Origin of the sequence: Loktanella salsilacus (genome assembly GCF_024206795.1) — a bacterium.
Classification (GTDB): domain Bacteria; phylum Pseudomonadota; class Alphaproteobacteria; order Rhodobacterales; family Rhodobacteraceae; genus Loktanella; species Loktanella salsilacus.
Genome location: NZ_CP072994.1, coordinates 2,409,968 through 2,466,920, shown reverse-complemented (window position 1 = coordinate 2,466,920; position 56,953 = coordinate 2,409,968). Strand labels below are relative to the sequence as shown.

Sequence of the window (56,953 nt, the reverse complement as noted above, 5' to 3'; positions counted from 1 at the left end):
ATCGCCAGCTTCAGCGATGGGCGATCCGGCAGCCCCATCAAGCGCGAGACGATGCCATCCGCGCCTTCTTCGACGTTTAAATTCAGGCCCAGCACTTTGTTTTCGTTGTCATAATTGCCGTTGATCGCAAAGACGCCAGTCTGCCCGTCCAGCCGCGTCGCGGTCACATCTGCTTCGCCCTCGCCATTCGCAAGGCTGGCGGATCCGGTCAGCGATAGGGCCACTGCTTCGCCCAAAAACGTCTCGCCCAATTCAATGCGGGCGATGTCGAGCGTGTCGAGCGTGATGCCGACCGGCAGTTCTGGCAAGGAAAACGGCGTCGCCTCTGGCGAGGGGACGCTCGCGGCATCGGACACGGGTGCGCGTTCCAGTTTGACCAGCTCTGCCGTCAGTTCCTGCACGTCGATCCGCCCGCGCAGCAGGGCGCTGCGGTTCCAGTCCAGCACGACGTTGTTCAGCTCTAGCCAGACGCCTTCGCTATCGGCGACGGTGATCTTGTCCACTGTGGCGCGGGATGACAGCGCGCCCTCAAACCCTTGAACATCCACGATCCGGTCATCGCCCGACAGGTTGTCTTGGATCAGGCGCGTCAAATAGCCTTCGCCGTCGTCATCCTGCGCGACAGCGGCAAAGGGCAGGGTCAGCAGAGTCAGCAGAAGAAGGAGATGTTTCAAAACGCTTGTCCGATACCAATGTAAACTTCGACTGATTTAAACTGATCGTCACCGCTGGCGGGGGTGCCTACGTCCAGACGAATGGGGCCGATGCCCGTGTCATAGCGCACGCCAAGCCCGACGCCGGACTGGTCCGCGCCGTCGGTCAGCGGCGTCGCGCTGCCCCCCACATAGCCGTAATCGTAAAAGCCAACGACGCTGATCGCATCGGTGATCCCGACCCGCGCCTCTAGCTGGGCACCGGCAAAGGATGTGCCGCCCGTGGTGACGGTTTCGCCGTCGACGGTCTGGTCAAGGCCTAAGGATTTATACCCCTCGCCGCGCACCGTGCCGCTACCGCCAGAATAGAACAAATAGTCGGCAGGTGCGTCGGCTTCGTCCGTCCCGATCAGCGTGCCGACTTGGCCGCGCGCCGCGATGGTAAAGCGATCGTCGGTGCCAAAACTGTAATAGCCGCGCCCGTCCAGATAGCCCCGCGCGCCGCTGGACCCGCCTGCGACGGACAGGAACGGCGTGCCTGTGGCCTTGATGTAATAACCGTTCTTGGCGTTCGTTTCGCTGTCGCGCTTGTCATAAGTGACGGACAGTGGCGCGGTCAGCAGCGTATAGTTGCGCGTGCCCAGATCTGTGACCTCTTTCGCGGTCAGCAGGCCGAAACCGCCTTCAATTTCCAGATCTTTGGTGATCAGACGGCTGACCAAGACTTCGGTGCTGGCGCTGTCGATCAGGTAATCAGGCTCGTCCTCGCGGCTGATTTCAGCCGTGGCGGTTAGGTCGGTGTCCGGGCCATAGATGGCGGGGATTTTCAGCGCAGTGGACAGGCTATAGTCGATGCCGCCCGTCCCGCCGCCGATGCCTGCGACCTCTGCGTCAAAGCGCAGATTTTCCGCGCCGCCAAAGAAGTTGCGGTGCATCCAATAGGCGGATGTGCGGATGCCTTCGACAGTGGAATATTCTAGACCGACGCCAATGCGGCGCGGCTTGCTTTCAGCGATGGCTACCGTGATCGGCAGGGTGTCGTTGGGGCCGATATCGTCGGCTTCGGTCAAGGCAACGCTATCGAAGGCCCCCGTTTCGCGCAGGCGGCGCGCGGATTCTGTCAGCTCTTCTGGGTCGTAAACTTCGCCCGTGGGCAGACCTGCGATGCGGGTGATGGCGCTTGTGCGGACCTTTTCGTTGCCGGTGACGGTTAGCGCGCCAAAGGTCAGCTTTGGCCCCGGCGCGATGGTGACGCTGGCGTCTAGTTCGTTGTCGTTATGCCGCGCGACGATTTGCTGACCAGCCGCTTCAACCTTGGCGTAACCTTGATTACGCCATGCAGTGCGGGCGTTGCTGCTGGCTTGGCGGATCACATCGGCCTTTGCATCCTCGCCGGTGGCAAAGCCTTCGGGCAGTTCGGTGCCGGGGGCCAGCGGCGCGACGGATGCGACACCAAAGGTGAAAAGCGGGCCGGGATCGACCGCGATGTCGATGGTGTCGATCTGTTCTGGCGCGGCCAGCGGCGCAAGGTTCGCAGCCTCGGTCCCGTTAACCTTGATCGATATGGTGCCGCTGTAATATCCGGCCGCATAAAACGCGGTCAGCAAGCGGCGATAATCTGCGCGGGCGGCGGCGACATAATCCTGCGGCTGGGGGTCTTCTTCGTCGCCAACACTGCGCGACAGCGACGCATCTTTTAGCAAGGTCAGCAGGCTATCATCCGCGCCGGGCGCGTTCAGAGATACGTCTTGCGGGGTGGCGGCTGTGGCAGTCGTTAAAAAAAGGACAGCAGTCCAACTGATCTGTTTAAACGTCACACTGCATCCCCTGTCGTCGTTGGGGTTGTTGTAGCGTATCACGAAACAAACGCAAATAAACCTGTGGTCTGAAGCTCTATCTGGCGCAGGTTTTGCGCGACTTTGTTAACGCAGCGGCAACAGATTGATACAGGCGGCAGCGCTTGGGCGGTTTAACGCTTAAACAAAGGGATCATCGGGATAGGTCACAGCCGCAAGGTACAGGCCCTGCGGCGGGCAAACCGGCCCGCACGCGGTGCGATCGCGGGCCTCTAGTGCGGTTTTTACCTGTTCAGGCTGCCAATGCCCGCTGCCAACGCGTTCAAGCGTGCCGACAAAGCTGCGGACCTGATTGTGCAGGAATGACCGGGCGCGGACGTGGATGTGGAACATCTGGCCCGTGTGAGCTGGAACTTCCTCGACCCGCAGCTCGTCCAGCGTGCGCAGCGGGCTGTCCGCCTGGCACATCGCGGCGCGGAAGGTGGTGAAATCATGCAGGCCCAGCAGATGATCCGCGCCTTCCTGCATGGCGGCTGCATCCAGCGGCAGCTTGACCTGCCACATCCGCCCGGCATCCAGCGCCAGCGGCGCGCGGCGGGCCGCAAGGCGGAACAAATAGCGCCGCTCTGTCGCCGTAAAGCGGGCGTGCCAGTCGTCATCGACCCGCGCGCAATCCGTGATGGCGACGGGCAAAGGCTTTAGGTGATAATTCACCGCCTCTGACAAACGGAACGGGTCCCAGTCGCGCGTCAGGTCGCAATGGGCCACTTGCCCCACCGCATGCACGCCCGCATCCGTGCGCCCCGCGGCACCGATGGTATGGGGCCCGGGCTGAATTTTGGCCAAGGCGGACTCTATCGCGCCTTGCACGGACGGGCGGTCCACCTGCCGTTGCCAGCCGGAAAACGGGGTGCCGTCATATTCGATTTTTATGGCATAGCGTGGCATGGCGCGGACTTAGGCCGCGCTTTGCACAAAATCAATCCCTACCCAAGGCAAGCTTTGGGCCCTATCTGTCGATCAACCAAGGCAGAAGGGGCAGCGCGTGGGCCTGTTTGACATTACCGAAGGCATCATGCGCGGCGTGGGCAATGCGGCGGGGGCGGTCACCCGGCCAATTACTGCGCCGTTCAGCGATCCGGTGATCCGCCTTGGCGTGACGGGGCTATCGCGCGCGGGCAAGACTGTTTTTATCACCTCGCTCGTGGCGAACCTGATGGACCGGGGCCGCATGCCGCAACTGCGCGCTGCCGCCAGCGGTGCGATCCAGATGGCGTATTTGCAGCCGCAGCCCGACGACACGCTGCCGCGCTTTGATTATGAGACCTACCTGTCGCAACTGACCGCCACCGATCCAAAATGGCCCGACGGCACGCGCCAAATCTCGGAACTGCGGTTGTCGTTTAAGGTGCAGCCAACCGGGTTTATGGCAGGCCTGCAGGGCGTGCGGACCGTGCATCTGGATATCGTCGATTACCCCGGCGAATGGTTGCTGGACCTTGGCCTGCTGGATCAAAGCTATGCGGATTGGTCCAAGGGCGCGTTGGCCCGCTGCGCCGGGCGGCCGCTTGGGGATGACTATCTGGCGCTTGTCGCGCAAACGGAAGCGGCGGGGCCGCTGGAAGAGCCCGCCGCCAAGGCGCTGGCGCAGGCCTATACCGCGCACCTGAACGCGTCGCGCGCGGCGGGATATTCCGACTGCACGCCGGGCCGGTTCCTGTTGCCCGGCGATCTGGCCGGCAGCCCGGTGCTGACCTTTGCCCCGCTACCGGGCACCGATTTCGCGCGTGGCACTTTGGGGCGGGAATTGGCACGCAGGTTCGAATCCTACAAGAAAAACGTCGTACAGCCGTTCTTTCGCGATCATTTTGCACGAATTGATAGACAGGTCGTACTGGTTGATGTGCTGGGCGCGATCCACAATGGCCCGCGTGCGCTGGATGACCTGCGCACGGCGATGGCGGAAATCCTTGGCGCGTTTAACCCCGGACGCAACAATTTCATCAGCCGCATCTTCTCTGGCCGGCGGGTCGAAAAGATACTTTTTGCCGCGACCAAAGCCGACCATTTGCATCACACCCAGCATCCGCAGCTGACCGCGATCACGCAGGCCTTGCTGCGTGAGGCGAAAGATCGCGCCGATTTCGCCGGCGCGCAGACCCAAGCGATGTCCATCGCCGCCCTGCGCACCACGGTTGAAGAAACTGTCGATCACCGCGACGGGCCGCTGGATGTTGTGCGCGGGCGGTTGCTTGATACCGGCAAACAGGCCGCGTTTTATCCCGGCGCTTTGCCCACCGATCCGCAGCATCTGCTAGCCCCCGCGCGGGCAGGCGCTGCCGATTGGGGCAGCGGTGATTATAAAATCATGCGCTTTGCCCCTGCGCCGCTGACCCTGCGCCCCGGCGAAGGCCCGCCGCATATCCGGCTGGATAAGGCCGCAGAATTCCTGATTGGAGACCTGTTGTGAAACGCCCCGTGCTGATCGACCTCGAAGAGGCATCCGATATCACGCCCGCCACAGCGCCAGTCATTTTGGACGACGCCCCGCAGGGGGCCGCAATGCAAAAGGTGGCCGCATTGGCCGCGCGCAGGTCGTCGCCGCTGGGCAAATGGTTCTGGTCGCTGCTGATCAGCATCATCGGGTTTATGGTGTCGCTGGCGGCGTGGAATTTCGTCACCGGGTTGATCGCCAGTAACCCGTTCCTTGGCATGGCCTTTAGCGCGCTGCTGATCATCTTTTGCTGTGTCCTGCTGGCGATTGCCCTGCGCGAACTGTCGGCCTTTAGCCGCCTGCGCCGCATCGACCGTGTGCAGGTCGAGGCCGCCAAAGCCCACGCAGGGGCCGACCTGCCGATGGCGCGCAAGGTGGTGGACCATTTGACCCAGCTTTACGCAGGCCGCCCCGATACGACATGGGGCCGCCAGCAATTGGCTGAACGCGCGCCGGAAATCATGGACGCTGACGGGCTGCTTGATCTGGCGGAACGCAGCCTGCTGGAACCGCTTGACGCGCGCGCCGTGGCAGAGGTGCAGGCCGCCGCGCGGCAAGTCGCCGTGGTGACGGCCGTCGTGCCGCTGGCGCTGGCGGATGTGTTCACGGCGTTGACGTCGAACCTGCGGATGATCCGCCGCATCGCCGAGATTTATGGCGGACGCTCTGGCACGCTGGGCAGCTTGCGGCTGGTCCGTACTGTGCTGACGCATCTGGTCGCAACCGGCGCTGTGGCCGTGGGCGACGATCTGATCCATTCCGTCGCGGGCGGCGGGCTTTTGTCCAAAGTGTCCCGCCGCTTTGGTGAAGGCGTGGTGAACGGTGCCCTGACCGCCCGTGTGGGCATCGCCGCGATAGAGGTGTGCCGCCCGCTGCCGTTCCAAGCGCTCAAGCGCCCGTCGGTCACTGGCACAGTGCAACGGGCGCTGACGGGGCTGTTCGGAAGCGCTTAGGGCACGATGCAGGCCTTCAGCTGCGCCGCGATCCCGGTCAGCAGATCACCATACAATGCGGGACCGGGATTAAGCGCCATGCCGGTGTCGTCAATAACCCCGGTGCGCGCATCAGTGCCGTCGGTCAGCAAATCGGCATAATCCGTCGGCCCGTTGGTTTCGGACATGACGCAGGTGACGGTGCCCGCTTCGACCAATGCGCGCAGCTCTGCCAGATGGGCAGGGCCGGGGGCCTCTGCATCGCTGTCGGAAATCGCCTCGGCGGCGGGCACGCCGTAGCGGTCCGTAAAATAGCCAAAGGCCGCATGCGGTGCGATCCATGTGCCAGACGGCACATCGGCCAGATCGGCACTGATGCGGTCATGCAGTGACATCAGGTCTGCCAGCGCGTTGCCAGCGTTCGCCGTATAGGTGTTCGCGTTTTCCGGGTCTGTCGTGACCAGCGTGTTGCGGATCGCGCGGACCCAGATCATTGCGATCTCTGGATCCAGCCAAGCGTGGGGATCGATAGCGTGGTCGTTATCGCCGACGTCTGCGCCGTGGTCATGCCCGCTGATCAGATCGCGATGCGCCCAGCCCGGCATGTCCATCAAGGTCAGCGTCGCCGCTGCGGGGGCCAGTGTTTCCAGCGGGTCCGACAGCCACGGCGTCAGCGCCGGGCCAACCCAGATCACGATCTGCGCCTGCGACAGCTTGCGCGCGTCAGAGGGGCGCAGCGCCAGATGATGCGCGTCAGCGCCGGGCGGCACGATCAGATCGGGCGTGCTGACGCCCTCCATGATCTGCGCGACAAGGCTGTGCACCGGTGCGATATCGGTGACGACCAGCGGTGCGTCGGCCAAGGCTTGCGTCGTGGTCAAGACCAGCGCGGCGGCGAGGGTGCGAATCATAGGGGGCCTCTTGCAGTTAGAATTGAGCGGGGCTATAGATCGTATGTTATAACATAACAAGGCACACCATGACCGCCACCGGATTCGACCGCCATGACCATAGCGCCTGCGTTTCGGACGCAATCAGCAGCGCAGAGCAACACTGCGCGGCGGCGGACTTGCGCCTGACGCCGGTGCGCCGCCGGGTGCTGGAAATCCTGTTGGAAAGTCACGCGGCGCTTGGGGCGTATGATGTGCTGGCACGGCTGGATGCGGAAGGGTTGGGGTCTAAGCCGCCCGTTGCCTACCGTGCGCTGGGCTTTTTAGTGGATAACGGCTTTGCCCACCGCATCGAGGGGCTGAACGCCTTTATCGCCTGCGCCCACCCCGGCGCGGATCATGCGCCCGCCTTCCTGATCTGCCGCGGCTGCCACAAGGTCGCCGAAACCCGCGCCACAGCGCCGCTAGGGCAGGCGGCATCGCAGGCTGGCTTTGCGATCGAACAGACGGTGATAGAGGCGCAGGGCCTATGCCCCGCCTGTCAGGTGCAACCATGAGCCTGCTGTCCGCGCGCGGGATTGGCGTTACGCGCAATGGTAATAGGATCCTGCAAAACGTCGGCCTTGATATCAAAGCCGGAGAGATCGTGACCATCGTCGGCCCCAATGGCTCTGGCAAATCCACCCTGCTGCGCGTGCTGATTGGCGCGCTGACGCCGGATGGCGGAACCGTCACGCGCACGCCGGGACTGCGGCTGGGCTATGTGCCGCAAAAGCTGGCGATTGATGCAACCTTGCCACTGACCGCGCGGCGGTTTCTGGATTTGCCACACCGGGTCAGCGACGCGGTCGCCGCGAAAGCGCTAGACAAGACCGGCGTGCCAGAGGTGGCAAAGCGCCAGATGGCCGATCTGTCGGGTGGGCAATTTCAGCGCGTTCTGCTGGCCCGCGCCTTGTTGTCGCGCCCGCAACTGCTGATCTTGGACGAGGCGACGCAGGGGCTGGATCAGCCCGGCTCTGCCAGTTTTTATCGCCTGATCGAAGGGGTGCGTCAGAACCTGAACTGCGCGGTCCTGATGGTCAGTCACGAGCTGCATGTCGTCATGTCCGCGTCCGACCGGGTGATCTGTTTGAACGGGCATATCTGCTGCGAAGGCACGCCAGAGGTCGTCTCTGCCGCGCCCGCATACCGCGAATTGTTTGGCACGGGCACGGGCGGCGCGCTGGCGCTGTATCGCCATGACCACGATCACGGGCATGACCACGGGCACGATCATCATCACGACCATGGGCACAGCCACAACGATGGGCCCCACAGCAAGGCACACGATCATGCTTGACGATTTTCTGGTCCGCGCGATCCTTGCCGCCATCGGCACCGCCCTTGCCGCGTCCGTCTTGGGCTGTTTTGTGGTCTGGCGGCGCATGGCCTATTTCGGCGACGCCACGGCGCATGCGGCGATCCTTGGGGTGGCGATTGCCTTGGCGCTGAACATTTCGATCTTTGCGGGCGTGGCGGCGGTGGCCTTGGTCGTGGCCGTACTGATCCACCGCCTGTCGGACCGGGCGCAGGGCACAGACACGATCCTTGGCGTGATTGCCCACGGCGCGTTGGCGACGGGCCTTGTGGCCGTCACCTTGATCCCCGGCGCGCGCATCAATCTAGAGGCGTATTTGTTCGGCGACGTGCTGACCGTGTCCCGCATGGATATCGCGGTGATTTGGGGCGGCGCGGCGGTGGTGCTGGGGGTTTTGTGGTTCCACTGGTCCGCGCTGCTGCTGGCAACGTTAAGCCCCGACCTTGCGACCGCGTCTGGCGTCAATCCGCAACGCGAGAATTTGATCCTGACCTTGCTGCTGGCGGGCATCGTCGCGGTCGCGATCAAGGTCGTCGGCGCGCTGTTGATTACGGCGCTGCTGGTCATCCCCGCCGCTGGCGCGCGCCGGCTTGCGACATCACCCGAAGGGATGGCGCTGCGCGCTGCGGCGATCGGGATATTGGCCGCCGTGGGTGGGTTGACCATGTCATTGCAGATGGACACGCCCGCCGGGCCATCCATTGTCGTTATGGCCGTCATCTTGTTCGCCTTGACCACAATTGGCGAAAAATTGCGTACAATAGGCGGCTCCGCGCCGTGATCTGGGCCTAAGGTTGCCATATTCCCCGTGCATATCTACCCCTGCACCCACTTTCTTGCAGAGGTATTTTATGCTCCGGTCCATCCTTGCAGCCGTCTTTCTTATGGTCACCGCACAAGGCGCCGCTGCCGCAAATAGCTGCGCCATGCCGGGTAACGTTAATCAGATGGCCAACGAGGTCGCGGCTGGCGTGAACGCGCAGCGGCAGGCAAACGGGCTGGCGCCGCTGACCTATAACCCCACGCTGGGGCGCGCGGCCACGGGTCATGCCTGCGATATGTCCACCCACGCGTTCTTTGGCCACAAGGGCAGCAATGGATCGAACGTCGGGGCCCGCGTCCGCTCTGCCGGGTATGCCTATTGCACCGTCGCCGAGAACCTGGCCTGGGGCTTTCCGACCGCTGGGCAGATCATTGGTGGCTGGATGAACTCTGCCGGACACCGCGCGAATATGCTGCACCCGCGGGTTAAGGAAATGGGCATCGCCATCACCCAAGGCGCGCAAGGTCCGAACTGGGTGCTGGTGCTGGGGCGCAGCTGCTAGCAAAACGCAGCGTGCCGCGCTATCTGGTTGGCTGATCCAAACGGGGAAGGGCCAGTCAGATGCGTATTGTTTTCATGGGAACGCCGGAGTTTTCGGTGCCAGTCCTGCAGGCCCTGTATGATGCAGGCCACGACATTGCCGCCGTTTACACCCAACCGCCACGCCCCGCTGGGCGCGGGAAAAAGGATCGGCCCGGCGCGGTACACCAGCGCGCGCTGGACCTAGGGCTGCCCGTCCGCCACCCCGTTTCGCTAAAAGGTTCAGACGCGCAGGCCGCGTTCGCGGCGCTGAACGCAGATATTGCCGTCGTTGTCGCCTATGGCCTGATCCTGCCGCAGGCCGTGCTGGACGCGCCGGAGCATGGGTGCCTGAATATCCACGCCAGCCTGCTGCCGCGCTGGCGCGGGGCCGCGCCGATACACCGCGCGATTATGGCTGGGGATGCGAGCACCGGCATCTGTATCATGCAGATGGAGGCAGGCCTTGATACCGGTCCGGTGCTGCTGCGGCAGGCCACGCCCATTACGCCGGATGAAACCACTGGCGGATTGCACGATCGGCTGTCCGCGATGGGCGCTGCGCTGATCGTGCAAGCGCTGAACCAACTGCCAGACCTGTCGCCGCAAGTGCAGCCAGAGGACGGCGTGACCTATGCGACCAAGATCGACAAGGCCGAGGCCTGTATCGATTGGGCCCAGCCCGCCGCGCAGGTTGATCGCCAAATCCGGGGCCTGTCCCCCTTTCCCGGTGCGTGGTGTGAAATCGGCGGTGAGCGAGTGAAGCTGCTAAGCAGCGCCGTGTTCGACGGCGCGGGCGAGCCGGGTCAGGTCTTGACCGGTTTGACCGTCGCCTGCGGCAGCGGCGCGGTGCAGATCACGCGGTTGCAACGGGCAGGGGGCAAGGCGCTGGACGCGGATATCGCGCTGCGCGGCTTCGATCCCGGCCCGTTTGTGCTGTAGCGGATTGGATCAGACATGCCCCACCGCAGCATACCCTTTGCGCTTGTCGGCATTGATCACGTCGTCTTTCTTGTGGACGACATGCCCCGGGCGCTTGCGTTCTATCGCGATGTGCTGGGCTGCGCGCCGGGTTATTCCTATCCGGCCATGGGGATGGAACAGGTCTGGGCAGGTGCAGCGCTGATCGTGCTTTGGGACACGACCCACCCCGGCGCGGCTGCCGCTGTGCCGCCAGTGGCGGGCGGGCGCAATGTCGATCATCTGTGCATTGCGACCTCGCCCTTCGCCCTGCAGGACATGCGCGACCATCTGGCCCGGCATGGCGTTCAGATCGTCCGCGAAGTGACCCATGGCGGCGCACGCGGCATGGGGCATTCGTTCTATGTGCTTGATCCGTTTGGGAATAAGCTAGAGCTGAAGGGCCCCGCCGAATACCCCGACGGGCGCGCTTAGCCCATCCGTTCCGAGACGTAAGAACCGGGAGAGGGCGGGAAGACGATGGTCTTGTTGCCGTTCAAAAACACGCGGCGGTGGATATGCGCATGGATTGCGCGGGCCAGCACTTGTGCTTCGACGTCACGGCCAAGAGAGACATAATCGCCCGAAGATTGGGCATGGGTGACGCGGACCGTGTCCTGTTCGATGATCGGACCCTCGTCCAGATCGGCGGTGACGTAGTGGGACGTCGCGCCAATCAGCTTCACGCCGCGTTCGAACGCTTGCTTATAGGGGTTAGCCCCTTTGAAGCTGGGCAAGAACGAGTGGTGGATGTTGATGATCCGCCCCGACATGGTCTGGCACATGCGGTCCGACAGGATTTGCATGTAGCGCGCCAGCACGATCAGCTCGGCACCCGCGTCCTCGACCACGGACATGATCTGCGCCTCGGCTTGCGGTTTGTTTTCCTTGGTGACCTTGATGCAGTGGAACGGGATGTCGTGGTTCACGACGACCTTTTGGTAATCCAGATGGTTGGAAATCACCGCCACGATATCAATCGGCAGCGCGCCAATGCGCCAGCGATACAGCAGATCATTCAGGCAATGGCCAAAGCGGCTGACCATGATGACGACCTTCATCTTTACGCTTTCGTCGTGAAAGGCGTAGTCCATCCCGAACTTTTCCGCCGCAGCGACAAAGCCGTTCTGAAGCCCGTCTAAATCCCGCGTGCCGTCATTTTCAAAGCTCATGCGCATGAAAAACTGGCCCGTTTCGGTGTCGTCGAATTGGGACGAATCCGTGATGTTGCAGTCGTTGTCGGCCATGTAGTTGGCGATCGCGGCGACGATCCCCTTGGACGATGGGCAGTTCACGGTCAGGGCATAGTTTGTCATGTGGCTTACTTTTCTTAAATGGGCGGGCAGGCCGTTGTTGGTGGTTGTCTCGCATCTTGGCCTGCTGGCACAAGTTGGAAACGGCGCTGCCGGGGGCGAAAACGACGGCAGACCGTTATGCAGGTGTTAGTCGATGGCCCCAAAGGCCGCGCTGGTCAGTGTGCAATCGCGGATCACGTCCACACCGCAACCGCGCGGCTGCAGATCGCGGGTCAGGCAAATCCGGGTTTCCTGAATTGCGCCGTCTGTGCAGGTGATCGTCACGCCGTCGCGGGGCAGATTTGGGTTAGCGTCGACAAAGGCGTCCTCGATCAGGCTGGCAGGCAGGGTTACGTCGCGGGTCAGTTTGCGAAACGCCTGCGGGATGCGGATGCTGTCGTAGGCTTGCCGCGCGGTTCGGTAATACGATTGCGGCGATAGGCCCGTGCAGCTGCCGTGTTTGTTCCACTGATACCACGCAAGGCCAGATGTGCCCATGATATCGGCCATGCCTGCGGTGTCGCGCCGGGACGGGGGGCCGTATTTGCTGTGGCAATCTTGGGGGTAGCCGCGATCATATTGCGGCCAAAGTCCATGGAGCACCCAGCCAAAATCCGCGTCCTGCGCACATTGTGGTGAGTTGCGCGCACGCCCCGTCAAGTCGCACCAGTTTGGCGACCACGACAGCGACATAACATAATAGTCAAATTCGCCCGCCGTGTCTTGGGCTGCGGCAGGTCCGGCGATCATCAGCGCAAGGGCTGTCAGGGCGGCTTTCATGTTTTTCATCTTCCCAATTTCGGCTGCTTCACCTATATTACATCCAAGTTCCCCGACAATGTGAACCCGGCCCCAGCGGTCAGCCCCTTTAAGGGCGCAGGGAAGGCTTGTCGAATTGATGGATAGGAGTGAAGACGATGTCCGATAAACCGATCATGGCCAAGGCCACCGCAGTCTGGCTGTGCGACAATACTACGCTAACGTTTGTGCAGATTGCAGACTTTTGCGGACTGCACCCACTCGAGGTGCAAGGCATTGCTGACGGCGACGTTGCTACCGGTGTCAAAGGCTTTGACCCCATCAGCAACAACCAGTTGACCCAAGTTGAATTGGACAGCGCGCAGGCCAATCCGCAGCACAAGCTGAAGCTGAAGTTCAACGCATCTGCCCAAGGCGAAGAAAAGCGCCGCGGCCCGCGGTATACGCCCCTGTCCAAGCGTCAGGACCGTCCGGCATCCATCTATTGGCTGGTGAAATTCCACCCAGAGCTGGAAGACGCGCAGATCAGCAAGCTGGTCGGCACCACCAAGCCGACGATCGCTGCGATCCGCGACCGCACGCATTGGAACATCAACAACCTTGACCCGATCGACCCCGTCGCGCTGGGCCTGTGCAAGCAGTCCGAACTGGACGCAGCCGTGCAAAAGGCCAACGCCAAGCGTGCCCGTGAAGGCACAGCGATGACCGATGACGAGCGTCGCAAGCTGGTGTCGACCGAAAGCAGCCTTGGCATGTCGCCGGATTCGAAGATGCCGACCTCTATGGCTGGGCTGGAAACCTTCACCCTGTCCGATGATACCCCGGTCGAGGAAGAAGAAGTCGAAGATAAGCGCGACATCCGCGACGCGGACAGCTTCTTTAACCTGCCCGATGACGTCGATGCGACCAATGATGACGAAGACGACGACGACCGCTAAATCGTTCGCCCGTTTATGAAAAAGCCCCGGCCTGCGTGCCGGGGCTTTTGCGTTTCTAGGGGGTCAGACGCGGTCTTCTTCGTCCAGCAGAATGCGCGCGGCATTGCCGCTGTCGTCGTCATATTGCTGCGACCGCACGGTCCAGATGAACGCGATCAGTCCCGCGCTGCCAAGGATCAGCGAGATCGGGATCAGGATAACAAGAATGTTCATTTCACCCACCGCATCCGCTGCGCATTCAGCAGCACCGTCAAAGAAGAGACCGACATCGCCAGCGCCGCCATCAACGGCGTCGCGATGCCTGCCAAAGCAATGGGAATTGCGATGGCGTTGTAAAGGGCGGCGATGGCAAAGTTTTGCTGCGACAGCCGCCGCGTTGCGCGGGCAATGTGCAGGACCAGCGGCAGATCCTCAAAGCTGTCTTTCAGCACGACAACGTCGGCTGCATTGCGCGATGCCTCTAGCGCGGTGGACGGCGCAATAGAGGCGTGTGCCGCGGCCAGAACCGCCGTGTCGTTCAGCCCGTCACCGATCATCAAGACGCGCTCTCCAGCGTCGCTCAACTCTTGCAGGCGGTCCAGTTTGTCCTGCGGCGATGCACCCGAGATGAACGGCACCGACAGGCAAGCGGCCAGCCGCTCTGCAGGAAGCGCCGCATCCCCGGTCACGATTTCGCAAGGCAGATCAAGGGCGGCGATGGCGGATTCGACACCGGGGCGCACTACCTCTGGCACCTCTAGCGGGCAGGGGGGGGCGTCGCCGATGGACAGGCACAGGCCCGGTGTTGCGGCACCGATCCACGGGCCCCGGCCCAGCCGGACGATCACATCGCCGTAGTAGCCCATCACGCCGTTGCCGGGCACTTCGCGGACCTCGGTCAGCTCTGCGGCAGGGGTGTCGGCCAGCGCCGTGACAATCGCCCGTGACAGCGGATGGTTCGAACTTTGTGCCAGCGCCTTGGCGATTTGGCGGTCCGTCGCGCTCAGGTCATCGGGCAGGTTCACAAAAGGCCGCGTCAGGGTGCCTGTTTTGTCGCACATCACGTGGCTGACTTCTGCCAAACGTTCCAGCGCGGTGGCGTGACGCACCAGATAGCCCAGCGAAAACAAACGACTGACGGCAGCGGTGGACACCGCAGGTACCGCAAGTCCAAGGGCGCAGGGGCAGGTGATGATCAGCACGGCCGTTGCCACATTGATCGCAAAGCGCAGGTCGCCTGTGGCAAACCACCAGCCCGCAAAGGCCACCAACGCCAGCCCGTGCACGGCGGGCGCATAGATCTGCGCTGCGCGGTCGGCCAGCGCGGTATAACTGTTGCGCGCGTTTTCTGCGGTTTCAACCAGCGCGGCCATGCGGCGCAGGGATGTATCGGTGCCGTCGCAGAGCGACCGTAGGCGCAGGGGCGCGGTCAAATTGACCTCTCCGGCTTGCAATGTCGCGCCGGCGTCTAAGCTAATGGCCGCGCTTTCGCCGGTTAGGATCGACCGGTCCATCAGGGCCGCGGTCGACAGCAGCACCCCGTCGACGGGCACGCGCGCGCCCGTCGGCACCAAGACGATATCGCCCATGCGCAGGTCTGCGGCGGGCACGGTTTCGCTATGGGCGCCGTTGATACGCGTCGCGGTCTGCACCTCAAGCGCGGCCAACTCGCGCGCGGCGGACCGGGCGGTGGTGCGGGTGCGGTGATCCAGATAGCGGCCGATCAGCAGGAAAAACGTCAGCGACAGCGCCGCGTCGAAATAGGCGTGTTCGCCCCCTGACAGGGATTCAAAGAGCGACATGCCGGACGCCAGCAAAATCGCGAGCGAGATCGGCACATCCATGTTCAGCCGACCCGCCCGCAGCGCGGTCATGGCCGAGGTAAAGAATGGTTGCGCCGCATAGGCGACCGTCGGCAGTGCGATCATGGCAGAGATCATGTGGAACATGTCCCGCGTCGCGCCGTCCGCGCCCGACCAGATCGCGACGGACAGCAACATGACGTTCATCATGGCAAAGCCCGCGACCGCCATGCGCAGCAGCAAGGCGCGCCCTTGGGCATCGCGCGTCGCCTCTAGCCGGGCGACATCAAGGGGATAAATCTCGTATCCCATGGCCGCCACGGCGGTTTGGACCGCCTCGGGATCAACTTGGCCCGCAACCGACAGCCGCTTCATCGACAGGTTCACGCGGACAGTTGCGACACCGTTCAGGTGCGACAAGCCGCGTTCAATCTTGCCGATGCAAGCGGCGCAGGTGACGCCGGGGACCGAGAATTGCAGCGCAGGACCCTGCGCCGTTTCCTGCGCCAAAGGGGCCGCTGCGCAAGCAGGACAGCCTGACATCATGGCAGGACCGCCACGATCACGCGCTGCTGGAACAGCGTGCCGTCCTCGGCCCGCAGTTTCACGCGCAGGTTCCAATTGCCACCGCCGCCGCCTGCGATCGTGGCCCGCAGCGCGCCGTCTTCAAAGCGGAAATCTGGCGTCTGATCGCGGGCGACGCTGGTGGCGCGGCCAAAGGTTGCCTCTTCGACCGTTGGGGCGATGGGCTGGCCATCTTGCACGATGAACAAGGCCAATTCATTGCCTTGCAGGGTCGCCCTAACGTCCCAGTTCAAACCAACCTGCGCATCGCGGTCGGCGTCAAAAGTCTGGCTGGCCACGTAAGAGTTCTTGACCTCTAGCCCCGGAAAGGTGCGCACGGCCTGCACGGCCAACGTCAGGTTCACCGCGATGATGATGCTGAACGCAAAGATAAAGATGCCAAGGACGTGCCAGCCTGTGATTTCGCGTGTCATTGGACTCTCCCGTTAAATGTCGTGGCTTGGCTGGCGCGGTCGCCTGTTGAGGCGTCCTCGACCCAAAAGCGCAGGGCCGTGTCGTGGGCGGTGGCCGCCGGATCGGACGCGCGGGCGGTGACATAGACGCGCTGGGTCAGGCTGGTGTCGGCGGGGACGGTGACGATGACATCACGATCCGCGTTCCCCTCTAGGTCGATGCGCAGCACGGTATCGGCGGTCAGGCTCAGGCGGAACTCGGCTTCGCTGAGTGATTTGTTCCGCAGCCGCACGTCATAGATATTGCGGATCGCGCCGTCGGATTGCACGACATAGGTCGGGTTGCGCACCGGGCTGACGGTCAGCTCGATCGGAGAGCGGATGAACAGCGCATAGACAAGGCCAACGCCGATGGCAGACCAAAGCAGGGTGTAGACAATCGTGCGCGGGCGCAGAATGTGCTGCCAGATCGGGCGTGGCGGCAGGCCAGACCGCTCGCGCGGCTCGTCCGTCAGGGCCATGTAGTCGATCAGGCCGCGCGGCTTGCCGATACGGTCCATCACATCGTCGCAGGCGTCGATGCACAGCGCGCAGGTAATGCATTCCATCTGCTGCCCGTCGCGGATGTCGATGCCCATCGGGCACACGTTTACGCAGGCCATGCAGTCGATGCAGTCGCCCTTCGTGGCGACCGGATCAGTGCCAGCGTGCAGCGCCTGCGCCAGATCCGGGACATGCGTGTTGGGCACATTGGGGTCGGTACGCTTGCCCTTGCCGCGCGGCTCTCCCCTCCAGTCGCGGTAGGCGACGGTCAGGGTGTCGGGGTCCATCATCGCGGATTGAATGCGCGGCCAGGGGCACATGTAGATGCAGACCTGTTCGCGCATAAAGCCGCCAAAGACAAAGGTCGTCGCGGTCAAAATGGCGATGGTGATATAGGCGGCGGGGTGCGCGGTGCCGTTTAGCAGGTTTCCCAGCAGGGCGGGGGCGTCGGTGAAATAGAACACCCAGGCACCGCCCGTGGCCAGTGCGATGGCAAGCCAGACCGTCCATTTCACGCTGCGCAGCCACGCCTTGTGCGCGGACCATTTGGCATTGTGGAGCCGCACACGGGCGTTGCGGTCGCCTTCAATCCAGCGTTCCACAAGGATGAACAGGTCAGTCCAGACCGTTTGCGGACAGGTATAGCCGCACCAGACGCGTCCCAGCGCCGAGGTGAACAGAAACAGCCCAAGGCCCGCCATGATCAGCAGGCCCGCGACGAAGTAAAATTCGTGGGGCCAAATCTCGATCCAGAAAAAGTAAAAGCGGCGGTTGGCCAGATCAACCAGCACCGCTTGGTCAGGCATGCCGGGGCCGCGGTCCCAGCGCAGCCATGGTGTGATGTAGTAAATGCCCAGCGTCAGCGCCAAGATCCACCATTTGAGGCGGCGAAAGGTACCACTGACGCGGCGGGGAAAGATCGGCTCGCGCGGGGCGTAGAGGGACGGAGTGGACATGACTAACCTGTACTATTGCCCGCCTGTGATAGGAGGCGCGCGGCAGCTGTGCTTTGATTTGAATCAAAACCGCCCCCGACCTTTGGTCAGGGGCGGCGTTACGTCACATAGGGCGTGATTATTCTGGCGCTTGTTCGCCGCCGCCAAGGCTGTGGACATAGACAGCCACGGCGTCGACATCGACATCTGACAACCGCTGGCCCCATGCGGGCATGACGCCAAAGCGGGCCTGCGTGATCGTCTGCGTCAGGCTGGCGGTATCGCCGCCATAAAGCCAGATCGCGTCGGTCAGGTTCGGCGCACCCATGTCGCGATTTCCGGTCGCGTCGTCGCTGTGGCAGGCGGCGCAGTTTTCGGAAAACAGCACTGCGCCTTCTGCGGCCTGTGCCCGATCCTCGACCGTGGCCGACAAGCTGATGACGTAGGTCACAAGCGAGGCGATTTCCGGCTTGGACAGGATGTCGCCAAAGGCAGGCATCTGTGACCAGCGGGCGTCGGGATCGGTGTCGTTACGGATGCCGTGGTCGATGGTCATGGCGATGGATGCAACGTCGCCGCCCCAAAGCCAGTCATCGTCCAGCAGGTTGGGATATCCCAGCGCGCCCGCCGCGCCAGAGCCGTGGCACTGGCTGCAATTGGCACGGAACACCGCGCCGCCCCGGGCGACGGCATAGCGGTGCAGCGGATCGCCGGGCGCGAGCGTTGGCAAATCGGCGGCGACCAAGTCGGCCACCAGTTGCGCGTTCTTCGCCTCGTGATCGGCGATGTCCTGCGCCACTGCGCCGCGTGTTGACCAACCCAGCGTGCCGCTGGTGGCACCCGAGATCATCGGCCAAGCAGGGTAAAAGATCGTGTAACCGACGGCCCAGACGATACAGGCATACAGCGTCCACAGCCACCAACGGGGCAGGGGGTTGTTCAGCTCTGTGATGCCATCCCAGCTGTGGCCGGTTGTCTCGACACCGGTTGTCTCGTCGATATTTTTGCCTTTGACCGGCTTCTTCTCAGTCACATTCTTAGTCATGGGGCTGACCCTTTGGGTTGGGCGCATCCTGATCGGCGCGAGCGTCAGGGCTGGCCTTAGGGGCGGAGTCATTGCGGAACGGGATCATGCTAGCGTCTTCACGGGCACGGCGCTGGCTGGGCAAAAAGGCCCAGATCGCGGCGCTGGCGAAGAAGCCGAACATGGCCAGCAAAATCCAACTGTCTGCCAGTTGGCGCATGAAGGTGTAGGTATCCATCAAAGCCTCCTATCGGCTGGCGTCGGGGGTGAAGGTGGAAAAGTCGACCATCGTGCCAAGCACCTGCAGGTAGGCGATCAACGCATCCATTTCCGAAATGCCGGGCTGGTCGTCAAAGTTCGCAACAGCCGCGCCGGGATAGCGTTCCAACAAGCCAGAGGTGTCGGAATCTGGATCAGCTTGCGCGCGGAAATCCAGCTTAGCTTGCGCGATATCCTCGTCGTCATAAGGAACGCCAACAAAGCGGTGGGTCGACATCAGGTCATCGACGTATTCGGCCTTGGCAGGCGTGGTTTCCAGAAAGGCATACTTTGGCATGACGCTTTCGGGAACAACCGCTTGCGGGTCGCGCAGGTGGTCGACGTGCCACGCGTTCGAATAGCGATTGCCGACGCGGGCCAGATCCGGCCCGGTCCGCTTTGATCCCCACTGGAACGGATGGTCGTACATCGATTCCGCTGCCAGTGAATAGTGACCGTAACGCTCTACCTCGTCGCGCATCGGGCGGATCATCTGGCTGTGACAGTTGTAGCAACCCTCGCGGACATAGATGTCACGCCCCGTCAGTTCGAGCGGGGAGTAGGGGCGCACGCCTTCGACCTCTTCGATCGTGTTTTCCAGCCAGAACAGCGGCGCGATTTCCACGATCCCGCCGATGCTGACCACGATCAAAGAGAAGGTCAGCAACAGCGTCGGACTTTTTTCAAGGATCGCGTGTTTATCAAGAAATGCCATGTGTTTGATCCTTATTCAGCCGCAACAGCGTAGCGTGCAGGAGTTGCGGTTGTGACGGGCTTACCGGCGCGGATGGTCATCCAGATGTTCCAAACCATGATCAGTGCACCCGACAGGAACATGACCCCGCCCAGACCGCGCACGACATACATCGGGAACTTGGCGCTGACGGTGTCGGCGAATGCGTTCACAAGGAAACCTTGGTCATCGACTTCACGCCACATCAGGCCTTCCATGATGCCGGACACCCACATGGAGGAGGCGTAAAGAACGATCCCCAGCGTCGCCAGCCAGAAGTGCCAGCTGATGGCGCGCATGGAATGCATTTCCTTTTGGCCCCACAGGCGCGGTGTCAGGAAGTAAAGGCAAGCGAAGGTGATCATGCCGTTCCAGCCAAGCGCGCCGGAATGAACGTGACCGATGGTCCAGTCCGTGTAGTGCGACAGCGAGTTCACAGCGCGGATCGACATCATCGGACCCTCGAATGTGGACATACCGTAGAAACCAAGGGACAGGACGAACATCCGCATGATCGGGTCGGTGCGCAGTTTGTCCCAAGCCCCTTGCAGGGTCATCAGACCGTTGATCATGCCGCCCCAGCTGGGCATCCACAGCACGATGGAAAACACCATGCCAAGGGTCGCAGCCCAATCGGGCAGGGCGGTATAGTGCAGGTGGTGCGGACCCGCCCAGATATAAAGAAAGATCAGCGCCCAGAAGTGGATGATCGACAGCTTGTAGCTATAGACCGGACGCTCTGCCTGCTTTGGCACGAAGTAATACATCATGCCCAGAAAGCCTGCGGTCAGAAAGAAGCCGACGGCGTTGTGGCCGTACCACCACTGGGTCATGGCATCCTGCACGCCCGCAAAGACTTGCACCGATTTGCTGCCCCAAAAGCTGACGGGGATCGACAGGTTGTTGACGACATGCAGCATGGCGACGGTGATGATGAAGGCCAAATAGAACCAGTTGGCGACGTAGATATGCTTTTCCCGGCGGCGCACGATCGTGCCAAGAAAGACCGCCAGATAGGCCAGCCAGACGATTGTCAGCCAGATATCGACGTACCATTCAGGCTCTGCGTATTCTTTGGACTGGGTCGAGCCGAGCAAATAGCCCGTGGCCGCCAGAACGATGAACAGCTGATAGCCCCAAAAGACGAACCATGCCGTTTTGCCGCCCCAAAGGCGCACGCCGCTGGTGCGCTGCACGACGTAAAACGATGTGCAGATCAGCGCGTTGCCGCCAAAGGCAAAGATCACGGCGCTGGTGTGTAGCGGCCGCAACCGGCCAAAGTTGGCAAAAGGTTGCGCCCATTCAAAGTTCAGCACCGGAAAGGCGAGCTGGAACGCAATGAAGGTGCCGACCAAAAAGCCTGCGATCCCCCAAAATGCAGTGGCGATGACGCCAGCGCGAATCACGCCGTCGCTGTATTCATCCATCGGCGCGGCAGGCGAGGCCACCTCGTCCGTTTGGCGCAGCACCTGCAAGAACAGGTATGCCGAAACCAGCATGATTAGAAAGGCATGTACCTGGTAGGATAGGTCATGTGCCCAATTCGCCCCGAGCGCTGCGATCAGCGTCACGCAGCCCAATAGCGTCAGCTTGACGTAATTCATCAATAGTCCCTCAACGTGCCGGCGCGCATCGCATGGCGCAGCCGGTTCCATCTTTGGGCCTAAAAGATGAATGCGATCAAAACTTTGATCTGCATCAAATATGCGTGTGTTCGCGCCGCGTTGTGGTTAAGCGACGACGCCGCCGTCTGCATCATCGCCGGTCGCGTTTTGCAGAAGGTCAATATTGATCACGATCACGCTGCGCCGGTCAGGCACATCAATGATGCCTTCACGCTTCAGCGCGCTGAACTGACGGCTGACGGTTTCCAGCGTCAGACCAAGATAATTGGCAATCTGATCGCGGGTCATGGGCAGATGCAGCGCTGCGGCATGGGCCGTGCCCGCACCCTTCGGCGTAATCAGTTGAGAGCGGCGGGCCAGCATATCCAGGAACGTCGCAATCTTTTCGCGCGCGGTCTTGCGGCCCAGCAGCAACATCCAGTCGCGGGCGGCGTCAAGCTCGTCCAGGGCAAGCTCCATCAAGCGCTGGGCGACGTGGGGGGTGTCGATCACCAGCGCCTCGAACGGGGCGCGGGCAAAGCAGCACAGGGTCACGTCCGTTGTGGCGGTGACGTCAAATTCGATCTTGGCGCGGCCGGGGCGGCCGATGAAGTCAGACGGAAGCAGAAGCCCGACCATCTGGGTACGCCCGTCTTCCATCGTTTTGGACAGCGATGCGACGCCGCTGACGACGGACGCCACATAGTCCAGCGGTTCCCCGCGCCACAGGATTTCTGTTCCGGCGGGGAAGGTCCGATAGGATTTCATCTTTTCAAGACGCAACAACTCTTCCGTGTCACAGCGCGCACAGACGGCACGGTGACGGATGGGGCAGGCGCTGCATTTTACGTCGACAAAATCAGGTATCATCATGGTTTTGATCTGTATCAAGGATTGGGCTTGGGATCACGGATAATCGAAGGGTATGTCACAGATTGATTTATTGCGCCGTCACGGCCTGTTTGATGCCAAGGTGCCCCGCTACACCAGTTACCCGCCCGCGAACCACTTTGGGCAAGGCGTTGGCGCTGATGTCCAGTGCGACTGGATTGCTGCGATTCCGCAGGGCCGCGCGGTGTCTGTGTATATTCATATCCCGTTCTGCCGACGGTTGTGTTGGTTCTGTGCTTGCCGCACCCAAGGCACCAGCACAATGCGACCAGTTGACGTTTATGTCGATCAACTTTTGCTAGAGCTTGCCCAGCTGCGCCGTCTTGCCCCTGCGGGGCTTCGGATGGGGCGGCTTCACCTTGGGGGCGGCACGCCGACGATTCTGCCCGCCAAAACAATGGCTCGGCTGTTGCGGGCGGTCTTTACCGCGTTTGACCGCGCCGACGACTTCGAATTCTCGGTCGAGATTGACCCCACCGACGCCGCCCCCGACCTGCTGCAAACGCTGATCGATTTTGGCATGAGCCGCGCCAGCATCGGGGTGCAGGACTTTGCGCCCGCGGTGCAAAAGGCGATCGGTCGCCCGCAATCGCTTGAGCAGACGCAGACCGTCGCGCAATTCCTGCGCGATGCGGGTCTGCGCAGTCTGAACGTAGATTTGCTGTACGGGCTGCCCCACCAGACGCCAGACAGCTTTCGCCGGACGCTTGATCATGTCTCTGATCTTGGCCCGGATCGGTTGGCGATTTACGGCTACGCTCATGTGCCGTGGATGTCGAAGCGGCAGGTGATGATCAAGGATGACACGCTGCCGGACGCCATGGCGCGGTTTGAACTGGCCGAGATCGCCAATGACGCCATGACGGCGCAGGGCTTTCGCGCCATCGGCATCGACCATTTCGCCAAACCCAGCGACTCGCTCGCGCGCGCCGATGCAAACGGCACGCTGCGGCGCAATTTCCAAGGCTATACCGACGATCAAAGCGAGACGCTGCTTGGCCTTGGTGCCTCTGCCATTTCGGCCTTTCACGAGGGGTTCGTGCAAAACGCGGTGGCGACATCGGCGTGGCATGACCGGGTGGGGCAGGACGGGCTTGCTGGACAAAAAGGCTATGTGTTGACGCCGCAGGACCGGGTGGTGTCGCAGATCATCGCCGACCTGATGTGCCGCTTTACCTTTAATACTGCGGCCTTGTTGCAGCAGTTTCCGGGGCAGCACGGCCTAATCGCATCTGCCCGCGCCATGCTGTGCGAACGGTTCGGTGATGCGATCACGGTGCAAGGTGACACCCTGCACCTGACGCCGCAGGCAAAGCCATTGGTGCGGATCATGGCGCGGCACGTGGACACTTTTATCGGCGTGTCAGGTGGTTATTCCGCTGCGATCTGACCGCGAAGAGACATTAGGCGTTCCTTCATACCGCCTATGAAATAAGCAAAGCCACAGTCCCGCAATGGTGCGGAGCCGCACAGGCAATCGTTCGTTGCCCCGGACGGCGCGTTGTGGCATCAGACAATCAATCATAGCGAACGGATGAGTGCAGATCGTGGCAAACTTCGAGACCCGCCGCACGATGATGGTCGACACGCAGGTGCGACCCTCTGACGTGACAAAATTCCCCATCATTGATGCAATGCTCAGCGTTCCGCGTGAACGTTTTGTCCCTGCCTCGCTGCGCGAAGCGGCTTATGTCGGTGAAAACCTGACCCTGCCGGGCGGGCGCACCATGCTAGAGCCGCGCACGCTGGCCAAAATGCTGGACGCGCTGGACGTTAAGCCAACTGATGTGATGCTGGATGTGGGCTGCGGGCTTGGCTACGGCACTGCTGTTGCGGCGCGTTTGGCTGAATTTGTGGTCGCGCTGGAAGACGACGAAACCCGCGCCGCAGAGGCGCAGGCGAACCTGTCAGATGCAGGCGTTGATAATGCCGCCGTGATCACGGGCGATCTGACCGAAGGTGTCGCAAAATCAGGCCCCTATGATGTGATCGTCATTCATGGCGCTGTGGAATTTGTTCCCGATGCACTGCTGGCGCAGCTGCGTGACGGCGGCCGCATCGCCGCGCTGTTTGCGCAGGGCGCGCTGGGCACCGTACGGATCGGTTTGAAAACGGACGGCCGCGTTGATTGGCGCGATGCGTTTAACGCAGGCGCTCCGGTCATAGCTGGTTTCGCCAAAGCCCCGGTATTTGCGCTGTGATGTTGCGCCGGGTCCTGCGGCAGGGTGCTGCCATCGTTTGCTTGGCAATGGCGTCGACGGCCGTTTCTGCTGAAACCATCGCGAACGCGCTGGCTGACGCCTATAATAACTCTGGTTTGCTGGCGCAGAACCGCGCTGTGCTGCGCGCCGCCGACGAAGACGTGGCGCAGGCCGCGTCGCGGCTATTGCCCGTCGTCAGCTGGGCCGCCGCTGCAACCCGCAGCTTTCCGCGCGCCGTTGGGGCTGACGTCATCACGGGCAGCCTGTCCTTGTCGGCCAGCCTGACGCTGTATGACGCCGGGGCCAACCAGTTGGCGATTGCCGCGCAAAAACAGTTGGTGCTGGGCACCCGCGAATCGTTGCGCGATGTGGAACAGCAGGTCCTGTTCCGGGCTGTGCAGGCCTATATGTCCGTGCGCAGTACCGCTGAATTTATCAGTTTGCGCCAGAATAACCTGCGCGTTTTGCAGCAGGAACTGCGGGCCGCGCAGGACCGGTTCGATGTGGGCGAAGTGACGCGCACAGACGTAGCATTGGCACAGGCCAGCGTTGCCTCTGCCCAAAGCTTGCTTAGCGGCGCGCAGGGTGATGCACGTCAGGCTGCGGCTGAATTTGTCGCCGCCGTTGGCCGCAAGCCCGGCGATCTGGCTGCCGTGGCACCCGCACCGGTGTCCAAGTCGGAATCTGAAGCCGCCGCGCTGGCCGTGCGCAACCACCCCAGCGTGTTGCAGGCGCAGTATTCTGTCGCCGCGAACGAGCTTGCGATTGAACGCGCCAAGACCGCCTATAAGCCGACAGTGTCGCTTGGCGCTGATATCGGCGTTGATTTCAACGGCAATGCTGGGCGCAGCGTCGACCTGAGCGTTGGCGGCCCGATCTACAGCGGCGGCGCTTTGCCCTCGCAGGTGCGTCAGGCAATGGCGACCCGCGATCAGGCACGTGCCGCGCTGCATCTTGCCTCGCTCGGCGTGCAGCAGTCGGTGTCCAATGCCTACGCCAGCCTTCAGGTGGCGCGTGCCTCGCTCAGCTCGACCGACGAACAGGTCCGCGCTGCCCGCGTCGCCTTTGAGGGGATTCGCGAAGAAGCGACTCTGGGCGCGCGTACCACGCTGGATGTGCTGAACGCTGAACAAAATCTGCTCAGTGCGCGTGCAAACGTGATCACGGCGCAAGAAGGTGAAGTAAACGCATCTTACGCTGTGTTGTCGGCGATGGGCCTGCTGACGGCAGAGCATCTGAACCTGAATGTGCAGCAATATGACCCTGCGGCGTATTATAATCTGGTTAAGGATGCCCCGGCGGCCTTGTCAGAGCAGGGGCAGGCGCTGGACCGGGTTTTGCGGGCTATTGGCCAGTAAGGTCCTGCAAACATTTAGTTGTTTGGTGACACCGTTGCCGCTACTGTAGGTGCAGTGCGGCGAAACCGGGATGAATCATGTCTGATCCGATGACCAATGTCGAAATAGAGGATGTCTTGTCGTCCATTCGGCGACTGGTCGCGGAAGGGACCCCAGGTAAAGCTGTGGTTTCGTCTAAGCCGCCGCGCACCATGCCAAAATTAGTGCTGACACCTGCGCTGCGGGTCGACACCGCGCCAGAGCCTGCGCGTCATGCGGCGGCAGAAGCCGAGCCGATTAAGCTGCAAGACGCGCAGCGCGTGGACGCTTTCGCGCCGCAGTCTCCGACTTTAGTCAAAGCGGTTGATCCGGCCAGCGAACGCCTGAACCTGCTTGCGACCATCGCAGAGCTGGAAGCTGCTGTGCGGGACCAGCCGGACGAGTGGGAGCCTGACGGCACCGGCACGCCCATGGAATTTAGCTGGGCGCGCGCGGGCTTTCGCGGTGACGTTCCGGTCGAGGATGCGGAAGAGATTGTAGCAGCACCTGCAAACGTTTCGGCTTGGCCTAGAACACTGGTCGAGGCGGCAAAGCGTTATGGCGACACGGAAAATGCGCCCGATGATGATGCGGCAAAGGATGATCTGGTCAAGGATGTTGCGGTAGAGGATGTCGCATTTCGGCATCATACTGCGTCAGGCACTGCGCCTGCGCCTGCGGATGAGGCGGAGTTCAATGACGATCTGATCGGCGGCCCCGATCTGGGCGAAGACCCAGAGGCGATGCTGGATAGCTATCTATCCGACGACGCGATCATCGACGAAGTCATGCTGCGCGACATCGTGCGCGACATCGTGCGGCAAGAATTGCAGGGCAAGCTGGGCGAGCGGATTACCCGCAATGTTCGCAAGATGGTCCGGCGCGAAATTCACCGCGCCCTGACCACGCAAAGCTTTGACTAACCTTTAATCGTTTCAGCCATGCCCAGCAGGGCATCCAGATCCAGATGTGCCGCAATATGGTCGGCAAGCGCATCCAGCGTTGTCTGGACGCTTGCGCCATAGTCCCCGGCCGTCACGGGTTTGCCCAAGCGCGCCAAATAGGCCGCGCGAAAAGCATCCGCAGCGAACAGGCCGTGCAGATAGCAGCCCATGACCCGACCGTCGGCGCTTTGTGCGCCCTCTGGCCGGCCATCCAGGGTCAGCCATGGGCTTCGGGTGGCGGGGCCGGTGGTCTGCCCCAAGTGGATCTCATAGCCGCTCACAGCGTCGCCTGTGGGGCGATAGATCGCCTGACTAAGCTTTACGCGTTTGTGCCGTCCCATAACGGTGGTGATGTCCAAGTGACCCAGCCCCGGTACGCTGCCCGGCGGTCCTTCGATCCCGTCCGGGTCGGCGATGGTCTGCCCCAGCATCTGATAGCCGCCGCAAATCCCCAGCACATGCCCGCCGCGCCGGATGTGGGCGGCCAAGTCAATGTCCCAGCCCTGCGCCCGAAAATGCGCAAGGTCGGCAATCGTGGACTTTGACCCCGGCAACAGGATCAGATCCGCATCAAGGGGCAGGGGGCGACCTTCTGGCACGATCTCGACGCTGACGTCTGGGGTGGTGGACAGCGGGTCAAGGTCATCGAAATTGGCGATCCGGTTCAGCCGCGGGACGGCAATGCGGATCGGGCCGCCGGGGCGGCTGGCGACGTCCATCACATCCTCTGCCGGAAGGCGCCATGCGTCGGCAAACCACGGCAGGATGCCCAGCGGCGTCCAGCCGGTGCGACCTGCAATGGCCGTCATCCCGTCGGCAAAAAGGCTCGGATCGCCGCGAAATTTGTTGATCGCAAAGCCCTTGATCAGCGCATCATCGCTGGGGTCCAGCACGACATGGGTGCCAACCAGTTGCGCAATCACACCGCCGCGGTCGATGTCGCCGATCAGAACGACAGGTACGCCAGCGGCGGCGGCGAAGCCCATGTTGGCAATATCGCCCGCGCGCAGGTTAATCTCGGCGGGGCTGCCCGCGCCTTCAACTATGATCAGATCGCAGGTCTTGGCGAGCGCTTGAAAGCTGGCCAAGACCTCTGGCAGCAATTGCGCCTTCATCTGACCATAGGCGCGGGCCTGAACGGTGGCGATGCGCTGGCCGCGCAAAATGACCTGCGCGCCAATGTCGGTTTCCGGCTTCAGTAGGACGGGGTTCATATCAACAACCGGATCGCGCCCACACGCCAGTGCCTGCAAGGCCTGCGCCCGGCCAATTTCGCCGCCATCAACGGTGACGGCGGCATTATTCGACATGTTCTGTGGCTTAAATGGCGCAACCCGTAGGCCCGCACGGGTGGCAGCGCGAGCGATCCCTGCGACCAACATCGACTTGCCGACGTTCGATCCGGCCCCTTGAATCATGATCGCCTTGGTCACGTGGCGCGTCCCTTTGTTGTTGCTTTGACACGTCTGGCACGGGGCACAAAAAAACGCGACCCCGGGGGGCCGCGTTCAAGTGTCGGATTAGAGGCAAGATTAGGCGGCGCGTGCGTCCTGTTCGGCAGCGTTGCGGCGTTCGCTTTCTTCGCGAGACAGCGCAACAGAGGTGCGAACACCCTTGCCGACGAATTCCATGAGACCAGTCACAACCCGTTCGTTCGGGTCGATGCCGGCGCAGGACAGCACTTCACGGCCATCACGCGAGCGCGCCCAGCGGGCGATCTGCTCTGGGCCGTTGCCATACTTCTTGTCATCCGCGATGGCGTCATCCAGCGCTGCAAGGACCACTGCCGCAAAGAGCTTGCGGGCGCGGTTGCCCTGTTCGTTGTTGAACGCTGTGCCGTCGACGAAATCTCTCATAGTAGGTCCTTCTCGATTCTTTTTAGCTCTTGTGGTTCCGGCGTGAAGGCCCTTATGCCCGATCGCATCCGATTCGGGGGACCTCTTTTGGAATGGCTGCCATGCGCTTAATGCATGGCTCGCTGTATTGTCATCGCTTATATAGTCGCCTTGCCAGCACCCCACGCGCCAGATATAGACCGCGTCACACCAGCTTCAACCTTTCGCCACATTTTTGACACGAAGTGAATCATGCCCAAAATCAACGGTAACGAAATCCGCCCCGGTAATACTCTGGAACACGACGGCGGCCTTTGGGTTGCAGTCAAGGTCGATCATGTAAAACCCGGCAAGGGTGGCGCATTTGCACAGGTCGAAATGAAGAACCTGCGCGATGGTCGTAAATTGAACGAACGCTTTCGGTCCGCCGACAAGGTTGAAAAGGTTCAGCTAGAGCAGAAAGACCAGCAGTTCCTGTTCGAAACTGACGACATGCTGACCTTTATGGACACCGAAACCTACGAGCAGATCGCATTGCCCGCAGACATTCTGGGTGATCGCCGTCCGTTCCTGCAGGACGGTATGATCGTTCACATCGAATACTACGGCGACGAAGCCCTGAACGTCACGCTGCCCCTGCGCGTTAAGTGCAAGGTCGTCGAGACTGAGCCTGTCGTCAAAGGTCAGACGGCTGCGAACAGCTTTAAGCCCGGTATTCTGGACAACGGCGTGCGTGTCATGATCCCGCCCTTCGTTGGTACGGATGAAGACATCATCGTGAACACCGAACTGTTCGAATACGTCGAACGCGCCTGACCGCTAGCCGCGCCTGACCACTAGCCCGGCCTGCTATAGCGGCGGGCTGGGGTTGAACAATTCGTCATGCGATCCTCCCTCTTGATCTGAGGTGAGGATCGCTGCGAAATCCTAAGAAATTGTTACGCGCTTTCGGGAATGTCGCCCGGATGCGGTGTCAGCTGCGCACCCGTCGTGCGAAGATCGCTGGCACGGTCGAACCGCAGATAGGCCATCGCCTGATCGCCAGCGACCGTATACACCGTTCCCGCCACGCGTTCGCCCGACGCGATTTCATCCCCCGGCTGCGCGGTGCCGTCGACTGTGACGCGCACCAGACCTTTGCGTAGGGTGGTTTTATGCTTCATCCGGGCGACAATTTCCTGACCGACGAAACAGCCCTTACGGAAATCGACGCCGTGCAGCCGCTCGAACCCGGCCTCTAGGATATAGCTCTCTGGGTGGAGTTCCACGCCGGTTTGGGGAACCAGATGGGCGACGTGCAGGGCGTCCCAGTCGGTTTGATCGCTGACATCTTGGTCGCCGTAAAAGCGCCAGCCCAATGCTGCATTGCGCGGATCGCGCAGCGCCCCGTCCGGTTCAGGCCCGGTACCGCGCGAGGCTATGATATCTGTCTGCGCAATCTGCACTTTGGCGCGCAGGCGGTACATCGTCAGCCGTTGCAACAACGCCGCAGCGTGGCTGGCGGCGACGTCGATCAGAATGCGATCCGGTTCATTGATGATAAAGAAGTCCGACAGATACTTGCCCTGCGGGGTCAGCAATGCGGCATAGACAAGGTTGCCGTCTGACCCGGTGACATTGTTCGTCACGAGGCCTTGTAAGAAATCGACCCGGTCGGCCCCGGTCAGGGCCAGAACGACACGGTCAGTCATGGGAGTCACCTTCTTTGGACTTGAACTGCATCGCATATAGATCGGCATAGATACCGCCGCGTTCAAGCAGGGCGTCGTGGGTGCCTTGATCGACGACGCGGCCATGATCCATCACGACAATGCTGTCGGCGTTGCGCACGGTGGATAGGCGGTGGGCGATGACAAGCGTTGTGCGCCCCACAGAGAGCTTCTCGAGCGCCTCTTGCACCAGCGCCTCGGACTTGGTGTCCAGCGCGCTTGTCGCCTCGTCCAGCAGCAGGATTGGCGTGTCACGCAGCAGGGCGCGGGCGATAGCGACGCGCTGGCGCTGGCCGCCCGACAGGTTCGATCCGCGCGGGCCAGCGGGGCTATCTAGGCCGTTTGGCAGTTGCGGTAGAAAATCGGTTACATGGGCCGCGTCCAGCACAGCGTTCAGGCGGGCGTCGGTGATGTCGGTGCGGCCCAGCAGGATATTATCGCGCAGGGTTTCGTCAAACAGCGCAGCATCCTGCGTGACAACCGAAAACAGCCCGCGCAGGGCTGCCAGATCCATCTGGTCCACGGCCACATCATCAATCATCACCTGCCCATCAGCCGTGTCCACCAGCCGGGTCAGCACGTTGAACACTGTGCTTTTCCCTGCGCCAGAGGCACCGACCAGCGCCGTCGTGCGCCCCGCGACAGCGGTAAAGCTGGCGCCGCGCAGCACGGGTAGATCGCCATAGTTCAACGCCACGTCCCGCAGCGTGATCTGCGGCGCATGGGCCGGGGCAGGGGCACCGTTTGGCGGCGACAGCAGCGACGGGCGTTCGTCAAAGATGCTGCGCAGCCGGTCGATGCTGGCCGTTGCGACCTGCCATTGGCCGCTGGTCTGGCCCAGCCTACGCAGCGGGTCAAAGACCAGCGCCATGGCGGTGAAGAAGGACATGAACTCGCCCACGGTCTTGTTGCCGGCGATAATCTCGCCGCCGCCAAAGATCATGACCGCCAGAAAGCCGACACCCGTCATGACGTCGATCATGGCGGGCACTGCGGCTTGGCCAGCGACGGCCTTGACCTCTGCCCCGACGCGGGCGTCGGCAAGCGTGTCGTAGCGGTCGGATTGATACCGCTCTAGCGCGTTAAGCTTGATGGGATTGATGCCGTGAAACACCTCGTCCAGACGGGTCGCCATACGGCCAGCCAGATCGCGCGCGGTGACAGAGCGGCGGCGCACATAGGCCTGCGCCAGCAGGGCGGGCATAATCAGGAACGGCGTGCCGACCAGTGCGATCAGCGTCCAGCGCCAGTCGACGGACAGGGCGACGCTAAACAGCACCAGCACCGTGACCGCATCGCGCCCAAGGCCGACAAGGATCGCGGACCAGCTGGAACTGACGACGGTGACATCGCCTTGCAGCCGCTCGATCAGCTGGCCGGGCGGGTTGATTTGGTGAAAGGCGCTGTCGAGCTGCATCAGGTGCGACAGCAGATCGCTGCGCATCCCAGCGGCGGCGCGTTGGCTGGCGCTTTGCAGCAAAATCCGCTGCCCGGCAGAAGTGACAGCTCGGGTCAGAAAGATGCCCATGATGACAAGGCCCACGACCCACAACGCACCGCTGTCACCGCCGATAAAGACGCGGTCGAACATCGGCTGGATCAGATAGGACAAAAGCCCCAGCATGCCGCCTTCGATCGCCATCATGATGACGGCTAGCGCGATCACCCAGCGGTGTGGATGCAGATAGCTGCGCCAAAGCCAGCGGAACGCCTCTGTGCTTGCGGAATTGCTCATACCGACAACGTGCGGCGGCTGGCGAACAGGGCGCGCACGGCGTCCGGATCGTATTCATCGCGCACCCAGTCGCGGATCGAGATGGGGCCTTGTTCTAGCCGCGCGGCATAAACGTCCAAAAAGGCGTCCTGAATGCCCGTCTTGGTCCATTTCAGATGCAGATATTTCATCGACAAATGCTGCCGTGCCTCTGCCAATGGCGTGCCTTGATCCAGCAAATACAGCACCGACACCAATCCGGCGCGGTCAGCACCGGATTTGCAGTGCATCAGGAACGGGCGCTGGATCGTGTCGAAGGCGTCGAAAAGTTCTAGCAGTTTGTCGCGGATCGGCGCGCCGCGGGCGGCAAATTTGACACTGATCAGGTCAAGGCCAAGGGCGGCGCAGGCCTCTTTTTCCAACAGATAAGCAGGGGCATCGTTTTCGCCGCGCAGGTTCAGCACGGCCTTGATACCCCTGTCGCGGTAGGCGCGCAGGCGGCTCTCATGCGGGTGGTTAGAACGAAAAACGCCCGGTGCGACTTCGTCAAAGTTGGTCCAGCGATAGCGCAGAAAGCCGTGATCAATCATTTGGTAATGCCACCACGCGCGCCTGCGGCTGGCGGCATCGGTTAGTCCGTGGGCGCGGCCCGGCCCTGAAAATGTCGTAAGGAACTTGCGCAGCATGCGGGGGCCTTTGCGGTCAGGGCGGCTGTGACGATACACCTAACCCCTTGGACGCGGCGCGGCAAGCGAGCGAGCGGTGTTGACGCTGCGCCGCGGCAGAGTACTGTTCGCGGCGAAACCTGACAATGAAAGCCTGCCGATGTCCCTGTCCCAAGGTCGCACCTATCTTGCCATTCCCGGCCCCTCTGTCATGCCAGACGCCGTGCTGCGGGCGATGCACCGCGCATCCCCTAATATCTACGAGGGAGAGCTGCACGACGTCGTGGCAAGCCTGCTGCCTGACCTAAAAGCCTTGGCGCAAACGACGGGAGACGTGGCGATTTATACCGGCAACGGCCATGCCGCATGGGAGGCGTCGCTGGCCAACGTTTGCGCCCCCGGCGACACCGTGCTGGTGCTGGCGACAGGCCGGTTCGGCCACGGCTGGGCAGAGATGGCGCGCGGCCTTGGGCTGAGCGTCGATGTACTGGACTTTGGCGAACAGGACGCGGTGGACATGGACCGGGTGACCGCCGCCCTAAAGGCTGACAGCGCCGGCCTGATCAAGGCAGTGCTGGTGTGCCAGACCGACACCTCGACCGGGGTGCGCAATGATGTGGCGGGCGTGCGGGCGGCGATGGACGCGGCCGGGCATGATGCGCTGCTGATGGCGGACTGCATGGCATCGCTGGGCTGCGATACCTTTGCGATGGACGATTGGGGCGTCGATGTCATGGTCGCAGGCTGCCAGAAGGGTCTGATGACCCCGGCGGGCCTTGGGTTCGTGTTTTTCAACGCCAAGGCGGCGGGGCGGCAAGTGGGCCGCGTGTCGGTCTGGTGGAACTGGCAGCCGCGCGCGCATCCGAATATGTTCTATGAATACTTTAACGGCACCGCGCCAACGCATCACCTATACGGTCTGCGGGCCGCGCTGGATCTGATCAAAGAAGAGGGGCTGGACAATGTCATGGCCCGCCACGCCGTGCTGGCCCGGGCGATCTGGGCGGCCTGCGATGTTTGGGGGCAGGGCGGTGCGCTGCGGTTGAACGTCAAGGACCCGGCGAACCGGTCCCATTCAGTCACGTCCATCGGGATGGAACCGGGGCAGGGCGACAAGCTGCGGCAGTGGTGCGAGCATCAGGCGGGCCTGACGCTGGGTATTGGATTGGGGCGCGAGCCTGCGGATGCGTGGTTCCGCATTGGCCATATGGGCCATGTGAACGCGCAGATGATCCTTGGCTGTCTTGCCACGATCGAGGCGGGTTTGATCGCCTGCGATATCCCCCATCAGGCGGGCGGTATTCGGGCGGCGGCAGAGGTGATCGCCGCCGCCTAAACCTTATTGCGGATGAGCGGCGAGCCAGTCGTTCATCTGCGCAATCTCGGCAGCTTGGGCGGCAAGGATATCTTCGGCTAGCGCCTTGATCTGCGGATCAGATGTCGTTTGCAGCACGGTGTTCGCCATATCGATGGCGGACTGGTGATGGGGCACCATGCCGGCCATGAAATCATGGTCGGGATTGCCAGTCATCGGCATGTCGCCCGTCATGTTCCCGTGGTCCACTGGCATGTCGCCATAGTCCATTCCGGATATGTCGCCATGATCCCAGACCATCATACCGCCGACGCCAACGGCGGCACCTATGACCAGTCCGGCGATTGCTCCGAGTGTCGTTGACATTGTATGAACTCCTGTTTGCGTTGCATTTAGGAGTTATGCCGTTAAATCGCGGCCGCAAGCGGTGATTTGCGCGCCATCACTCTTGTGATCGGGCAGAGGCGAGCGCCTGCGGCAAAGCAGCGGCAAAGGCGGCGATTTCCGCCTCTGGTCCGCAGCTGACGCGAATGCAGCGGTCATGCGGCGCAACGAAGGGCATGCGCACAAAAATGCCTGCATCGCCTAGCGCTACCAACACGCGGCGGGCAAAGGTGCCGTCTTGGCCGCAATCGATGGTGACGAAGTTTGTGGCGGAGGGTAGCGGCGTCAGCCCGTTGCCGCGCGCAATCGTGGCCAGGCTGTCACGGCAGGCGGCGACCTTGCCCTGCACCTGCGCCAGCCAATCCTGATCCGCCAGCGCAGCAAGCGCGGCGGCTTGGCTGCTGCGGTTCATGCCAAAATGATTGCGCACCCGGTCAAAGGCGGCGATCAGCGGCGCTGGCCCGATGGCATAACCGGTGCGGGCCCCTGCAAGGCCGTAAGCCTTGGAAAAGGTGCGCATGCGGATGACGCGGTCGTCATGCGGCGCGACATAGGGCGCGGTGCCATCCGGCGCGAGGTCGATATAAGCCTCGTCCAGCACGAGCAAGCAGCCATCCGGCACAGCGCTGATCATGCGTTGCAGCGTGGCGGCATCGTGGTGACTGCCCATCGGATTGTCGGGGTTCGCGATGTAAATCAGCTTTGCGCCGACCTCTTTCGCTTTGGCGATCAGGCGGTCGGGGTCTTCGTGATTGCCCGCATATGGGACGCTGTGTAGCACGCCGCCAAAGCCGGTGACGTGGTAGTTGAATGTCGGGTATGCCCCGGCGCTGGTTACGACCGCATCGCCAGAGGTGATGATCAGGCGCACCAGATTGCCCAGCAGCGTGTCGATGCCTTCGCCCACCATGATGTGGGCCGCGTCGATATCGTGATGCGCAGCAAGGGCTTGGCGCAGGTCATACGCCTCTGGATCTGGGTATTGCCAGATATCAGCGGCGGAGGATTGCAGCGCTGCGATGGCGCGCGGCGAGGGACCAAAGCCGGATTCGTTCGCGCCGAGGCGGGCAGCGAAGGGTTTGCCGCGCGTGCGTTCTTGTGTTTCCGGGCCGACGAAGGGGACTGTGGCGGGCAAGGATTGCGCCAGAGGGGTTAGGCGGGGGTCTGTTGGATGAGCCACGGGAGCCTCCGGCGGGAGTATTTCAGGAAAAAGCGAGGATGGGTGGCCGGAGGCACGCGTTGATGCCTCCGGCGGGAGTATTTTTGGCAAGATGATGCCGGGGTCAGTCGATTTCTGACAGGCGGGCGAGGGCGGTTTTGAGCTGCTCTGCTTCCGCTTCGCGGTCTGCGAGGTTTTGCTTCGTCTCGGCGACAACCTCTGGCGGGGCGGAGTCCGCGAATTTCGGATTGTTCGCGCGGCCTGCGAGACCTTTGATTTCCTTTTCGAGTTTCATCAGGCCTTTAGCGAGGCGGTCTTTTTCAGCGTCCACGTCGATCAGACCTGCCAGCGGCAGGGCGAAGGTCGCGCCTTTGACGGCGACGGTCAGGGAGCCTTTGGGCACCTCGGCGGCGACGTCGATGCTTTCGATCCGGGCCAGGCGCTGGATCATGGGCAGGTTGCTGGCCTGCGCCTTTTGCGCATCGCTGTCGGCCTCGATCCGCAGTACGCCAATTTTCAGGCCAGCGGGCACGTTCATTTGCGCGCGGGCAGAGCGGACGCCGTCGATCAAAGAGATCGTCCAATCCATTTCGGCCTGCGCTTGCGCGTCGACCAGATCGGCGGTCAGGGTGTCGGGCCACGGCGTCAGCGCCAGCATTTGGGCGCGGGTGCCGGTGAGGGACCAAAGCTCTTCTGTGATGAAGGGCATGAAGGGGTGCAGCATGGCAAAGCACTGGTCCAGCACCCAAGCCATGGTTTGCTGGGTTTCCAGTTTCTCGGCCTCTGCGCCGTCAAGCAGCAGGGGTTTGGAGAATTCGACGTACCAGTCGCAGACCTTGCCCCAGACGAAGGCATAAAGCGCGTTCGCGGCATCATTGAAGCGGTACGCGGTCAGGGCGGCGTCGACTTCGACGCGGACTTTAGCGGTCTCGCCAATGATCCAGCGGTTCACGGTTTGTGTGGCCTGCGGGACGCCGTCTGCACGCGGTGCGGTGAAGACGGCGTTCATTTCCGCAAAGCGGGTGGCATTCCAGAGCTTCGTGCCGAAGTTGCGGTAGCCCTTGATGCGGTCTTCGTTGATTTTCAGCACGCCGCCGATCGCAGCCATCGCGGCATTGTTGAAGCGCAGAGCGTCAGCACCATAAAGGTCGATCATTGCCAGCGGGTCGATGACGTTGCCGCGCGTCTTTGACATCTTCTCGCCCTTGGCGTCGCGGACAAGCTGATGCAAGTAGACGGTGTGGAACGGGATTTCATCCGTCACGGCCAGCGACATCATCATCATCCGGGCCACCCAGAAGAACAGGATGTCTTGTCCGGTGATCAGGACATCGCCGGGGAAATATTTCGCCAGTTCTGGCGTTTCATCGGGCCAGCCGAGGGTGCCGAAGGGCCACAGGCCGGAAGAGAACCAAGTGTCGAGCACATCGGGGTCGCGCCACACGGGGTATTCCAGCTGGGTTGGGTCCTGAGACACGTTGTATTTCGCAAGGCTTTCGCTGAAGCGTTGGATCGCCTCGGCGCGTGTGCTGACCTCGACCACTTTGGCGTGGCTTAGGGGGCTGGGGATGTCGGCGTTGTCGAAGACGAAGGCCGATTTGATGCTGTCCAGATCGACGCCGCAGTGCATCACGTCGTCGCGGTGCAGCATGCCGCCGTCGATCAGCAGGGTCATCAAATCGACCTCGTCCAGATCGCCGGAAGGGTTATGTTCGTCTGCGACGCCGAGGTCGAGGCCATACCACACCGGAATCTGGTGACCCCACCACAGCTGGCGAGAGATGCACCAAGGCTCGATGTTTTCCAGCCAGTGGTAATAGACCTTCTCGCCGCTCTCGGGGATGATTTTGGTGCGGCCGTCGCGGACGGCGTCCAGTGCGGGGCCGACGATTTGTGTCGTGTCCACGAACCATTGGTCGGTCAAGGCAGGCTCGATCACGACGCCGGAGCGGTCGCCGAAAGGCTGCATGATCTTCTTGGCCTCGACCAGCGGCACCAGTTCCTCGGCCTCGGTGCGGGCTTCGCCGCCTTCCTCTGGCGCGACGGGGGCTTTGATCGCCGCCTTGCCAAGGCGCGGGTCGGTGGCGACGGTCATCACGGCAAGGCCTTCGGCGGTGATGTCGGCGATGACCTTCTCGCGCGCCTCGAAGCGGTCAAGGCCACGGTAAGCCTCTGGCACAAGGTTCATGCCTGCGATCTTGGCTTCGTCAAAGGACTCGGTGCCATTCGCGATGGCCTGCGCGGTTGCGGCTTCTTCGTCGTAGGGGCGACCGTCGGCGCGCATGCGGCCTTTGGTGTCCATCAGGGCAAACATTGGGATGCCGCCGCGCTTGGCGACTTGGTAGTCGTTGAAATCGTGCGCGCCGGTGATTTTCACCGCGCCGGACCCGAAGGTCATGTCGGGGTATTCATCGGTGATGATCGGGATCAGACGGCGGGATTCCTTCGGCCCGACGGGGATTTCGCACAGCTTGCCGACGATTGCGGCATAGCGCGTGTCGTCCGGATGGACCGCAACGGCGCCATCGCCCAGCATGGTTTCGGGGCGCGTGGTGGCGATGGAAATATAATCGCGCTCTTCTTCGAACAGCACTGCGCCATCCTCGTCCTTTTCGACGTAGGTATAGGTCGCACCGCCCGCGAGGGGGTATTTGAAGTGCCACATGTGGCCGTCGACCTCGATATTCTCGACCTCGAGGTCGGAAATCGCGGTTTCAAAATGCGGGTCCCAGTTCACGAGGCGCTTGCCGCGATAAATCAGGCCCTTGTTATACATGTCGACAAAGACCTTGAGCACGGCGTCGTGGAAGTTGCCGTCTTTCTCGGACTCTGGCGCGGATTCGGCCCCGGACATGGTAAAGGCAGAGCGGTCCCAGTCCATGCTGTCGCCCAGACGCTTGGCCTGCTCTTCAATCGTGCCGCCGGACTGCGCCTTCCATTCCCAGATTTTCGCGATAAAGGCTTGGCGCCCCAGATCGGCGCGGCCGGGTTGCTGGGCCGCAGCAAGCTGTTTTTCCACGACAAGTTGCGTGGCGATGCCTGCGTGGTCCAGACCGGGCTGCCACAGCGTGTCATAGCCCTGCATCCGTTTCCACCGCGTCAGGATGTCCATCAGCGTATGGTTAAAGGCGTGGCCGACGTGCAGCGCTCCCGTCACATTGGGCGGCGGCAGCATGATGGTGAATGTTTCATCGCGGCGTTTGCCAGCGCCAGCCTTGAATGCGCGGGCCTCTTCCCAGGCGGCATAAATCGCGGCTTCGCGTGCGGCGGGGTCAAAGGTTTTATCCAGGGCCATGGGGCGTGTCCTTACATCTGTTTGACTAGGGTTTACCCAATGGGGGGCAAGGGGAAAAGGGGCAATGCCCGGCTCTGGACACTGGCGCGGTCTGGGTTAGGGTTCGCCGGGAAATATAAAGGTGCGCCTGCGATGGAAAAGTTCGGGAAAAGTCAGCCTATCACCCGGGTCGAGGATCAGCGGTTCCTGACCGGGCAGGGGCGCTATGTCGATGATATTGCGCCAGCGGGCGCGCTGTTTGCTGTGTTTGTGCGCGCTCAGGTCGGGCATGGCGTGCTGACGGGGATCGACGCGGATGATGCGCGGGCGGCCCCCGGTGTGCATGCGGTACTGACGGCGGACGATTTGCTGGCGGCGGGCATGGTGCTGGATCTGGCCGGCGCACAGATCAAGACGCGGGATGGCGGCAAAGGCGCGCATACACGGCGGCCCATTCTGGCGCAGGGTCATGTGCGCCACGTAGGCGAGCCGATTGCATGCGTGATCGCGGACACTTTGGCGCAGGCCCGCGACGCGGCAGAGCTGGTGATGGTGGATATCGACGATCTGCCCGCCAAGATGGACGTCGCGGTGGGCGGGCAGATGCTGCACGACACTGCGCCCGATAACCTTGCGTTCGATTACGGCCTTGGCGACGAGGCGGAGACCGATGCGGCCATCGCTGCGGCGACCCATGTTGTGCAGGTTCAAGTCACCGACAACCGCATCATCTGCAACGCGATGGAGGGGCGCGGCTGTTACGCCGAGGTCACCGATGGCCGCCTGCATGTCGCTGTGAACGGGCAGGGTGTCTGGGTGCCTAAGGGCGATTTGGTCAAGCATTTCGACCTTTCGCCAGAAGACGTGCGCGTGACCACGCCCGACGTGGGCGGCGGCTTTGGCATGAAGGCGATGCGCTATCCCGAACCCTTTGTCGTGGCCCATGCCGCCCGCGCGCTGGGTCGCCCCGTGCGCTGGATGTCGGAACGCACCGAAGGCATGCTGACGGATAACGCTGGCCGCGATCTAGTTACGCAGGCAACGCTCGCCTTTGACGCGGACCACCGGCTGACGGGGTATAAGCTGGATACCCTTGCGAATATGGGCGCTTATAACAGTCAGTTTGGGCAGGGCATTCAGACCGATCTGTTCAGCAAGGTCCTGACCGGGACCTATGCGGTCAAGCACGCCTATATGCGCACCCGCGGCATCTATACGAACACGACGCCCGTTGACGCCTATCGCGGCGCGGGGCGGCCAGAGGCGATCTTTGTCCTGGAACGGTCCATGGACGAGGCTGCGCGCCAATTGGGCATCAGCGGCTGGGATCTGCGCAAGCGTAACTTTATCGCGCCGGACCAGTTTCCCTATACAACGGCCAGCGGCGTGACCTATGACGTGGGCGAATTTTCTGCGCTGCTGGATACCGCGCAGGGCAGCGCCGACACACCGGGCTTTGCCACGCGCAAGGCCGCGTCGGCGGCGGCGGGCAAGCTGCGCGGTCAGGGCATCTGTTACTATATCGAAAGCATTCTGGGCGATCCTTCGGAAACCACCACGGTGGAGTTTACGGAAGGTGGCGGCGCTTTGATCTACGTTGGCACGCAGTCGAACGGGCAGGGGCACGAAACCGTCTATGCGCAGTTTCTGTCGGACCAAACGGGCATTCCGGCGGACCGCATTGCCGTCATTCAAGGCGACAGTGACCGCATCGCAACGGGCGGTGGCACCGGCGGGTCACGCTCTGTCACGGTGCAGAATACCGCGACGCTGGCGACGGTGGACGCAATGATCACGTCGTTCAGCGCCTATCTGAGCGAGAAGGAAGACGGCGCAGTCAGCTTTGACGACGAACGCTTTCGCATCGCGGGATCGAACCTGACGCCGACCATGCTGGACGTTGCCGAAATGGCCCGCGCCGATGGCCGCACCGACCTGCTGCGCCACAGCCAGCGGATCACACTGGATAACCGCAGCTTTCCGAACGGTGCCCATGTGGTCGAGGTCGAAATTGACCCCGAGACGGGGGAGACAGCCGTTGATCGCTACACCGTTGTCGATGATTTCGGTAATCTTATCAGCCCGGTATTAGTCGAAGGTCAGGTGCATGGCGGCGTCGCGCAGGGCCTTGGGCAGGCGCTGATGGAACGCGTTGTCTTTGACGAGGACGGTCAATTGCTGACCGCCAGCTTCATGGACTACGGTATGCCCCGCGCCGCTGATGTGCCGATGATTGATTTCTCGACCCGCGGCACGCCGTCGCTGTATAACCCGATGGGTATGAAAGGCTGCGGCGAGGCGGGAACCGTCGGCGCGCTGGCGGCCGTCGCCAATGCCGTGCTGGACGCACTGTGGGACAGCGGCGTGCGGCAGGTCGAGATGCCTTTTACGCCGCACCGCGTCTGGGGCTGGTTGCAGGAGGCCCGTTCTGAACCCGCGTAACTGGTTTCTTGGCCTTTTTGGCCTTCAACCGCGCCAGAAAAGCGGCGCGCATCGCAGGCGCGGGCCTGCGACGCATGTCATCATTTTGGATGGCACGATGTCATCGTTGTCCCAAGGCAACGCGACGAACGCAGGCCGCACGTTCAAACTGCTGCGCGAGGTCGGGCAGCGCGCAAACCTGACCGTCTATTACGAGGCCGGGATTCAATGGACGGACTGGTATCAGACGTGGGACGTGATGACTGGCCGCGGGATGAACAGGCAGATCAGGCGGGCCTACGGCGTGCTCGCCTCGCGCTATCGGCCCGGTGATACCATCATTTTGATGGGCTATTCGCGCGGCGCCTTTGCGGTGCGCTCTTTGGCTGGGCTCATCGGCCGCATTGGCTTGCTGAAACACGACGAGGCGACAGTCAGTGCCGTGCGCACCGCCTATCGCCATTATCAAGCCGGCGGCGGGTCAGAGGCCGCATCCGCCTTTCGTCGCCTGTTATGCCACGATGACGTCCAGATCGAGGCTGTCGGTGTATGGGATACGGTCAAGGCGCTGGGCCGTCGCACGCCGCTGGACCGTGCCGATCACCACGGTTTCCATGATCACCGTTTGGGACGTCATGTGCGCTACGGCTTTCACGCGCTTGCCTTGGACGAACGGCGGAATGTTTATCGCCCTGTGATGTGGGATACCAGTTTGGATGGCGATGCCGTGGTAGAGCAGGTCTGGTTTCGCGGCACGCATGGCGATGTGGGCGGGCAGGTTGGTGCCTATCCGCCAGCGCGCCCGCTGGCGAATATTCCGTTGGTGTGGATGCTAGAGAAAATCAACGCCTGCGGTGTGCCGCTTCCGGATGGATGGAAAGATCGGTTTCCCTGCGATTCCAGCGCGCCGTCTATCGGGCAATGGCACGGCTGGGCCAAGGTTTTCTTGCTGCGCCAACCGCGCGCTATCCTGTTCGATCCGTCCGAACGCCTGCACGATAGCATCGCCCCGGTTGTGTTCGACCAGCCGGATGCTGCCTATCAGCCCTAGGGTTTTTCGATCTGCATGATCAGGCAAGTCGTTGACCCTGTTGCATAAAGCTTGCCGTCCAGCCCTTCGATCCGGCCTGTCGATACCCCGGTGGACCGGCCTGCGTGGTCGACAATGCCTGTCGCAATGACGGGTGTGCCCGGCGGGATCGCGCGAACAATGTTAATTTTGTATTCCAGTGTGGTGTAGACCGACCCCTTGGGTACCGTCGTCATCACGGCGCAGGCCATGCAGCTATCCAAAACCGTGCCGTACCAGCCGCCGTGCACGCCGCCGACCGGGTTCAGGTGGGCAAATTCCGGCGTTCCGCGAAATTCAGCGCGGCCCGGCGCAACCGCGTGCAGCAGAAAATTCATGCCCTGCGCGATGGGCGGCCCTGACAATTCGCCAGCCAGAACGGCCTGCATGAACTGCAGGCCCGACATGGACAAAAGGGTTTGGCGATCCGGCAGATCGGCAGGGGATTGGGCAATCGGCATGGCAGGCTCCGGCGTTATTTTCGCCGCAAGCTGCCGGGTCAGGCGACGTTTTGCAAGCGCGGCTGGGGTGCAATGCCAAGGGCACGGCAGACATCATGCGTCAGCTGCGGCTTGTTCAGCGTATAAAAGTGCAGGTGATCGACGCCGCCTTGCAGCAGATCGTCGCACAGCTCTGTCGCCAGTGCGGTGGCCAGCAAATCAGCATTGCCGTCGCGCAGCGCGTTTTCAAAGGCTTGCGCAATGACCGGCGGGATCGACGTGCCTGTCGCTAGGGCGAACTTTGATGCGCCCTTCCAGTTTTCGACGGGCAGGATGCCGGGGATGATCGGGGCGTTGATCCCGGCCTTCACGCATTTGTCGCGGAAGCGGAAAAAGGTGTCCGCCTCGAAGAAAAACTGCGTGATTGCGGCGGCGGCACCCGCGTCAATCTTGCGCTTCAGCCACTCTACGTCCGCGTCTTGGCTCGCCGCTTCGGGGTGCTTTTCGGGATAGGCCCCGACGCGCAGCGTGAACTTGCCAGTCGCCGACAAGGCTTCAATCAGCTCGACCGAGGATGCAAAGCCGTCCGCGTGGGCGGTGAACTTTTCGCTGCCCTTGGGCGCATCGCCGCGCAGTGCCACGATGTCCGTGATGCCAGCTGCCGCATATTCTTCTGCAATTGCAAGGGTTTCAGCGCGGGTTGCGTCAACGCAGGTCAGGTGCGCGGCGACCTTCAGGCCAGTGGTTTTATCAATCGTCGTGACCGCTTCATGCGTCAATTTGCGTGTTGTGCCGCCAGCGCCATAGGTGACTGACACAAATTCAGGCGCAAGCGGGGCCAGCACGTTTACACAATCCCACAGCCGGAATGACCCTTCGAGGTTTTTTGGCGGGAAGAATTCAAAGGAAATCTTGGGGTGTGTCATGGCGGCATCCTGTTCTGCGGTCTTGTCATATGTGTCATCTCGCGGCATATGAGGCAAATTCATAACGCTCACGATGATTATGAGGATAACTGCGATATGCATATCGAGTTCCGTCACCTGCGCACGATCAAGGCAATCCACGATACGGGTGGTTTGTCGAATGCGGCGGATATGCTGGGCATAACCCAATCCGCTCTATCACACCAGATCAAGGGGATCGAGGATCAGGCCGGGGTCGAGTTGTTCGTGCGGCGCACCAAGCCATTGCGGTTATCTGCCGCGGGCATGAAGCTGCTGGCGGCGGCGGAAAGCATCTTGCCGCAAGTCGCCGCGCTAGAGGCAGAGTTTGAGGGGCTGATCACAGGCAAGGCAGGCCGGCTGCATATCGCGATCGAGTGCCACGCCTGTTTCGAATGGCTGATGCCCGTGCTGGAATCCTTTCGTAAGGCGTGGCCGGAAGTCGATGTCGATATTCGTCCGGGTCTAGCTTTTGATGCGCTGCCAGCACTGCGCCGAGAGGAGGTCGATCTTGTCGTGTCTTCTGATCCGGAAGAGCTGGAAGGGATCACCTTTACGCCCATCTTTGACTATGAACCGGTTTTTGTTGCGGCTGCTGTTCACCCCTTAGCGCAAAAAACGTTTATCGAGGCTGAAGATTTTCGTGGCCAAACGCTGATTACCTATCCGGTCGATCGTCACCGGCTGGATGTTTTTAGCGAATTACTGACCCCTGCCAAAGTCGAACCTGCGGCGGTGCGGCAGGTCGAGTTGACGGCGATGATCTTATTGTTGGTCGCGTCTAATAGGGGGGTGGCCGTGCTGCCTGATTGGGTTGTGCGACAGGTGCGTTATAATTCTGACTACGTGACGCGGCCTTTGACGGCCAAAGGGATAACAAAACGGCTTTATGCGGCTACGCGGACGGCTGATGATGGGCTGCCATATCTTAGTCATGTGATCCGATTGGCCCGGCAAGAGGCGGTCAAACTGCAACGCCCCTAGGCGGCGACGGTTGCAGCCCCGGATTGCAGCATCGCGCAGATATTGTCGTAGGACTGTGCGGGCGAAAAGAAGTAGCCCTGCACCGTTTCGCATCCCATGTCCCGTAAAAGGTCTAGTTGCGCTTTTGTTTCGACCCCTTCTGCTACGATGCAGACATCAAGCCCGCGGCCCATGTCTAAAAAGGATTTTACCAGCACATCTGTCGCCCGGTCCGTACCAAGCTTGCTGACAAATCCGGTGTCTAGTTTCAGTTCGTCAAATTCCAGTTCCTGCAAATGCTGGAACGTCGCAAAGCCGGTGCCAAAATCATCAAGCGAGATGCGCACTCCGGCCAGGCGGAGCATTGAGATGGAATCCTTAATCGTCTGTCCGGCACGTGCGATGAAGATATCTTCGGTCACCTCGAACATCAGGTGACCGCGCAGGTTCGGATGTTGCGCCACAACTTCGATCAGGGCGTCGCGGCCCGTCGTTGTTGCCAGCGTCACTTCGGACAGATTGATCGACACTTGGTCAGGCAATAGCTGCATTTTTTGCAAGGCAGTCATATCTTTCAGGACCGCATGCAGGATGTGATCTTGAAATTCTGCTTGCAGGTTCACCTCGTTGATGGCGGGGATGAAAGAGCCGGGTGTGCGCATTTCACCGTTGGGCTGCACCCAGCGTGCCAATGCTTCAAGCCCGACAATGCGGTTCGTCGCGATATCCACTTGCGGTTGGTAGAATGGACAAATTTCACCTTGCTGCATTGCTGCCAGCAGGCGCGCCCGATCATTCAGGTTCGACCGTTTTGGAATGCTGCGCCGATCATAAATGACGACCCGCGATTCGAGGCCGTTTTTGGCGTGATACATCGCCTGATCCGCTTCGTTCAAAAGTTGACCAACGCTTGCCCCCATGTGGGCTGGTGCGATGCCAATGCTGGCCGTGATTTGCAGCTTGCGATGGCTGTAGCGCATTGGTTGGTGCAAATGGTCGAGGATGCTTTCAGCAATTCGGTGCAATTCGGATGTGTTGAGGGGGCCGGGCCAGGCAATCGCAAATTCGTCACCGCCAAGCCGCGCGATGACGTCTGCCCCGATGATATCAGAGCTAAGCCGACGTGCGATTTCTTTCAAAAGGGCATCGCCGGCAGCGTGGCCGTAGCTGTCGTTGATGGGTTTGAACCCATTTATGTTGATCAATAACAACGCGCCTAATGCGGCTTTATCATTGCGATCACTGCATAAAATTTCGCCTGCTAAGTCATCGAACGCACGCCGGTTTGGCAGACCCGTTAATGTGTCGCGTAAAGACAGATCTTCAAGCTCCACAAGGCGACGATTGGCAAGTTCGCGCATGTTTTCATAGGCCGACAACGAGTCTTTGTGATTTTGGGTCGTTTGGACCGAGTTGGCAAAATAGACCAGCAGCAAGCCTGCGACGGCTATGGCGTCTATAGGTTCAGACGGGGTGAAAGAACGAGAAAACAGATCACTGATAATAACGGCGACAATGACATATGACGGCAGCAGCATCGACCAATTGTAGATTGGGACCGCGACAAACGAGTTAGACACATGAACAAGTGCGCCAAACATCCAAATAAACGCGCAAATTAAGGTCGCAGTCGTCCCGCTTACCCCAAATAATGCGCCGGCTGTCATATAGATAGACGTCGTCGAAACTGCCACGACCCAGATGGTAACGCAGCGCCGCGGGGACGGTCGCGGCCCGTCGATGCCAACGCCGGCACCTGCCAGATATGCAGCCGATTCAGACACCACCACCATAAGCGCAACGATGGCGGCAGATTTATAATCCTCACAGTAGGCCAAAATAGCGCTGACCACAGGAATAACGCTCATCCGGGACAAGCGATCACGGCGCACGATGTGCGCTGTCAGCTGCGTTTCCAAGATGAATCGTTCTTTCAGACGGTCCAGCATTTCATACCTTGGTTCCCTGTTCCAAAGCGTTATCGCGCCTGCTTGCAAAGATTCCCTTAACATCAACGCGCCGCCGCACCTTGTATGGTCCGGCCTCCCGTCCTATACGCCGCCCTTGATCCATGGACGGAGGCCCCGATGGCTGGCAGTGCGAACCTCAATGTAATGATGAAAACCGCCCGCAAGGTCGGCCGCGCCTTGCTCAAGGACTTTGGCGAGGTCGAGCAGCTGCAGGTCAGCACCAAGGGCCCCGGCGATTTTGTGAGCCGCGCGGACCGTCAGGCCGAGGAAACGATCCGCAACGAGCTGATGCACGCGCGTCCTAGCTACGGCTTTCTGGGCGAAGAAGGTGCAGAGATCGAGGGCGAAGATCCGACCCGTCGCTGGATCGTTGATCCGCTGGATGGTACCACGAATTTCCTGCACGGTTTGCCCCATTGGGCCGTGTCCATCGCCCTTGAACATAAGGGGCAAGCGGTCGCTGGCGTCATCTATGACCCGGTCAAGGACGAGATGTTCTACGCGGAAAAAGGCGGCGGTGCGTTCGTTAACGAATCCCGTCTGCGCGTGTCGGGCCGTCACCGTCTGATCGACAGCATCTTCGCCACCGGCCTGCCTTTTGCAGGGCGCAGCGACCTGCCGGAAACGCTACAGGATTTGGCGCGCATTCTGCCGACTTGCGCTGGTGTGCGGCGGTTTGGCGCGGCTTCGCTCGACCTCGCTTACGTCGCGGCTGGCCGTTATGACGGCTTTTGGGAACGTCGCTTGAAGCCTTGGGACATGGCCGCTGGCCTGATCATCGCCAAAGAGGCGGGCGCGATTGTCGAATCGATCACGCCGGATGGCGACCCGCTGGCTGATGGCACCGTGCTTTGCGCCAACAACGATATTTTCGCGACCTTTGCCAAGGTGATCCGCAAAGCTTAACGCTTGCGGCGCACCGTTGGGATGCGGCTTGATCCGTCCATGTAGGTCATGGGCGGGTTTTGCGGCACCCCGTGGGTGACCTGCCAGAAGGTCACGCCGCCCAGCCGCAGCCAAAGCGGCACGGTCAGGATAATCCCGGCCACAAACCCCCCGATATGCGCCCAATAGGCCACGCCGCCATCGCTTTGCGGCCCCAGCCCGCCAAAGGCTTGCATGGCAAACCACAGGCCAAGCATCAGCCAAGCGGGCACTGGGAATATCTTGAAAAATACGATCAGGATCAGGATGATATCGACGCGCGCGCGGGGGAATAACAGCAAATACCCGCCCATGACCCCTGCGATCGCGCCGGACGCGCCGACGGTCGGCACGGCCGAAGAGGGGTCGGTCATGACCTGCGCCAATCCCGCCGCGATGCCGCAGCAGGTATAGAAGACGGCAAAGGGCAAATGGCCCATCCGGTCCTCTATGTTGTCGCCAAAGATGAACAGAAACAGCATGTTGCCGGCGAGGTGCAGAAAGCCTGCATGCAGGAACATCGACGTCACAAGCCCGGCAAGACCCTCTCCGCCCGTCAGGCGCGCGGGGATCAGGGCGTAGTTATAGTAGAACCAATTTAGCGCGTTATCGTCGGTGATGGTCGCGACTGACCACAGCCAGACCGCGATATTGGCGATCAGCAGGGCATAGGTCACGTAGGGCGTGCGCCGGGACGGGTTGTGATCGCGGATTGGAAACATGGCCCATAGGTGCAGCGGGGCGGGGCCGGGTCAAGGGGTAGGGCCGGGTCAAGGGGCGGGGCCGGGTCAAGGGGCGGGGCCGTGTTAAGGAGTCGGCCGGGTCAAGAGGGCGCAGTCGCGCAGCGCCCCCTTTGGCGGTGTCAGGGTGTCAGGACGCCGACCTCTGCCAGCAGCGCGGCGTTACCGCCTGCGGCTGTCGTGTCGATGCAGACGTGGCGTTCATGCATGACATGGGCGATATCCAGCGTCGCTGTGATCAGCGCGGTGATCGGTCCATCGCGGTCGGCAAGCGCACGCGCATAGGTGCGGCCCTGATCGGCGTTGCCCCACCAGATGACGGCGGCAAGCGGTGCAAGCGTTGTCAAAACGCCGGGGGCCACGGTGCCTTGAGCCATCACTGGCTGCCCGCCCCACTGTTCGACCTGCTTGGCCTGCGCGGCCACAGCGGCAGGGCCGGGGCCAAGGCACAGCACAGGGCCGCGTGGGTGCAGGGTCAGACGGTTCGATTCCCCCGTCGGGCCGGGCATATCGCGCGGCTGCATCGCGGGGGGGACGGGAGCGTCCGTCAAAGCCTGCGTCAGGCGCGCGGGTCTGTCTTGGCTGTCCCATTCGGACGGCGTCGCGATGGCTGGCCGCGGCGCGGTAAAGCGGGGCAGATATTGCGGCCCGCCCGCCTTGGGTCCCGTGCCGGAAAGCCCCTCTCCACCAAAGGGTTGAGAGCCGACAATGGCACCGATTTGGTCGCGGTTCACGTAGATGTTGCCGCAGTCGATGCGGTTGACCATCGTCTCTACCCGGTCGTCGATGCGGGTGTGCAGGCCAAAGGTCAGGCCGTAACCCGTCGCGTTGATGGCATCGATGACCTTGTTCAGATCCTGCGACTTGAAACGCACGACATGCAGGACAGGACCAAAGATTTCACGCTCTAGCTGGGCAATACTGTCCAGCGCGATGATCGTCGGGGCAACAAATTCGCCCATGCCGGGCACCGCCAGTTGATGCAAAACGCGGCCTTCGCCTGCGGCCTGCGTGATATGCGCGTTGATCCCGCTGCGTGCATCAGCGTCGATCACTGGACCGATGTCCGTGGACAGATCCCACGGATCGCCCAAGGTCAGCGTATTCATTGCACCCTTCAGCATGGTCAGCAGTTTATCCGCAATGTCGTCTTGGACATACAGGCAGCGCAGGGCCGAACAGCGCTGACCAGCGGACCGGAACGCGCCGTTGACGATGTCGCGAACCGCATGTTCCGGCAGGGCAGTACTGTCGACGATCATCGCGTTCAGCCCGCCGGTTTCCGCGATCAGCGGTGTGCCGGGGGCGCAGTGATCGGCCATGCTGGACGCGATCTTGCGCGCCGTCGCGGTCGATCCGGTAAAGGCGACACCAGCGACGCGGGCGTCGGCGGTCAGGGCCGCGCCGACATCGCCGCCGCCGGGCAGGCATTGCAGCGCGGCGGTTGGCACACCTGCCTCGTGCATCAGGCGCACGGCCAGCTGCGCGATGGCGGGCGATTGCTGCGCTGGTTTCGCCAGGACGGCATTGCCTGCGGCTAGGGCGGCGGCAATCTGGCCGGTAAAGATCGCGAGCGGAAAGTTCCACGGGCTGATGCAGGTCCAGATGCCGCGTGCCTTGGCGTCCGGCATGCGGCGCGCCTCTGACGCGTAGTAGCGCAGGAAATCCGCGGCCTCGCGCAATTCCGCCACGGCGTCGGGCAGGCCTTTGCCGGCCTCGCGGGTCAAGATCGCAAAGATTTCACCGTAGTGCGCCTCGAAGGCACCTGCCGCTGCATCCAGAATATCAGCGCGCGCGCCAGCTGGCGCATCCCATGGGGTTGCGGCATCAAACGCTGCCGTCACTGCCGCAGGCGAGGCCGCGATCACGCGGCTGACCACGTCGCCGGGGCGGGCGGGGTTCACCATAGGTGCGGCATCACCGGTGCCTACAAATCCGGCCACCTGCGGCGTCACATCCCACACCGCATCCTTGTGCGGCGCGCGCGCCTTTTCGATTGCCGCCAGCGTAGGTTCATGCGTCAGGTCGAAACCCTTGGAATTCGCCCGCTCTGCACCGAACAGGTCTGGCCCGTTGCGGATCGCGTGGCGCACGCCGATCTGGTCAAACGGATCAGCGGCCACGGCCTCGGGTGTGACATCCTCGTCTACGATCTGGTTCACAAAGCTAGAATTCGCGCCGTTTTCCAGCAGGCGGCGCACGAGATAGGCCAGCAAGTCTTCGTGTGCGCCAACAGGCGCATAGATGCGGCAGCGGGTATGCTGATCGTTTAGCACGATGGTGTGCAGGGTCTCCCCCATGCCGTGCAGACGCTGGAATTCATAATCAGAGGGGTTGCGATCCAGCTGCCCCGCAAGATCCAGAATGGCCGCGACAGTATGCGCGTTATGCGTCGCAAACTGCGGATAGATGCGGTCCGTCATGCCCAGCAGCTTTTGCGCATTGGCGATATAGCTGACGTCGGTATGGGCCTTGGCGGTGAAGACAGGAAATCCGTCCATTCCCATAACTTGTGCGCGTTTGATTTCCGCGTCCCAATAGGCACCTTTTACAAGTCGCACCATGATCTTACGATCTAGGTCTTCGGCCAGTGCATGCAGGTGGTCAATCACCATACCTGCGCGGAGCCCGTAAGCCTGCACCACGATGCCAAAGCCGTCCCAGCCCGCCAAAGCAGGTTCGCGCAGCACAGCGCCAATCACATCCAGCGACAAGGACAGACGGTCAGCCTCTTCTGCGTCGATGTTAAAGCCCATGCCCGCCGCCTTGGCCAAAATCGCAAGCGCCGTCACGCGGGGCACCAGTTCGGCCATGACGCGGTCCGCCTGTGCGACCTCGTAGCGCGGATGCAGCGCCGACAGCTTGACCGAAATGCCAGGGTTTTCCGCGACGCTGTCATGCACGCAATGCGCGGCGATGGCGGAAATCGCGCGGGAATAAGCCAGCTGATAGGTGCGTGCGTCCTTGTCCGTGCGCGCGGCCTCGCCCAGCATGTCGTAGGAATAGGTAAAGCCCTTGGCCTGCATCCCCTCGGCCCGTTTCATCGCCTTGTCGATGGTCTCGCCCAGTACGAACTGACGGCCCATCTCGCGCATGGCGCGGCCAACGGCGGTGCGGATCACAGGCTCGCCCAAGCGCTTGATCGCGCCCTTTAGGTGCCGCGTGATGCCGGGCTTTTCGTCGTCCAGCACCCGCCCCGTCAGCATTAAGGCCCAAGTAGAGGCATTCACCAAGGACGACGCGGAATGCCCCAAATGCTTGCCCCAATCGCTTGGCGCAATCTTGTCCTCGATCAATGCGTCGATGGTGTCGGCGTCCGGCACGCGAAGCAAGGCCTCTGCCAGACACATCAGGGCAATGCCCTCGTCCGTAGAGAGGCCGTATTCCGCGAGGAAAACTTCCATCAAGCCCGGCTCTGAACTGGCGCGGATACGGCGCACCAGATCGGCCCCGGCGGCGGTAATCCGGGCGCGATCGGCGGCTGTCAGCCCAGCGCGTGCGGCAAGGTCTTGGACAACCGTCATCTCTGGCGCATACATCTGCATATCGATGCTCGCGCGCAGGTCTGTAGAGGGATCGAGAGGCATGGCACACTCCTTGAGGTTGCCACATTCTAGCGTCTTGTTCAAAGTCGATCTGCCCGCTAAATAGCAAGTGTCAGGCATATCCGTCTGCATTTTAACGTGGCGAGTTGTCAGAATGACTGCAGCACTAGACTCTTTCGACGCGAAAATTTTGGACGTTTTGGCCGTGGATGGCCGCATCAGCGTCACCGCGCTGGCTGACCGAATCGGCCTGTCCAAATCGCCGACGCAGGCGCGTCTGCGCCGACTAGAAGCGGACGGCGTCATCCGCGGATATCGTGCGCTGTTCGATCCAATCCGGCTGGGCCGCGACCACGTTGCCTTTGTCGAGGTGCGGCTATCGGACACCCGCGAAGTCGCGTTGCAGGCCTTTAACCGCGCCGTGCTGACCGTGCCGCAGATCGAGCAGTGCCATATGATCGCCGGATCGTTCGATTATCTGCTGAAAGTGCGCACACAAGGCATGACCGACTACCGCCAAGTGCTGGCTGATTTCATCTCGACCCTGCCGCATGTGGCGGGGACTTCGACCTATGTCGCGATGCAAGCGGTCAAAGAAGAGGGCACAGCCCCCGTCGCCCCCACAAGCTGACCCTTGCCCCCGCGCGCGCGCGCGGTTACGCAAACGCCGTGCCCCCGTGGTGGAATGGTAGACATCGGAGACTTAAAATCTCTTGGCTTAGGCCGTGCCGGTTCGAGTCCGGCCGGGGGCACCACAGACAAAGGGGCGCAGGTTTGATCCTGCGCCCCTTTTTATCACCTAAATGCTGCGCTTAGCCGTCAATCTGGCCGGCCATCCGAGCGATGGCTTTTTGATAGACGCCAGCAGCGTTCCATTGCTGAATGATTGCAAAGTTCGGCTGGCCTTCTTGAAAGCCTGCGCCGCGCTGCCAGCCCTTTTGCGCCAGAAAGTTCGCGGTGGACGCGAGGGAGTCGGACTGGTTCGTCAGGTCGAGGACGCCGTTGCCGTCTGCGTCAACACCGTAGCGCGACACGTTGCCGGGCAGGAACTGCGTATGGCCGACTTCGCCGTGCATTGCGCCGATGGTCCCGGACGACAGGCTGCCACGGTCAACCAGCTGCAATGCGGCCAGTGCGTGCGGGGTAAAGAAATCGCTGCGGCGGCAGTCATAGGCAAGGGTCGAGATGGCGGAGAGCACGTTGCTGTCGCCCATAAAGTTACCGAAACCCGTCTCCATGCCCCAGATCGTCACAATGATGGATGCGGGCACGCCGTAGCGATCCTCGAGCCCCGAAAAGAAGTTGGGGTTGTTGGCGATCTTTTTACGGCCTTGCGATACGATCGTGTCCGCGCCGCGAATGCGCAGGAATTCATCAAGGCTGTATTTGAACGACTTCTGGTTGCGGTCGGCGCTGATCGTGCGGGTTGCATATTGCGTGGCCGCCAGCGCGGACAATCCGCGATCACCGACGCCTTGGGCGGCGGCTTCGGTGGCGAATTGCTGCTTCCAGGCATTGAACCCGCCAGAGTCATTGCCGCAGGTGGCAGCTCCGGCGGTAGAGGCGACGGCGATCAAGGCGGCGGCGATGGCAAAAGGGCGCATATCAGACTTTCCAGCTGGGAATGATTTGGCCGCTACATAGCACGAATGCAGCGTTATCCAATATCACGCCCCTGATAGCGCCCTTTGCCGGGGGTTAACTGCCGGTTAGGTCCGCACCCCGGCAAAGCGTTCGGCCCAGTCGTCACGCTCTGCCTCTGTGATCTTGCGGAACAGATTTTCAGGCACGTCAAAGGCGTGACCAGCGGGCAGGGCGTGCAGGGCTGCAGCGATATCGGTGGGCCAATCCGCATCGTCAGAGCGGACAGCTGCCAGCATCGTCTTAGCCGCGTCAGGGATAAAGGGCGCGGACAGGATCGCGTAAAGGCGGATCAGGTTCAGGCCCATGCGGACTTGGCACGCGGCCTGTTCCGGATCGGTCTTGAACGTGGTCCACGGTGCGGTGGCCTGCAGGTATTCGTTGCCCGCGACCCAGATCGCGCGCAGCTCTGCTGCGGCTTTGCGGACCTCGATCGCGTCCATGTGCCCTTCATAGGCTTTCAGGCGGCGGGTCAGTTCCTCGATCAGCGCGGCCTCTGCCGGACCTTCCGTGCCGCCCGTTGGCACCGCGTCGCCAAACTTGGAACGGCAGAATTTCGTGATCCGGCTAACGAAGTTGCCCAGCACGTCGGAAAGGTCCTTGTTCACGTCCTGCGTGAAGGTGTCCCATGTGAATTCGGCGTCCGACGATTCCGGGGCGTGGGACAGCAGCCACCAGCGCCAGTAGTCGGCGGGCAGAATTTCCAGCGCTTGGTCCATGAACACACCGCGCCCGCGCGAGGTGCTGAACTGGCCGCCGTCATAGTTCAGGTAGTTGAACGACTTGATGTAATCGACCAGCTTCCAGTTGTCGTCCGCGCCCATGATGGTCGCCGGAAACGACAGGGTGTGGAAGGGCACGTTATCCTTGCCCATGAACTGGGTATAGCGCACGTCGGCCGCGCCTTTGTCGGTGCGCCACCAGCTTTCCCAATCGCTGCCTTTGCCCGCATCGACCCATTCCTGTGCGCAGGCGATGTATTCGATTGGCGCGTCGAACCAGACGTAAAAGACTTTGCCTTCCATCCCGGGCCAGTCCTTGTCGCCATCCTTGACGGGGATGCCCCAATCCAGATCGCGGGTGATGCCACGGTCTTGCAGGCCGTCGCCGTCGGTCAGCCACTTTTTCGCAATCGAGGTCGTCAGGATCGGCCAATCGCCCTTGCTGTCGATCCAGTCGGCCAGCTGGCCCTTCAGCTTGGACTGTTCCAGATACAGGTGCTTGGTCGTGCGCACCTCTAGATCCGTCGCGCCGGAAATGGTGGAGCGGGGGTTGATCAGATCGGTCGGATCCAGCTGCTTTGTGCAGTTGTCACACTGGTCGCCGCGCGCATCCTCGAACCCGCAGTTGGGGCAGGTGCCCTCGATATAACGGTCGGGCAGAAAACGGCCGTCGGTGACGGAATAGACCTGCTCTTCGGTCACTTCGCGGATCAGGCCCTGATCGTGCAACCGGCCAGCAAAGGCTTGCGTCAGCTTGCGGTTTTGCGCACTGGAAGACCGGCCAAAGTGGTCAAACGACAGCCCAAAGCCGTCGGCGATTTTGGCCTGCACATCGTGCATCTCGGCGCAGTAATCCGCGACAGGCTTGCCTGCTTTGGCTGCAGCCAGTTCGGCCGGGGTGCCGTGTTCGTCCGTGGCGCACAGAAACAGCACCTCGTGACCGCGTCCGCGCAGGTAGCGGGCGAACAGGTCAGCTGGCAGCTGGGACCCGACAAGGTTTCCCAAATGCTTGATCCCGTTAATGTAGGGAATGGCAGAGGTGATCAGGTGACGGGCCATGTGTGTGGGACTTTCTGTTGCTTAGCCGCCCTTCTAGCGCCGAGGCTACGGTATGGGAAGGGCAGGGTTATGGGAAGAACCGGGCGTTTTATCATTGGCGCTTTGCCTTTGGCGCTGCATCGGGCTAGGTCGGGCGCAACAGCAAAAGGACGCCTTTGATGAAAACCCTGACCCTTGGCCGCACCGATATTTCTGTCACCGATTGGTGCCTTGGCACGATGACCTTCGGCAACCAAACCCCGATGGATGACGCCCACCGCCAGATTGATATGGCGCTGGATGCGGGGCTGAATTTTATGGATTGCGCGGAAATGTATCCCGTGAACCCGGTGTCCAAAGAAACCGTCGGCCGGTCAGAGGAATTCTTGGGCGCGTGGTTTGAAAAGTCGGGCCGCCGCAATGACTGGGTGCTGGCGACCAAAGTCGCTGGCCCGAACCCCGGTTGGACGCGCGATGGCGCAGGCTATGACGGCGCGAATATCGAAGGCACGATTGATGCGTCGCTGGCGCGGCTGAAAACCGACGTGATCGACCTGTATCAGCTGCACTGGCCGGACCGGGGCACGTGGTCGTTCCGCCAAAACTGGGCCTATGATCCATCAGGTCAGGACCGCGCCAAGACGCTGGACCACATGCATGACGTGCTGTCCGCGCTGGACCGCGCCGTCAAAGCAGGCAAAATTCGAGCCGTTGGCCTGTCGAACGAAACGGCGTGGGGCACGACCAAATGGTGCGATCTGGCAGAGCAGCACGGCCTGCCGCGCATGGCCGCAATCCAGAATGAATATTCGCTGCTGTGCCGCCACATCGACACCGACCTGTCGGAAACCATGGTGAATGAAGATGTGACGCTGCTGTCCTACTCTCCCCTCGCGGCGGGTCTGCTGACGGGCAAATATCAGAACGGTGCCGTGCCAGACGCAAGCCGCATGTCGCTGAACGGCGATTTGGGCGGGCGCAAGACCGACCAAGCCTTTGCCGCGACGCAGGCCTATCTGGATATTGCAGCCAAGCACGGGCTTGACCCGATCCATATGGCGATGGCGTGGCAGTCGACGCGGCCCTTTGCGGTCAGCGCGATCTTTGGCGCGACCACGGCGGACCAGTTGGCGCAGATCCTGTCGGGCCGCGATGTCGTGCTGTCTGATGCCGTGCTAGAGGATATCTCGGCCGCGCATAAGGCGCATGCGGCCCCTTACTGATCGGCAACAACCAGCCGCCCGGCAAGCGGACCTTGCCCTTAATGCGGGAATCGCACAACGTCGCGATCACCGCATTAAGGGCGCTTGCCGCCTGCTATGACCGCCAACGCCTATGCCGCAGCGCCACCACTGGGACAGCCACCATCATGAAACGCCTTGCCTTATTGTTGCTGCTGGCCGCTTGCGCCAAACCGCTGCCGGATGAGCCGGTCGGCCAGTTGTTCGAGGTCTACCGCGATCGCAGCGTGCCCATCGGCTCTGCTCTGAACTTCAGCGCTGAACGCTATGCGGGTAAATGGTATGAAATCGCCCGCTTTCCTGTCCCATTCGAGACAGGTTGCGCAGAGGTCACAGCTGAATACGCAGCCTTGCCCGATGGCGGGTTGTCGGTGTTGAACACCTGCCGGGAATTGGACGGCACGGTGCGCAGCACGATCAAGGGCCGCGCCGATGTGACCGGGCCGGGGCGGCTTAAGGTTAGCTTTGACACGATCCCCTTTCCATCCGACTATTGGGTGCTGTGGATCGACGAAGGCTATCGCACCGCAGTCGTTGGCACGCCGAATGGACGGGCA

At 61.8% G+C, this 56,953-nt stretch carries 52 protein-coding genes and 1 tRNA gene (2 of these 53 cut by a window edge); 23 read left to right on the top strand and 30 right to left on the bottom strand.

Annotated elements, in window-relative coordinates; genetic code table 11:
• The 3 genes from KBW81_RS12010 to truA all read right to left on the bottom strand — a co-directional run.
• Positions 1-674, bottom strand: partial view of a translocation/assembly module TamB domain-containing protein gene (locus KBW81_RS12010; protein ID WP_254247328.1) — the 5' end (the start) only. The gene continues 4,102 nt to the left of window position 1, outside the view; only the first 674 of its 4,776 coding nucleotides appear in the window; its start codon is at positions 672-674; the stop codon falls past the left edge of the window.
• Positions 671-2,470, bottom strand: a complete 1,800-nt coding sequence (locus KBW81_RS12005) for an autotransporter assembly complex protein TamA (protein WP_254247327.1) — start codon at positions 2,468-2,470, stop codon at positions 671-673. Before KBW81_RS12005 ends, KBW81_RS12010 begins: the two co-directional genes overlap by 4 nt.
• A 159-nt stretch (positions 2,471-2,629) precedes the next feature.
• A complete protein-coding gene (gene truA / locus KBW81_RS12000; RefSeq protein ID WP_254247326.1) occupies positions 2,630-3,397 on the bottom strand; it encodes a tRNA pseudouridine(38-40) synthase TruA in 768 nt (255 codons plus the stop codon).
• Positions 3,398-3,524: 127 nt separating this feature from the next.
• Between truA and KBW81_RS11995 the strand changes: the two genes are divergently transcribed.
• Both KBW81_RS11995 and KBW81_RS11990 read left to right on the top strand, forming a co-directional pair.
• Positions 3,525-4,919: a YcjX family GTP-binding protein gene (locus tag KBW81_RS11995; RefSeq protein WP_254249059.1), complete on the top strand. Its 1,395-nt coding sequence runs from the start codon at positions 3,525-3,527 to the stop codon at positions 4,917-4,919.
• Positions 4,916-5,896 carry a YcjF family protein gene (locus tag KBW81_RS11990; protein ID WP_254247325.1) on the top strand — a complete coding sequence of 327 codons (981 nt, stop codon included), beginning with the start codon at positions 4,916-4,918 and terminating at the stop codon, positions 5,894-5,896. The genes KBW81_RS11995 and KBW81_RS11990 overlap by 4 nt, the downstream gene beginning before the upstream one ends.
• Here KBW81_RS11990 and KBW81_RS11985 read toward each other — a convergent pair.
• Positions 5,893-6,786 (bottom strand): zinc ABC transporter substrate-binding protein, encoded by an 894-nt coding sequence (locus KBW81_RS11985; RefSeq protein ID WP_254247324.1) that lies wholly within the window; start codon positions 6,784-6,786, stop codon positions 5,893-5,895. The genes KBW81_RS11990 and KBW81_RS11985 overlap by 4 nt on opposite strands.
• A gap of 68 nt (positions 6,787-6,854) precedes the next feature.
• Here KBW81_RS11985 and KBW81_RS11980 point away from each other — a divergent pair, with 68 nt between their 5' ends.
• The 6 genes from KBW81_RS11980 to KBW81_RS11955 all read left to right on the top strand — a co-directional run bounded on the left by KBW81_RS11980 (position 6,855) and on the right by KBW81_RS11955 (position 10,859).
• Positions 6,855-7,322 carry a Fur family transcriptional regulator gene (locus KBW81_RS11980; protein WP_090186756.1) on the top strand — a complete coding sequence of 156 codons (468 nt, stop codon included), beginning with the start codon at positions 6,855-6,857 and terminating at the stop codon, positions 7,320-7,322.
• Entirely contained in the window at positions 7,319-8,104 is a 786-nt protein-coding gene (locus KBW81_RS11975) for an ATP-binding cassette domain-containing protein (RefSeq protein WP_254249058.1), read from the top strand. The genes KBW81_RS11980 and KBW81_RS11975 overlap by 4 nt, the downstream gene beginning before the upstream one ends.
• Positions 8,097-8,903, top strand: a complete 807-nt coding sequence (locus KBW81_RS11970; RefSeq protein ID WP_254249057.1) for an iron chelate uptake ABC transporter family permease subunit — start codon at positions 8,097-8,099, stop codon at positions 8,901-8,903. Before KBW81_RS11975 ends, KBW81_RS11970 begins: the two co-directional genes overlap by 8 nt.
• A gap of 70 nt (positions 8,904-8,973) precedes the next feature.
• The gene (locus KBW81_RS11965; RefSeq protein ID WP_090186748.1) at positions 8,974-9,447 is read left to right on the top strand and encodes a CAP domain-containing protein; all 474 of its coding nucleotides are present in this window, start codon (positions 8,974-8,976) and stop codon (positions 9,445-9,447) included.
• Between the two features lie 59 nt (positions 9,448-9,506).
• Entirely contained in the window at positions 9,507-10,406 is a 900-nt protein-coding gene (gene fmt, locus KBW81_RS11960) for a methionyl-tRNA formyltransferase (protein WP_254247323.1), read from the top strand.
• A gap of 15 nt (positions 10,407-10,421) precedes the next feature.
• Positions 10,422-10,859 (top strand): VOC family protein, encoded by a 438-nt coding sequence (locus tag KBW81_RS11955; protein WP_254247322.1) that lies wholly within the window; start codon positions 10,422-10,424, stop codon positions 10,857-10,859.
• Here the strand turns inward: KBW81_RS11955 and purU are convergent.
• Positions 10,856-11,740, bottom strand: a complete 885-nt coding sequence (gene purU, locus KBW81_RS11950; protein WP_254247321.1) for a formyltetrahydrofolate deformylase — start codon at positions 11,738-11,740, stop codon at positions 10,856-10,858. The genes KBW81_RS11955 and purU overlap by 4 nt on opposite strands.
• Positions 11,741-11,866: 126 nt before the next feature.
• Positions 11,867-12,508 carry a ribonuclease T2 family protein gene (locus KBW81_RS11945; RefSeq protein ID WP_411914366.1) on the bottom strand — a complete coding sequence of 214 codons (642 nt, stop codon included), beginning with the start codon at positions 12,506-12,508 and terminating at the stop codon, positions 11,867-11,869.
• Between the two features lie 128 nt (positions 12,509-12,636).
• Between KBW81_RS11945 and KBW81_RS11940 the strand changes: the two genes are divergently transcribed.
• Positions 12,637-13,416 carry a DUF1013 domain-containing protein gene (locus KBW81_RS11940; RefSeq protein ID WP_090186738.1) on the top strand — a complete coding sequence of 260 codons (780 nt, stop codon included), beginning with the start codon at positions 12,637-12,639 and terminating at the stop codon, positions 13,414-13,416.
• Positions 13,417-13,479: 63 nt separating this feature from the next.
• Here the strand turns inward: KBW81_RS11940 and ccoS are convergent, their stop codons facing one another.
• The 9 genes from ccoS to fnrL form a co-directional block, all read right to left on the bottom strand.
• Positions 13,480-13,629 carry a cbb3-type cytochrome oxidase assembly protein CcoS gene (ccoS, locus tag KBW81_RS11935; RefSeq protein WP_254247319.1) on the bottom strand — a complete coding sequence of 50 codons (150 nt, stop codon included), beginning with the start codon at positions 13,627-13,629 and terminating at the stop codon, positions 13,480-13,482.
• The gene (locus KBW81_RS11930; protein ID WP_254247318.1) at positions 13,626-15,743 is read right to left on the bottom strand and encodes a heavy metal translocating P-type ATPase; all 2,118 of its coding nucleotides are present in this window, start codon (positions 15,741-15,743) and stop codon (positions 13,626-13,628) included. The genes ccoS and KBW81_RS11930 overlap by 4 nt, the downstream gene beginning before the upstream one ends.
• Positions 15,740-16,195, bottom strand: a complete 456-nt coding sequence (locus KBW81_RS11925) for a FixH family protein (protein WP_254247317.1) — start codon at positions 16,193-16,195, stop codon at positions 15,740-15,742. Before KBW81_RS11925 ends, KBW81_RS11930 begins: the two co-directional genes overlap by 4 nt.
• Positions 16,192-17,673 (bottom strand): cytochrome c oxidase accessory protein CcoG, encoded by a 1,482-nt coding sequence (gene ccoG / locus KBW81_RS11920; protein WP_254247316.1) that lies wholly within the window; start codon positions 17,671-17,673, stop codon positions 16,192-16,194. The genes KBW81_RS11925 and ccoG overlap by 4 nt, the downstream gene beginning before the upstream one ends.
• A 118-nt stretch (positions 17,674-17,791) precedes the next feature.
• Positions 17,792-18,697: a cytochrome-c oxidase, cbb3-type subunit III gene (gene ccoP / locus KBW81_RS11915; protein ID WP_254247315.1), complete on the bottom strand. Its 906-nt coding sequence runs from the start codon at positions 18,695-18,697 to the stop codon at positions 17,792-17,794.
• Entirely contained in the window at positions 18,690-18,914 is a 225-nt protein-coding gene (locus KBW81_RS11910; RefSeq protein WP_090186727.1) for a cbb3-type cytochrome c oxidase subunit 3, read from the bottom strand. Before KBW81_RS11910 ends, ccoP begins: the two co-directional genes overlap by 8 nt.
• Before the next feature lie 9 nt (positions 18,915-18,923).
• Positions 18,924-19,649, bottom strand: a complete 726-nt coding sequence (ccoO, locus tag KBW81_RS11905; protein WP_090186725.1) for a cytochrome-c oxidase, cbb3-type subunit II — start codon at positions 19,647-19,649, stop codon at positions 18,924-18,926.
• Between the two features lie 11 nt (positions 19,650-19,660).
• Positions 19,661-21,271, bottom strand: coding sequence for a cytochrome-c oxidase, cbb3-type subunit I (gene ccoN / locus KBW81_RS11900; RefSeq protein ID WP_175499192.1), 1,611 nt, complete (start codon positions 21,269-21,271; stop codon positions 19,661-19,663).
• Positions 21,272-21,397: 126 nt separating this feature from the next.
• Positions 21,398-22,144: a transcriptional regulator FnrL gene (gene fnrL, locus KBW81_RS11895; RefSeq protein ID WP_254247314.1), complete on the bottom strand. Its 747-nt coding sequence runs from the start codon at positions 22,142-22,144 to the stop codon at positions 21,398-21,400.
• A 52-nt stretch (positions 22,145-22,196) separates the two neighbouring features.
• Here fnrL and hemN point away from each other — a divergent pair, with 52 nt between their 5' ends.
• The 4 genes from hemN (at position 22,197) to KBW81_RS11875 (ending at position 26,662) form a co-directional block, all read left to right on the top strand.
• A complete protein-coding gene (gene hemN / locus KBW81_RS11890) occupies positions 22,197-23,552 on the top strand; it encodes an oxygen-independent coproporphyrinogen III oxidase (protein WP_254247313.1) in 1,356 nt (451 codons plus the stop codon).
• A gap of 184 nt (positions 23,553-23,736) precedes the next feature.
• Positions 23,737-24,363 (top strand): protein-L-isoaspartate O-methyltransferase family protein, encoded by a 627-nt coding sequence (locus KBW81_RS11885; RefSeq protein WP_411914389.1) that lies wholly within the window; start codon positions 23,737-23,739, stop codon positions 24,361-24,363.
• Positions 24,363-25,721, top strand: a complete 1,359-nt coding sequence (locus KBW81_RS11880; protein ID WP_090186717.1) for a TolC family outer membrane protein — start codon at positions 24,363-24,365, stop codon at positions 25,719-25,721. Before KBW81_RS11885 ends, KBW81_RS11880 begins: the two co-directional genes overlap by 1 nt.
• Positions 25,722-25,798: 77 nt before the next feature.
• A complete protein-coding gene (locus KBW81_RS11875; RefSeq protein ID WP_254247311.1) occupies positions 25,799-26,662 on the top strand; it encodes a hypothetical protein in 864 nt (287 codons plus the stop codon).
• On the opposite strand, the gene KBW81_RS11870 is transcribed toward KBW81_RS11875, so the two are convergent.
• Positions 26,659-28,116 (bottom strand): cobyric acid synthase, encoded by a 1,458-nt coding sequence (locus KBW81_RS11870; RefSeq protein WP_254247310.1) that lies wholly within the window; start codon positions 28,114-28,116, stop codon positions 26,659-26,661. The genes KBW81_RS11875 and KBW81_RS11870 overlap by 4 nt on opposite strands.
• Before the next feature lie 99 nt (positions 28,117-28,215).
• Positions 28,216-28,539: a DUF6280 family protein gene (locus KBW81_RS11865; RefSeq protein WP_090186711.1), complete on the bottom strand. Its 324-nt coding sequence runs from the start codon at positions 28,537-28,539 to the stop codon at positions 28,216-28,218.
• Between the two features lie 231 nt (positions 28,540-28,770).
• Between KBW81_RS11865 and efp the strand changes: the two genes are divergently transcribed.
• Positions 28,771-29,334: an elongation factor P gene (efp, locus tag KBW81_RS11860; protein WP_090186708.1), complete on the top strand. Its 564-nt coding sequence runs from the start codon at positions 28,771-28,773 to the stop codon at positions 29,332-29,334.
• Between the two features lie 122 nt (positions 29,335-29,456).
• Here efp and ygfZ read toward each other — a convergent pair whose 3' ends face one another.
• Genes ygfZ through KBW81_RS11845 form a run of 3 tightly spaced genes read right to left on the bottom strand, consistent with a single transcriptional unit; the run spans position 29,457 to position 32,627 of the window.
• Positions 29,457-30,209, bottom strand: a complete 753-nt coding sequence (ygfZ, locus tag KBW81_RS11855; protein WP_254247309.1) for a CAF17-like 4Fe-4S cluster assembly/insertion protein YgfZ — start codon at positions 30,207-30,209, stop codon at positions 29,457-29,459.
• On the bottom strand, positions 30,202-31,962 hold the full coding sequence (locus KBW81_RS11850; RefSeq protein ID WP_254247308.1) for an ABC transporter ATP-binding protein: 1,761 nt from the start codon (positions 31,960-31,962) through the stop codon (positions 30,202-30,204). Before KBW81_RS11850 ends, ygfZ begins: the two co-directional genes overlap by 8 nt.
• Positions 31,959-32,627, bottom strand: a complete 669-nt coding sequence (locus KBW81_RS11845) for a fused DSP-PTPase phosphatase/NAD kinase-like protein (protein WP_254247307.1) — start codon at positions 32,625-32,627, stop codon at positions 31,959-31,961. Before KBW81_RS11845 ends, KBW81_RS11850 begins: the two co-directional genes overlap by 4 nt.
• 139 nt (positions 32,628-32,766) lie before the next feature.
• Between KBW81_RS11845 and KBW81_RS11840 the strand changes: the two genes are divergently transcribed.
• Positions 32,767-33,942, top strand: a complete 1,176-nt coding sequence (locus KBW81_RS11840) for a pyridoxal-phosphate-dependent aminotransferase family protein (protein ID WP_254247306.1) — start codon at positions 32,767-32,769, stop codon at positions 33,940-33,942.
• Between the two features lie 3 nt (positions 33,943-33,945).
• On the opposite strand, the gene KBW81_RS11835 is transcribed toward KBW81_RS11840, so the two are convergent.
• From KBW81_RS11835 to KBW81_RS11825, 3 genes are all read right to left on the bottom strand, one after another.
• Positions 33,946-34,287 carry a DUF305 domain-containing protein gene (locus KBW81_RS11835; protein ID WP_090186698.1) on the bottom strand — a complete coding sequence of 114 codons (342 nt, stop codon included), beginning with the start codon at positions 34,285-34,287 and terminating at the stop codon, positions 33,946-33,948.
• Positions 34,288-34,363: 76 nt separating this feature from the next.
• On the bottom strand, positions 34,364-35,485 hold the full coding sequence (locus KBW81_RS11830; protein WP_254247305.1) for a pyridoxal phosphate-dependent aminotransferase: 1,122 nt from the start codon (positions 35,483-35,485) through the stop codon (positions 34,364-34,366).
• Positions 35,486-35,588: 103 nt separating this feature from the next.
• Positions 35,589-38,759: a valine--tRNA ligase gene (locus KBW81_RS11825; RefSeq protein ID WP_254247304.1), complete on the bottom strand. Its 3,171-nt coding sequence runs from the start codon at positions 38,757-38,759 to the stop codon at positions 35,589-35,591.
• A gap of 132 nt (positions 38,760-38,891) precedes the next feature.
• On the opposite strand from KBW81_RS11825, the gene KBW81_RS11820 reads away from it, so the two are divergent.
• Positions 38,892-41,180, top strand: coding sequence for a xanthine dehydrogenase family protein molybdopterin-binding subunit (locus tag KBW81_RS11820; RefSeq protein ID WP_254247303.1), 2,289 nt, complete (start codon positions 38,892-38,894; stop codon positions 41,178-41,180).
• Positions 41,167-42,210, top strand: a complete 1,044-nt coding sequence (locus KBW81_RS11815; RefSeq protein ID WP_245754153.1) for a DUF2235 domain-containing protein — start codon at positions 41,167-41,169, stop codon at positions 42,208-42,210. The genes KBW81_RS11820 and KBW81_RS11815 overlap by 14 nt, the downstream gene beginning before the upstream one ends.
• Here the strand turns inward: KBW81_RS11815 and KBW81_RS11810 are convergent.
• A complete protein-coding gene (locus KBW81_RS11810) occupies positions 42,207-42,689 on the bottom strand; it encodes a PaaI family thioesterase (RefSeq protein ID WP_254247302.1) in 483 nt (160 codons plus the stop codon). The two genes, KBW81_RS11815 and KBW81_RS11810, sit on opposite strands and share 4 nt — an antisense overlap.
• 38 nt (positions 42,690-42,727) lie before the next feature.
• Positions 42,728-43,594 carry a methylenetetrahydrofolate reductase [NAD(P)H] gene (gene metF / locus KBW81_RS11805; RefSeq protein ID WP_090187155.1) on the bottom strand — a complete coding sequence of 289 codons (867 nt, stop codon included), beginning with the start codon at positions 43,592-43,594 and terminating at the stop codon, positions 42,728-42,730.
• Between the two features lie 96 nt (positions 43,595-43,690).
• Between metF and KBW81_RS11800 the strand changes: the two genes are divergently transcribed.
• On the top strand, positions 43,691-44,596 hold the full coding sequence (locus KBW81_RS11800) for a LysR family transcriptional regulator (RefSeq protein WP_254247301.1): 906 nt from the start codon (positions 43,691-43,693) through the stop codon (positions 44,594-44,596).
• On the opposite strand, the gene KBW81_RS11795 is transcribed toward KBW81_RS11800, so the two are convergent.
• On the bottom strand, positions 44,593-46,524 hold the full coding sequence (locus KBW81_RS11795) for a putative bifunctional diguanylate cyclase/phosphodiesterase (RefSeq protein WP_175499190.1): 1,932 nt from the start codon (positions 46,522-46,524) through the stop codon (positions 44,593-44,595). The two genes, KBW81_RS11800 and KBW81_RS11795, sit on opposite strands and share 4 nt — an antisense overlap.
• A 138-nt stretch (positions 46,525-46,662) precedes the next feature.
• On the opposite strand from KBW81_RS11795, the gene KBW81_RS11790 reads away from it, so the two are divergent.
• Entirely contained in the window at positions 46,663-47,451 is a 789-nt protein-coding gene (locus KBW81_RS11790) for an inositol monophosphatase family protein (protein WP_254247300.1), read from the top strand.
• Here KBW81_RS11790 and KBW81_RS11785 read toward each other — a convergent pair.
• Together KBW81_RS11785 and putA are read right to left on the bottom strand one after the other, a co-directional pair.
• Positions 47,448-48,191: a rhomboid family intramembrane serine protease gene (locus KBW81_RS11785; RefSeq protein ID WP_254247299.1), complete on the bottom strand. Its 744-nt coding sequence runs from the start codon at positions 48,189-48,191 to the stop codon at positions 47,448-47,450. The genes KBW81_RS11790 and KBW81_RS11785 overlap by 4 nt on opposite strands.
• Positions 48,192-48,331: 140 nt before the next feature.
• On the bottom strand, positions 48,332-51,796 hold the full coding sequence (putA, locus tag KBW81_RS11780) for a bifunctional proline dehydrogenase/L-glutamate gamma-semialdehyde dehydrogenase PutA (protein ID WP_254247298.1): 3,465 nt from the start codon (positions 51,794-51,796) through the stop codon (positions 48,332-48,334).
• A gap of 112 nt (positions 51,797-51,908) precedes the next feature.
• Between putA and KBW81_RS11775 the strand changes: the two genes are divergently transcribed.
• Both KBW81_RS11775 and KBW81_RS11770 read left to right on the top strand, forming a co-directional pair.
• Positions 51,909-52,385 carry an Lrp/AsnC family transcriptional regulator gene (locus KBW81_RS11775; protein WP_090186670.1) on the top strand — a complete coding sequence of 159 codons (477 nt, stop codon included), beginning with the start codon at positions 51,909-51,911 and terminating at the stop codon, positions 52,383-52,385.
• Between the two features lie 40 nt (positions 52,386-52,425).
• Positions 52,426-52,509, top strand: a tRNA-Leu gene (locus KBW81_RS11770).
• Positions 52,510-52,566: 57 nt separating this feature from the next.
• On the opposite strand, the gene KBW81_RS11765 is transcribed toward KBW81_RS11770, so the two are convergent.
• Both KBW81_RS11765 and metG read right to left on the bottom strand, forming a co-directional pair.
• The gene (locus KBW81_RS11765; RefSeq protein WP_254247297.1) at positions 52,567-53,358 is read right to left on the bottom strand and encodes a lytic murein transglycosylase; all 792 of its coding nucleotides are present in this window, start codon (positions 53,356-53,358) and stop codon (positions 52,567-52,569) included.
• Between the two features lie 105 nt (positions 53,359-53,463).
• Positions 53,464-55,176, bottom strand: coding sequence for a methionine--tRNA ligase (gene metG, locus KBW81_RS11760; RefSeq protein WP_090190296.1), 1,713 nt, complete (start codon positions 55,174-55,176; stop codon positions 53,464-53,466).
• A 158-nt stretch (positions 55,177-55,334) separates the two neighbouring features.
• Here metG and KBW81_RS11755 point away from each other — a divergent pair, with 158 nt between their 5' ends.
• Positions 55,335-56,378, top strand: a complete 1,044-nt coding sequence (locus tag KBW81_RS11755; protein ID WP_254247296.1) for an aldo/keto reductase — start codon at positions 55,335-55,337, stop codon at positions 56,376-56,378.
• A 41-nt stretch (positions 56,379-56,419) separates the two neighbouring features.
• A protein-coding gene (locus KBW81_RS11750; RefSeq protein WP_254247295.1) for a lipocalin family protein crosses the window boundary here: on the top strand, positions 56,420-56,953 show its 5' portion. It continues 114 nt past the right edge of the window; only the first 534 of its 648 coding nucleotides appear in the window; it begins with the start codon at positions 56,420-56,422; its stop codon lies off the right edge, out of view.

Coding starts and splice junctions, on each gene's coding strand:
- truA (WP_254247326.1), bottom strand. CDS start 3,397: ATGCCACGCTATGCCATAAAAATCGAATATGACGGCACCCCGTTTTCC.
- KBW81_RS11995 (WP_254249059.1), top strand. CDS start 3,525: ATGCGCGGCGTGGGCAATGCGGCGGGGGCGGTCACCCGGCCAATTACT.
- KBW81_RS11985 (WP_254247324.1), bottom strand. CDS start 6,786: ATGATTCGCACCCTCGCCGCCGCGCTGGTCTTGACCACGACGCAAGCC.
- KBW81_RS11980 (WP_090186756.1), top strand. CDS start 6,855: ATGACCGCCACCGGATTCGACCGCCATGACCATAGCGCCTGCGTTTCG.
- KBW81_RS11975 (WP_254249058.1), top strand. CDS start 7,319: ATGAGCCTGCTGTCCGCGCGCGGGATTGGCGTTACGCGCAATGGTAAT.
- KBW81_RS11970 (WP_254249057.1), top strand. CDS start 8,097: ATGCTTGACGATTTTCTGGTCCGCGCGATCCTTGCCGCCATCGGCACC.
- KBW81_RS11965 (WP_090186748.1), top strand. CDS start 8,974: ATGCTCCGGTCCATCCTTGCAGCCGTCTTTCTTATGGTCACCGCACAA.
- fmt (WP_254247323.1), top strand. CDS start 9,507: ATGCGTATTGTTTTCATGGGAACGCCGGAGTTTTCGGTGCCAGTCCTG.
- KBW81_RS11955 (WP_254247322.1), top strand. CDS start 10,422: ATGCCCCACCGCAGCATACCCTTTGCGCTTGTCGGCATTGATCACGTC.
- purU (WP_254247321.1), bottom strand. CDS start 11,740: ATGACAAACTATGCCCTGACCGTGAACTGCCCATCGTCCAAGGGGATC.
- KBW81_RS11945 (WP_411914366.1), bottom strand. CDS start 12,508: ATGAAAAACATGAAAGCCGCCCTGACAGCCCTTGCGCTGATGATCGCC.
- KBW81_RS11940 (WP_090186738.1), top strand. CDS start 12,637: ATGTCCGATAAACCGATCATGGCCAAGGCCACCGCAGTCTGGCTGTGC.
- ccoS (WP_254247319.1), bottom strand. CDS start 13,629: ATGAACATTCTTGTTATCCTGATCCCGATCTCGCTGATCCTTGGCAGC.
- KBW81_RS11930 (WP_254247318.1), bottom strand. CDS start 15,743: ATGATGTCAGGCTGTCCTGCTTGCGCAGCGGCCCCTTTGGCGCAGGAA.
- KBW81_RS11925 (WP_254247317.1), bottom strand. CDS start 16,195: ATGACACGCGAAATCACAGGCTGGCACGTCCTTGGCATCTTTATCTTT.
- ccoG (WP_254247316.1), bottom strand. CDS start 17,673: ATGTCCACTCCGTCCCTCTACGCCCCGCGCGAGCCGATCTTTCCCCGC.
- ccoP (WP_254247315.1), bottom strand. CDS start 18,697: ATGACTAAGAATGTGACTGAGAAGAAGCCGGTCAAAGGCAAAAATATC.
- KBW81_RS11910 (WP_090186727.1), bottom strand. CDS start 18,914: ATGGATACCTACACCTTCATGCGCCAACTGGCAGACAGTTGGATTTTG.
- ccoO (WP_090186725.1), bottom strand. CDS start 19,649: ATGGCATTTCTTGATAAACACGCGATCCTTGAAAAAAGTCCGACGCTG.
- ccoN (WP_175499192.1), bottom strand. CDS start 21,271: ATGAATTACGTCAAGCTGACGCTATTGGGCTGCGTGACGCTGATCGCA.
- fnrL (WP_254247314.1), bottom strand. CDS start 22,144: ATGATGATACCTGATTTTGTCGACGTAAAATGCAGCGCCTGCCCCATC.
- hemN (WP_254247313.1), top strand. CDS start 22,197: ATGTCACAGATTGATTTATTGCGCCGTCACGGCCTGTTTGATGCCAAG.
- KBW81_RS11885 (WP_411914389.1), top strand. CDS start 23,737: ATGATGGTCGACACGCAGGTGCGACCCTCTGACGTGACAAAATTCCCC.
- KBW81_RS11880 (WP_090186717.1), top strand. CDS start 24,363: ATGTTGCGCCGGGTCCTGCGGCAGGGTGCTGCCATCGTTTGCTTGGCA.
- KBW81_RS11875 (WP_254247311.1), top strand. CDS start 25,799: ATGTCTGATCCGATGACCAATGTCGAAATAGAGGATGTCTTGTCGTCC.
- KBW81_RS11865 (WP_090186711.1), bottom strand. CDS start 28,539: ATGAGAGATTTCGTCGACGGCACAGCGTTCAACAACGAACAGGGCAAC.
- efp (WP_090186708.1), top strand. CDS start 28,771: ATGCCCAAAATCAACGGTAACGAAATCCGCCCCGGTAATACTCTGGAA.
- ygfZ (WP_254247309.1), bottom strand. CDS start 30,209: ATGACTGACCGTGTCGTTCTGGCCCTGACCGGGGCCGACCGGGTCGAT.
- KBW81_RS11850 (WP_254247308.1), bottom strand. CDS start 31,962: ATGAGCAATTCCGCAAGCACAGAGGCGTTCCGCTGGCTTTGGCGCAGC.
- KBW81_RS11845 (WP_254247307.1), bottom strand. CDS start 32,627: ATGCTGCGCAAGTTCCTTACGACATTTTCAGGGCCGGGCCGCGCCCAC.
- KBW81_RS11840 (WP_254247306.1), top strand. CDS start 32,767: ATGTCCCTGTCCCAAGGTCGCACCTATCTTGCCATTCCCGGCCCCTCT.
- KBW81_RS11835 (WP_090186698.1), bottom strand. CDS start 34,287: ATGTCAACGACACTCGGAGCAATCGCCGGACTGGTCATAGGTGCCGCC.
- KBW81_RS11825 (WP_254247304.1), bottom strand. CDS start 38,759: ATGGCCCTGGATAAAACCTTTGACCCCGCCGCACGCGAAGCCGCGATT.
- KBW81_RS11820 (WP_254247303.1), top strand. CDS start 38,892: ATGGAAAAGTTCGGGAAAAGTCAGCCTATCACCCGGGTCGAGGATCAG.
- KBW81_RS11810 (WP_254247302.1), bottom strand. CDS start 42,689: ATGCCGATTGCCCAATCCCCTGCCGATCTGCCGGATCGCCAAACCCTT.
- metF (WP_090187155.1), bottom strand. CDS start 43,594: ATGACACACCCCAAGATTTCCTTTGAATTCTTCCCGCCAAAAAACCTC.
- KBW81_RS11800 (WP_254247301.1), top strand. CDS start 43,691: ATGCATATCGAGTTCCGTCACCTGCGCACGATCAAGGCAATCCACGAT.
- KBW81_RS11795 (WP_175499190.1), bottom strand. CDS start 46,524: ATGCTGGACCGTCTGAAAGAACGATTCATCTTGGAAACGCAGCTGACA.
- KBW81_RS11790 (WP_254247300.1), top strand. CDS start 46,663: ATGGCTGGCAGTGCGAACCTCAATGTAATGATGAAAACCGCCCGCAAG.
- KBW81_RS11785 (WP_254247299.1), bottom strand. CDS start 48,191: ATGTTTCCAATCCGCGATCACAACCCGTCCCGGCGCACGCCCTACGTG.
- putA (WP_254247298.1), bottom strand. CDS start 51,796: ATGCCTCTCGATCCCTCTACAGACCTGCGCGCGAGCATCGATATGCAG.
- KBW81_RS11775 (WP_090186670.1), top strand. CDS start 51,909: ATGACTGCAGCACTAGACTCTTTCGACGCGAAAATTTTGGACGTTTTG.
- KBW81_RS11765 (WP_254247297.1), bottom strand. CDS start 53,358: ATGCGCCCTTTTGCCATCGCCGCCGCCTTGATCGCCGTCGCCTCTACC.
- metG (WP_090190296.1), bottom strand. CDS start 55,176: ATGGCCCGTCACCTGATCACCTCTGCCATTCCCTACATTAACGGGATC.
- KBW81_RS11755 (WP_254247296.1), top strand. CDS start 55,335: ATGAAAACCCTGACCCTTGGCCGCACCGATATTTCTGTCACCGATTGG.